Origin of the sequence: Streptomyces alfalfae (assembly GCF_004127445.1) — a bacterium.
In the GTDB taxonomy this organism is placed as follows: Bacteria; Actinomycetota; Actinomycetes; order Streptomycetales; family Streptomycetaceae; genus Streptomyces; species Streptomyces alfalfae.
This window is the reverse complement of sequence record NZ_QEXM01000029.1, coordinates 57,672-106,329: the sequence shown is the minus strand read 5'-3', so window position 1 is coordinate 106,329 and position 48,658 is coordinate 57,672. Positions and strand designations below refer to the sequence as shown.

45 protein-coding genes (1 of these 45 running past the window's edge) are annotated in these 48,658 nt (G+C 71.0%); 31 read left to right on the top strand and 14 right to left on the bottom strand.

Features of this window, described 5'->3' with window-relative positions:
* The 24 genes from DCW30_RS13055 to DCW30_RS12940 form a co-directional block, all read left to right on the top strand.
* The coding region (locus tag DCW30_RS13055; protein WP_277820330.1) for a DALR anticodon-binding domain-containing protein at positions 1-489 on the top strand (489 nt) is incomplete at its 5' end.
* Positions 490-543: 54 nt separating this feature from the next.
* The gene (gene lysA / locus DCW30_RS13050) at positions 544-1,935 is read left to right on the top strand and encodes a diaminopimelate decarboxylase (protein WP_062774015.1); all 1,392 of its coding nucleotides are present in this window, start codon (positions 544-546) and stop codon (positions 1,933-1,935) included.
* 156 nt (positions 1,936-2,091) lie between these two features.
* A complete protein-coding gene (locus tag DCW30_RS13045) occupies positions 2,092-3,381 on the top strand; it encodes a homoserine dehydrogenase (RefSeq protein WP_103557611.1) in 1,290 nt (429 codons plus the stop codon).
* Between the two features lie 6 nt (positions 3,382-3,387).
* Entirely contained in the window at positions 3,388-4,446 is a 1,059-nt protein-coding gene (gene thrC / locus DCW30_RS13040) for a threonine synthase (RefSeq protein ID WP_103557417.1), read from the top strand.
* A gap of 243 nt (positions 4,447-4,689) precedes the next feature.
* Positions 4,690-5,607, top strand: a complete 918-nt coding sequence (gene thrB / locus DCW30_RS13035) for a homoserine kinase (RefSeq protein WP_076684484.1) — start codon at positions 4,690-4,692, stop codon at positions 5,605-5,607.
* A gap of 414 nt (positions 5,608-6,021) precedes the next feature.
* Positions 6,022-8,094, top strand: coding sequence for a transcription termination factor Rho (gene rho / locus DCW30_RS13030; RefSeq protein WP_076684483.1), 2,073 nt, complete (start codon positions 6,022-6,024; stop codon positions 8,092-8,094).
* 322 nt (positions 8,095-8,416) lie between these two features.
* Positions 8,417-9,529, top strand: coding sequence for an LCP family protein (locus DCW30_RS13025; RefSeq protein WP_076684481.1), 1,113 nt, complete (start codon positions 8,417-8,419; stop codon positions 9,527-9,529).
* A 151-nt stretch (positions 9,530-9,680) separates the two neighbouring features.
* Positions 9,681-9,905 (top strand): 50S ribosomal protein L31, encoded by a 225-nt coding sequence (gene rpmE / locus DCW30_RS13020; RefSeq protein WP_055696813.1) that lies wholly within the window; start codon positions 9,681-9,683, stop codon positions 9,903-9,905.
* A 125-nt stretch (positions 9,906-10,030) separates the two neighbouring features.
* Positions 10,031-11,107, top strand: a complete 1,077-nt coding sequence (prfA, locus tag DCW30_RS13015; protein WP_062774027.1) for a peptide chain release factor 1 — start codon at positions 10,031-10,033, stop codon at positions 11,105-11,107.
* Positions 11,108-11,166: 59 nt separating this feature from the next.
* The gene (gene prmC / locus DCW30_RS13010; protein ID WP_062774029.1) at positions 11,167-12,012 is read left to right on the top strand and encodes a peptide chain release factor N(5)-glutamine methyltransferase; all 846 of its coding nucleotides are present in this window, start codon (positions 11,167-11,169) and stop codon (positions 12,010-12,012) included.
* A gap of 56 nt (positions 12,013-12,068) precedes the next feature.
* Positions 12,069-12,716, top strand: a complete 648-nt coding sequence (locus tag DCW30_RS13005; RefSeq protein WP_062774031.1) for an L-threonylcarbamoyladenylate synthase — start codon at positions 12,069-12,071, stop codon at positions 12,714-12,716.
* Positions 12,713-13,366: an arsenate reductase/protein-tyrosine-phosphatase family protein gene (locus DCW30_RS13000; protein WP_062774034.1), complete on the top strand. Its 654-nt coding sequence runs from the start codon at positions 12,713-12,715 to the stop codon at positions 13,364-13,366. The genes DCW30_RS13005 and DCW30_RS13000 overlap by 4 nt, the downstream gene beginning before the upstream one ends.
* A 49-nt stretch (positions 13,367-13,415) precedes the next feature.
* A complete protein-coding gene (locus DCW30_RS12995) occupies positions 13,416-14,678 on the top strand; it encodes a serine hydroxymethyltransferase (protein ID WP_076684479.1) in 1,263 nt (420 codons plus the stop codon).
* 130 nt (positions 14,679-14,808) lie between these two features.
* Positions 14,809-16,149: an MraY family glycosyltransferase gene (locus tag DCW30_RS12990; protein ID WP_062774038.1), complete on the top strand. Its 1,341-nt coding sequence runs from the start codon at positions 14,809-14,811 to the stop codon at positions 16,147-16,149.
* A gap of 261 nt (positions 16,150-16,410) precedes the next feature.
* Complete coding sequence (locus DCW30_RS12985; protein ID WP_076684475.1) at positions 16,411-16,860, top strand: Cg1360 family ATP-synthase-associated protein; 450 nt, start codon at positions 16,411-16,413, stop codon at positions 16,858-16,860.
* 276 nt (positions 16,861-17,136) lie between these two features.
* Positions 17,137-17,907, top strand: a complete 771-nt coding sequence (gene atpB, locus DCW30_RS12980; RefSeq protein ID WP_062774042.1) for a F0F1 ATP synthase subunit A — start codon at positions 17,137-17,139, stop codon at positions 17,905-17,907.
* 70 nt (positions 17,908-17,977) lie between these two features.
* Entirely contained in the window at positions 17,978-18,223 is a 246-nt protein-coding gene (gene atpE / locus DCW30_RS12975) for an ATP synthase F0 subunit C (RefSeq protein ID WP_016643250.1), read from the top strand.
* A 41-nt stretch (positions 18,224-18,264) separates the two neighbouring features.
* Positions 18,265-18,819, top strand: a complete 555-nt coding sequence (locus tag DCW30_RS12970; RefSeq protein WP_062774043.1) for a F0F1 ATP synthase subunit B — start codon at positions 18,265-18,267, stop codon at positions 18,817-18,819.
* Complete coding sequence (locus tag DCW30_RS12965; RefSeq protein ID WP_062774044.1) at positions 18,816-19,640, top strand: F0F1 ATP synthase subunit delta; 825 nt, start codon at positions 18,816-18,818, stop codon at positions 19,638-19,640. The genes DCW30_RS12970 and DCW30_RS12965 overlap by 4 nt, the downstream gene beginning before the upstream one ends.
* Positions 19,641-19,754: 114 nt before the next feature.
* Positions 19,755-21,344 carry a F0F1 ATP synthase subunit alpha gene (gene atpA, locus DCW30_RS12960; RefSeq protein WP_062774046.1) on the top strand — a complete coding sequence of 530 codons (1,590 nt, stop codon included), beginning with the start codon at positions 19,755-19,757 and terminating at the stop codon, positions 21,342-21,344.
* Positions 21,345-21,365: 21 nt separating this feature from the next.
* A complete protein-coding gene (locus DCW30_RS12955) occupies positions 21,366-22,286 on the top strand; it encodes a F0F1 ATP synthase subunit gamma (protein ID WP_062774048.1) in 921 nt (306 codons plus the stop codon).
* A complete protein-coding gene (gene atpD, locus DCW30_RS12950) occupies positions 22,286-23,728 on the top strand; it encodes a F0F1 ATP synthase subunit beta (protein WP_062774050.1) in 1,443 nt (480 codons plus the stop codon). Before DCW30_RS12955 ends, atpD begins: the two co-directional genes overlap by 1 nt.
* 131 nt (positions 23,729-23,859) lie before the next feature.
* Complete coding sequence (locus DCW30_RS12945; protein WP_062774052.1) at positions 23,860-24,234, top strand: F0F1 ATP synthase subunit epsilon; 375 nt, start codon at positions 23,860-23,862, stop codon at positions 24,232-24,234.
* A gap of 126 nt (positions 24,235-24,360) precedes the next feature.
* Positions 24,361-24,810 (top strand): DUF2550 domain-containing protein, encoded by a 450-nt coding sequence (locus DCW30_RS12940; protein ID WP_062774054.1) that lies wholly within the window; start codon positions 24,361-24,363, stop codon positions 24,808-24,810.
* Between the two features lie 69 nt (positions 24,811-24,879).
* On the opposite strand, the gene DCW30_RS12935 is transcribed toward DCW30_RS12940, so the two are convergent.
* The 3 genes from DCW30_RS12935 to DCW30_RS12925 all read right to left on the bottom strand — a co-directional run bounded on the left by DCW30_RS12935 (position 24,880) and on the right by DCW30_RS12925 (position 28,791).
* Complete coding sequence (locus tag DCW30_RS12935) at positions 24,880-26,697, bottom strand: glycoside hydrolase family 18 chitinase (protein WP_076688882.1); 1,818 nt, start codon at positions 26,695-26,697, stop codon at positions 24,880-24,882.
* Between the two features lie 256 nt (positions 26,698-26,953).
* The gene (locus DCW30_RS12930; RefSeq protein WP_062774056.1) at positions 26,954-27,604 is read right to left on the bottom strand and encodes a response regulator; all 651 of its coding nucleotides are present in this window, start codon (positions 27,602-27,604) and stop codon (positions 26,954-26,956) included.
* Positions 27,601-28,791 carry a sensor histidine kinase gene (locus DCW30_RS12925; RefSeq protein WP_076684473.1) on the bottom strand — a complete coding sequence of 397 codons (1,191 nt, stop codon included), beginning with the start codon at positions 28,789-28,791 and terminating at the stop codon, positions 27,601-27,603. The genes DCW30_RS12930 and DCW30_RS12925 overlap by 4 nt, the downstream gene beginning before the upstream one ends.
* A gap of 235 nt (positions 28,792-29,026) precedes the next feature.
* Here DCW30_RS12925 and DCW30_RS12920 point away from each other — a divergent pair, with 235 nt between their 5' ends.
* On the top strand, positions 29,027-29,602 hold the full coding sequence (locus tag DCW30_RS12920) for a hypothetical protein (RefSeq protein ID WP_076684471.1): 576 nt from the start codon (positions 29,027-29,029) through the stop codon (positions 29,600-29,602).
* Between the two features lie 11 nt (positions 29,603-29,613).
* Here the strand turns inward: DCW30_RS12920 and DCW30_RS12915 are convergent, their stop codons facing one another.
* From DCW30_RS12915 to DCW30_RS12905, 3 genes are read right to left on the bottom strand one after another with little or no spacing between them, the layout of a single operon-like run.
* Positions 29,614-30,186, bottom strand: coding sequence for a cob(I)yrinic acid a,c-diamide adenosyltransferase (locus DCW30_RS12915; RefSeq protein ID WP_076684468.1), 573 nt, complete (start codon positions 30,184-30,186; stop codon positions 29,614-29,616).
* A 13-nt stretch (positions 30,187-30,199) separates the two neighbouring features.
* Positions 30,200-30,955: an ABC transporter permease gene (locus tag DCW30_RS12910; protein ID WP_076684466.1), complete on the bottom strand. Its 756-nt coding sequence runs from the start codon at positions 30,953-30,955 to the stop codon at positions 30,200-30,202.
* A gap of 36 nt (positions 30,956-30,991) precedes the next feature.
* The gene (locus DCW30_RS12905) at positions 30,992-31,774 is read right to left on the bottom strand and encodes an ABC transporter ATP-binding protein (protein WP_076684464.1); all 783 of its coding nucleotides are present in this window, start codon (positions 31,772-31,774) and stop codon (positions 30,992-30,994) included.
* Between the two features lie 97 nt (positions 31,775-31,871).
* Here DCW30_RS12905 and DCW30_RS12900 point away from each other — a divergent pair, with 97 nt between their 5' ends.
* The 4 genes from DCW30_RS12900 (at position 31,872) to DCW30_RS12885 (ending at position 36,768) form a co-directional block, all read left to right on the top strand.
* Entirely contained in the window at positions 31,872-32,513 is a 642-nt protein-coding gene (locus tag DCW30_RS12900) for a TetR/AcrR family transcriptional regulator (RefSeq protein ID WP_062774070.1), read from the top strand.
* 181 nt (positions 32,514-32,694) lie between these two features.
* Positions 32,695-33,543 (top strand): 3-hydroxyacyl-CoA dehydrogenase family protein, encoded by an 849-nt coding sequence (locus tag DCW30_RS12895; RefSeq protein WP_076684462.1) that lies wholly within the window; start codon positions 32,695-32,697, stop codon positions 33,541-33,543.
* A gap of 231 nt (positions 33,544-33,774) precedes the next feature.
* Positions 33,775-34,098 (top strand): STAS domain-containing protein, encoded by a 324-nt coding sequence (locus DCW30_RS12890; RefSeq protein ID WP_062774074.1) that lies wholly within the window; start codon positions 33,775-33,777, stop codon positions 34,096-34,098.
* A 198-nt stretch (positions 34,099-34,296) separates the two neighbouring features.
* On the top strand, positions 34,297-36,768 hold the full coding sequence (locus DCW30_RS12885; protein WP_076684460.1) for an AAA family ATPase: 2,472 nt from the start codon (positions 34,297-34,299) through the stop codon (positions 36,766-36,768).
* Positions 36,769-36,781: 13 nt separating this feature from the next.
* Here the strand turns inward: DCW30_RS12885 and nucS are convergent, their stop codons facing one another.
* Positions 36,782-37,453: an endonuclease NucS gene (gene nucS / locus DCW30_RS12880; protein ID WP_062774078.1), complete on the bottom strand. Its 672-nt coding sequence runs from the start codon at positions 37,451-37,453 to the stop codon at positions 36,782-36,784.
* 254 nt (positions 37,454-37,707) lie between these two features.
* Here nucS and DCW30_RS12875 point away from each other — a divergent pair, with 254 nt between their 5' ends.
* Positions 37,708-38,100 carry an SCO5389 family protein gene (locus tag DCW30_RS12875; protein WP_062774080.1) on the top strand — a complete coding sequence of 131 codons (393 nt, stop codon included), beginning with the start codon at positions 37,708-37,710 and terminating at the stop codon, positions 38,098-38,100.
* Positions 38,101-38,159: 59 nt separating this feature from the next.
* On the opposite strand, the gene DCW30_RS12870 is transcribed toward DCW30_RS12875, so the two are convergent.
* On the bottom strand, positions 38,160-39,194 hold the full coding sequence (locus DCW30_RS12870) for an LLM class flavin-dependent oxidoreductase (protein ID WP_062774082.1): 1,035 nt from the start codon (positions 39,192-39,194) through the stop codon (positions 38,160-38,162).
* 221 nt (positions 39,195-39,415) lie between these two features.
* Between DCW30_RS12870 and DCW30_RS12865 the strand changes: the two genes are divergently transcribed.
* Entirely contained in the window at positions 39,416-39,748 is a 333-nt protein-coding gene (locus tag DCW30_RS12865; RefSeq protein WP_062774084.1) for a hypothetical protein, read from the top strand.
* A gap of 6 nt (positions 39,749-39,754) precedes the next feature.
* Here DCW30_RS12865 and DCW30_RS12860 read toward each other — a convergent pair whose 3' ends face one another.
* The 6 genes from DCW30_RS12860 to scy form a co-directional block, all read right to left on the bottom strand.
* The gene (locus tag DCW30_RS12860; RefSeq protein WP_062774207.1) at positions 39,755-40,546 is read right to left on the bottom strand and encodes an ABC transporter permease; all 792 of its coding nucleotides are present in this window, start codon (positions 40,544-40,546) and stop codon (positions 39,755-39,757) included.
* Positions 40,547-40,710: 164 nt separating this feature from the next.
* Positions 40,711-41,925 carry an ABC transporter ATP-binding protein gene (locus DCW30_RS12855; protein WP_076684458.1) on the bottom strand — a complete coding sequence of 405 codons (1,215 nt, stop codon included), beginning with the start codon at positions 41,923-41,925 and terminating at the stop codon, positions 40,711-40,713.
* 116 nt (positions 41,926-42,041) lie between these two features.
* Entirely contained in the window at positions 42,042-42,812 is a 771-nt protein-coding gene (locus DCW30_RS12850) for an ABC transporter permease (RefSeq protein WP_062774088.1), read from the bottom strand.
* 3 nt (positions 42,813-42,815) lie between these two features.
* Entirely contained in the window at positions 42,816-43,796 is a 981-nt protein-coding gene (locus tag DCW30_RS12845) for an ABC transporter ATP-binding protein (RefSeq protein WP_076684455.1), read from the bottom strand.
* Between the two features lie 76 nt (positions 43,797-43,872).
* Entirely contained in the window at positions 43,873-44,808 is a 936-nt protein-coding gene (locus tag DCW30_RS12840; RefSeq protein WP_062774093.1) for a coiled-coil domain-containing protein, read from the bottom strand.
* 180 nt (positions 44,809-44,988) lie between these two features.
* A protein-coding gene (gene scy, locus DCW30_RS12835; RefSeq protein WP_119271236.1) for a polarized growth protein Scy crosses the window boundary here: on the bottom strand, positions 44,989-48,658 show its 3' portion. 368 nt of this gene lie beyond the right edge of the window; only the last 3,670 of its 4,038 coding nucleotides appear in the window; its start codon lies beyond the right edge, outside the window; the stop codon is at positions 44,989-44,991.

Genomic DNA, 48,658 nt, shown 5'->3' with positions numbered 1-48,658 from the left:
CCCGCCCCCGGCGACCCCCTCCGTCTGGGACGTGACGCCGCCCGTTGGGCCCTGCTCCACCCCGCCGCCCACGACCGTGCCCGCGTCACCCCCGAGCAGGGCGGCGACCTGTACGTGGAGCAGCGTGAGAGCAACCCCCTCTTCCGCGTCCAGTACGCCCACGCCCGCTGCCGCGCCCTCACCCGCAACGCCGCCGACCTCGGCTTCACCGCCGTCCCCGGGGACACGCCCCACCCCCTGCTGGACGCCCTGGCGGACTACCCCACCGTCCTCACCCTCGCCGCGCGGCACCGTGCGCCCGACCGGGTCGCCCGGCACCTCGTCGTGGTCGCCGACGGGCTGCTCGCGTATCAGCATGCCGTCCTGCCGCGTGGTGAGGAGAAACCCTCGGCCGCCCACCGTGCCCGGCTCGCGCTCGCCGAAGCCGCCGGGACGGTGCTCGCCGGTGGCCTGTCCCTGCTCGGCATCAGCGCACCCGAACACCTGTGACGCCCCGGCCCCGAGAGGCGGGTGTCACCCCGTGAGAGACGAGACACGCGAGTCATGAGCCGTTCCGCACACCCCGCCGGACCCCGCCACGCCGACGTGCTGCCCGAGGGGCACTACAGCGCGCCGCCCGCCGACCTCAACGCCCTCGACCCCAAGGTCTGGGCCCGCACCGTCACCCGTACGCCCGAGGGTGTCGTCAGCGTGGGCGGCATCGAGGTGACGCGGCTGGCCGAGGAGTTCGGCACCCCCGCCTACTTCGTCGACGAGGCCGACTTCCGCGCCCGCTGCCGGGCCTGGCGCGAGGCGTTCGGCAGCGAGGCCGACGTCTTCTACGCCGGCAAGGCCTTCCTGTCGCGGGCCGTCGTGCGGTGGCTGCACGAGGAGGGGCTGAACCTCGACGTGTGCAGTGGCGGGGAGCTGGCCACCGCCCTCGCCGCCGGTATGCCCGCCGAGAACATCGCCTTCCACGGGAACAACAAGACCCCGGCCGAGATCGAGCGTGCCGTCGAGGCCGGCGTCGGGCGCATCGTGCTCGACTCCTTCCAGGAGATCGCGCGCGTCGCGCACATCGCCGAGCGGCTCGGCAGGCGCCAGCGCGTGCAGATCCGCGTGACCGTGGGCGTCGAGGCGCACACCCACGAGTTCATCGCCACCGCGCACGAGGACCAGAAGTTCGGGATCGCGCTCGCCGGCGGGCAGGCCGCCGAGGCCGTGCGGCGGGCCTTGAAGCTCGACGGGCTCGAACTGATCGGCATCCACTCGCACATCGGGTCGCAGATCTTCGACATGGCCGGGTTCGAGGTGTCCGCCCGGCGTGTCGTGCAGCTGCTCGCCGAGGTGCGTGACGAGCACGGCGTCGAACTGCCCGAGATCGACCTCGGCGGCGGCCTCGGCATCGCGTACACCTCGGACGACGACCCCCGCGAGCCGCACGAGATCGCCGAGGCGCTGAACGAGATCGTCGCGCGGGAGTGCGCGGCCGCCGGCCTCCGCAAGCCGCGGATCTCCGTCGAGCCCGGCCGCGCCATCGTCGGACCCACCGCCTTCACGCTGTACGAGGTCGGGACCGTGAAGCCCCTCGAAGGGCTGCGCACCTACGTCTCGGTCGACGGCGGCATGTCCGACAACATCCGTACCGCGCTCTACGACGCGGAGTACACCGTCGCCCTGGTCTCCCGCTCCTCCGACGCCGAGCCCATGCTGGTGCGGGTGGTCGGCAAGCACTGCGAAAGTGGTGACATCGTCGTACGCGACGCGTTTCTCCCGGCGGATCTCGCGCCGGGCGATCTGATCGCCGTGCCCGCCACCGGTGCGTACTGCCGCTCGATGGCGAGCAACTACAACCACGCGCTGCGCCCGCCGGTCGTCGCCGTGGACGACGGCGCGGCGCGGGTGATCGTGCGCCGTGAGACGGAGGAGGACCTCCTCCGTCTCGACGTCGGGTGACGACCGACACGCGCCCGTCACCGCGATACCGGCGCCAATGCCGAAGTGGCATCGGATAATGAAATACATGTCTCATGATTCGGACAATGGACGGAAACTCCATTCCGGTGGGTGAGACTGGTCCCAACGTAGCTGTATGAGAAGTGAGGTCGGATGATGCGTACGCGTCCACTGAAGGTGGCGCTGCTGGGCTGTGGGGTCGTCGGCTCAGAGGTGGCGCGCATCATGACGACGCACGCCGACGACCTCACAGCCAGGATCGGCGCCCCGGTGGAGCTCGCCGGGGTCGCCGTCCGGCGCCCGTCGAAGGTGCGTGAGGGAATCGATCCTTCACTGGTCACCACCGACGCCACCGCCCTCGTCAAGCGGGGTGACATCGACGTCGTGGTCGAGGTCATCGGGGGCATCGAGCCCGCCCGCGCGCTCATCACCACCGCCTTCGAGCACGGGGCCTCCGTGGTCTCCGCCAACAAGGCGCTCATCGCGCAGGACGGCGCCGCGCTGCACGCCGCCGCCGTCGAGCACGGCCGTGACCTCTACTACGAGGCCGCCGTCGCCGGAGCCATCCCGCTGATCCGGCCGCTGCGCGAGTCCCTGGCGGGGGACAAGGTCAACCGCGTCCTGGGGATCGTGAACGGGACCACCAACTTCATCCTCGACGCCATGGACACGACGGGGGCGGGCTACCAGGAAGCCCTCGACGAGGCCACCGCGCTGGGGTACGCCGAGGCCGACCCGACCGCCGACGTCGAAGGATTCGACGCCGCTGCCAAGGCCGCCATCCTCGCCGGGATCGCCTTCCACACCCGCGTGCGCCTCGACGACGTCTACCGCGAGGGCATGACCGAGGTGACCGCCGCCGACTTCGCGTCCGCGAAACGGATGGGCTGCACCATCAAACTGCTTGCCATCTGCGAACGGGCCGCCGACGGCGGTTCCGTCACCGCGCGCGTGCACCCCGCGATGATTCCGCTCAGCCACCCGCTGGCATCGGTGCGCGAGGCCTACAACGCCGTCTTCGTCGAGGCCGAGGCCGCCGGACAGCTCATGTTCTACGGGCCCGGCGCCGGCGGCTCGCCCACCGCTTCGGCCGTCCTCGGCGACCTCGTCGCCGTCTGCCGCAACAAGCTCGCCGAGTCCACGGGCCCCGGCGACTCCGCGTACACGCAGCTGCCCGTGGGGTCCATGGGCGAGGTCGTCACGCGCTATCACATCAGCCTCGACGTGGCCGACAAGCCGGGTGTGCTCGCCCAGGTCGCGACGGTCTTCGCCGAGCACGGGGTCTCCATCGACACCGTCCGCCAGACCGGCAAGGACGGCGAGGCATCGCTCGTCGTCGTCACCCATCGTGCGCCCGACGCCGCCCTCACCGGCACCGTCGACGCACTGCGCAGTCTCGACACCGTGCGTGGTGTCGCCAGCATCATGCGGGTTGAAGGGGAGTAAGCAGCAATGACCCACCAGTGGCGCGGAATCATCGAGGAGTACCGGGACCGGCTTCCGGTCTCGGACACCACGCCGGTCGTGACGCTCGGCGAGGGCGGTACGCCGCTCGTACCCGCGCAAGTGCTCTCCGAGCGCACCGGCTGCGAGGTCCACCTCAAGGTCGAGGGCGCCAACCCCACCGGTTCCTTCAAGGACCGCGGCATGACCATGGCCATCACCAAGGCCAAGGAGGAGGGCGCGAAGGCGGTCATCTGCGCCTCCACCGGCAACACGTCGGCCTCCGCCGCGGCCTACGCCGTACGCGCCGGAATGGTCTGCGCCGTGCTGGTGCCGCAGGGCAAGATCGCCCTCGGCAAGATGGGCCAGGCACTGGTCTACGGCTCGAAGATCCTCCAGGTCGACGGCAACTTCGACGACTGCCTGAACCTGGCCCGCGCCCTCTCCGAGAACTACCCGGTGGCGCTGGTCAATTCGGTCAACCCGTTCCGCATCGAGGGCCAGAAGACCGCCTCGTTCGAGATCGTGGACGCCCTCGGCGACGCCCCCGACATCCACGTCCTTCCCGTCGGCAACGCCGGCAACATCACCGCCTACTGGAAGGGCTACAAGGAGTACGCCGCCGACGCGGTGTCGACGCGTACCCCCCGGATGTGGGGCTTCCAGGCCTCCGGTTCCGCGCCCATCGTGCGCGGCGAGGTCGTCAAGGACCCCTCGACGATCGCCACCGCGATTCGCATCGGCAACCCCGCGTCCTGGCAGCACGCCCTCGACGCGCGCGAGGAGTCCGGCGGCTTCATCGACGAGGTGACGGACCGTGAGATCCTGCGCGCCTACAAGCTGTTGGCCTCCCAGGAGGGCGTCTTCGTGGAGCCCGCGTCGGCCGCCTCGGTCGCCGGTCTGCTGAAGGCCGCCGAGCAGGGCAAGGTCGACAAGGGGCAGAAGATCGTCTGCACGGTCACGGGCAACGGCCTCAAGGACCCCGACTGGGCCGTCGCCGGCGCTCCGCAGCCGGTCACCGTCCCCGTCGACTCGGCCGCCGCCGCCGAGCGCCTCGGCCTGGCGTAACCGGCACGGGGGTGGCACAGGAGGCACACGACACGCATCGTGCGCCTCCTGTGCGCCCTATGTCGCCACAGAACCTTCCTTCGATAGGCTGTACCCAACCCACCCCGCCGCATATGCCGCGGCGCCGCCGTCGTGCGGGTCGGGGCGCCGCCGTTGCGCGCGGCCTCCGGGTGTTCCGTACATGTGGCGCGTAAGAACCTACGCAGCCTCAACAACACGCAGCTCAAGGAGAGTCATCGAGCGATGGCCGGTCCAGCGTTCCGCGCCGCCGCCGTCCGGGTGCGCGTCCCCGCCACCAGCGCCAACCTCGGTCCGGGCTTCGACGCCCTGGGCCTGTCGCTGGGTCTCTACGACGACGTGGTCGTCCGGGTGGCCGACTCCGGCCTGAACATCGACATCGCGGGGGAGGGCAGCGACACCCTTCCGCGCGACGAGTCCCACCTGCTCGTACGATCCCTGCGCACCGCCTTCGACCTGCTGGGCGGCCAGCCGCGCGGCCTTGAGATCGTCTGCGCCAACCGCATCCCGCACGGCCGCGGCCTCGGCTCCTCGTCGGCCGCCATCTGCGCCGGCATCGTCGCCGCGCGCGCCGTGACGATAGGCGGCGAGGCCAGGCTGGACGACACGGCCCTGCTCGAACTCGCCACGGAGATCGAGGGCCACCCCGACAACGTCGCCGCCTGCCTGCTCGGCGGCTTCACCCTGTCCTGGATGGACGGGGGAGCGGCCCGCGCGATCAGGATGGAACCGGCCGCTTCCATCGTTCCGGTGGTTTTCGTACCGGGAAAGCCCGTCCTGACCGAGACGGCGCGCGGACTGCTGCCGCGCACCGTCCCGCACCTCGACGCGGCGACCAACGCGGGCCGGGCGGCCCTGCTCGTCGAGGCCCTGACCAGGCGCCCCGAGCTGCTGCTCCCCGCCACCGAGGACCGACTGCACCAGGAGTACCGCGCTCCGGCCATGCCGGAGAGCACCGCCCTGGTGGAGCGGCTGCGCGCCGACGGCGTGCCCGCGGTGATCTCCGGCGCGGGCCCCACGGTCCTCGCGCTGGCCGAAGAGAGTGCGGCCGACAAGGTCGCGCGTCTGGCGGGGGAGGGCTGGGCGGCCAACCGCCTGACGCTCGACGCCGCCGGAGCGAGTGTGCTGCCGCTTGCGCCGTGACGCGGTGAATGCCGTGACGCGGTGAACACAGGGGTTTCGGGGTGTCCCGATTCCGAGAGGGGGAATGTTTGTTGGATCCGGTAGTGTTAATCTCAAGTCTGCACCCGACCTCACCATGGCGAGGTGCTTTGTGTCCCCGTCCGGGACAACCATTCTTCCGGGAGCCTCCCAAACTGCTTCGTGCCCCGCACTGAGCGGTCCTGAGCACGCTCCGGAACCGGCGTGACCGAGCCGGGTGACACCGCACTTCAGTGACACCGCACCGGGACTCGCCATCACCAATGAATTCTTCCGCCGCTCAGGCGGACAACCGCCCCGGCACGGTCCACAGCACACAGCGAGGACCGACCGCCGGACAGCACAACCGGTCGCCGAGCCAGACAGGCCGACGCCCGCTCCAGGGAAGGACCCTTCGTGAGCGACACCACCGATCTGATGGGCGTGACTGCCGACACGCCCGCCACGGACGCCTCCGCGGCGCCTGCCACCGGTGCTTCGGCCGGGTCCCGGCGGCGCCGCGGCACCGGCCTCGAGGGCATGGTGCTGGCGGAACTGCAGCAGGTCGCATCGGGCCTTGGGATCAAGGGCACCGGGCGCATGCGCAAGAGCCAGCTGATCGAGGTCATCAAGGAGGCGCAGGCCGGGGGCGGAGCCCCGGCGAAGAGCGCCGCGCCCGCCGCGGACGCCGCCACCGAGACCAAGCCCAAGCGCCGCGCCACATCGAAGGCCCGTACGGGCGAGGACGCCGCGGAGGGCGCCGCCAAGGCCGGCAAGCCGGACAAGGCGGACGACGGCAAGGCCGAGAAGGCCGCCGCCCAGCAGCAGATCGACATCCCCGGTCAGCCGGCCGGCGGCCCCGCTCGCGCGAGCGAGACCGAGCGCGGGGGAGACGACCAGCCCGCCGGTGAGCGCCGCAGGCGCCGGGCCACGGCCGACGCGGGCAGCCCCGAGACCGTCACCGCCGAGGCGAAGGCCGAGGCCAGGACCGAGTCCAAGGGCGACGCCGCCGAGGCCAGGAACGACAAGGGCGGCGACGGCGACGGCGCCGAGGGCCGCCGCGAGCGCCGTGACCGCCAGGGCCGCGGCCGTGACCGCGACCGCCGCGGCAACAAGGGCGACGACCAGCAGGGCGGCGGCCGTCAGGACCGCCAGGACCGCCAGGACCGCCAGCAGCAGGGCGGCGGGCGCCAGGACCGCCAGGACCGCCAGCGGGACAACGGTCCGCAGGACGACGACGACTTCGAGGGCGGCCGCCGCGGCCGCCGGGGCCGTTACCGCGACCGCCGTGGCCGTCGTGGCCGCGACGAGCAGGGCTTCGGCAACGAGCCGCAGGTCTCCGAGGACGACGTCCTGATCCCCGTCGCGGGCATCCTGGACATCCTCGACAACTACGCGTTCATCCGCACGTCGGGCTACCTCCCGGGACCCAACGACGTCTACGTCTCGCTGGCCCAGGTCCGCAAGAACGGCCTGCGCAAGGGTGACCACGTCACCGGTGCGGTCCGCCAGCCCAAGGACGGCGAGCGCCGCGAGAAGTTCAACGCGCTCGTACGCCTGGACTCGGTCAACGGCATGGCGCCCGAATCCGGGCGCGGGCGGCCGGAGTTCAACAAGCTGACGCCGCTCTACCCGCAGGACCGGCTCCGCCTGGAGACCGACCCGGGCGTGCTCACCACCCGCATCATCGACCTCGTCGCGCCCATCGGTAAGGGGCAGCGCGGTCTGATCGTGGCCCCGCCGAAGACCGGCAAGACCATGATCATGCAGGCGATCGCCAACGCGATCACGCACAACAACCCCGAGTGCCACCTGATGGTCGTCCTGGTCGACGAGCGTCCGGAAGAGGTCACCGACATGCAGCGGTCGGTGAAGGGCGAGGTCATCTCCTCGACCTTCGACCGTCCCGCGGAGGACCACACCACGGTCGCCGAGCTCGCCATCGAGCGTGCCAAGCGCCTGGTGGAGCTGGGCCACGACGTCGTCGTGCTGCTCGACTCGATCACCCGCCTCGGCCGCGCGTACAACCTCGCGGCCCCGGCCTCCGGGCGCATCCTGTCCGGTGGTGTCGACTCGACGGCCCTCTACCCGCCGAAGCGCTTCTTCGGTGCGGCGCGCAACATCGAGGACGGCGGCTCGCTGACCATCCTCGCGACCGCGCTCGTCGACACCGGGTCCCGCATGGACGAGGTCATCTTCGAGGAGTTCAAGGGCACCGGCAACGCGGAGCTCAAGCTCGACCGCAAGCTCGCCGACAAGCGCATCTTCCCCGCGGTGGACGTCGACGCGTCCGGCACCCGCAAGGAGGAGATCCTGCTCGGCTCCGACGAGCTGGCGATCACCTGGAAGCTGCGCCGCGTGCTGCACGCGCTCGACCAGCAGCAGGCGATCGAGCTGCTCCTGGACAAGATGAAGCAGACGAAGTCGAACGCCGAGTTCCTGCTCCAGATCCAGAAGACCACGCCGGCGCCGGGCAACGGCAACGACTGACCCGGCGTGGCCGCCTGAGCAGAGGCGACCGGAAGGGGCCGGTCCCGTCATCCGACGGGACCGGCCCCTTCCGTTTGCCATGACCTTGGCCACACGGCGAGGCATTTCTGCCGGTCACGGGCAGTAGCGCCGCTCCCCATGAAAACGCAGGTGAGCGGCGTGAAGCGGGGGCCGGTCGGCACTCTGTGTAGTGGTCGAGCGGCGGGGCGCACACAGGGTGGCGTGCAACCCTTTCTCCGGCTTTCCCGTCTGACAAGTGACGGAAAGCCACGCCTGAACCCTGAAAGCAGGGGGTGACCGACCGACGAGGACTGAGGGGCGCATGACCGACGAGAGCAGGACTCCCGACGCGCCGAGGCGCGGCAAGCGCGGACGCCGCCGCAAGCCGCCCAGCAAGCGCAAGAAGGCGCTCGTCGTCACGGCGTGGACCGCGGCGGGCGTGGTCGTCCTCGGGGGCACCGGCCTCGGCTTCGTGTACTTCAAGCTCAACGGCAACATCCAGGGCGTCGACATCAACGCCGCGCTCGGCGCCGACCGGCCGGCGGACGTCGACAACGGCTCCCAGGACATCCTCGTGCTCGGCTCCGACTCGCGCTCGGGCGACAACGCCAAGTACGGCAAGGACGAGGGCGCGGCCCGCTCGGACACCGCGATGATCGTGCACGTCTACAAGGGCCACAAGAAGGCCAGCATCGTCTCGATCCCCCGCGACACCCTGATATCCCGGCCGGACTGCACCGCCGAGGACGGCGAGGACGCCCCGGGCGCCGAGCGGCAGATGTTCAACTCCGCCTACGAGGTGGGCGGCCCCGCCTGCGCCGTCAAGACGGTCGAGAAGATGTCCGGCATCAGGATGGACCACTACATCGAGGTCGACTTCTCGGGTTTCAAGAAGCTCATCGACACGCTCGGCGGCGTCGACATCACCACCAAGAAGGCGATACGCGACAAGGACAGCCACCTCGACCTGGACGCCGGCACGCACCGGCTCACCGGCGAGCAGGCGCTCGGCCTGGTCCGCACCCGGCACGGCGTCGGCGACGGCAGCGACCTCGGCCGCATCCAGCTCCAGCAGGCGTTCATCAAGGCCCTGCTCGACCAGGTCAAGGACGTGGGGGTGTTCGGCAACCCCAAGAAGCTGTTCGACCTGGCGGACGACGCGACCAGCGCCATCACCACCGACTCCGACCTGAACGACGTCAAGAGCCTCGCGGGCTTCGCGGGCGGCCTCAAGGGCATCGGCGCGGACGACATGAAGATGGTCACGATGCCCATCCAGTACGACCCGGCCGACCCCAACCGCGTCCTGCCCCTCGAAGAGGCCGACCAGCAGGTCTGGGACGCCCTCAAGGCCGACAAGGCCATCCCGAGGTCCGCCACGGAGAAGTCCGCGGGCGACAAGGGCGACGTGGGCGACGTGGTCAGCAGCGAGTAGCCGGGCGGTCCCGGCGGCCCCAGGAATAGATCGGCCCCCACCCCCGTTTTGGGAGATACGGCCTGTCCTGGCAGACTGGTACGTCGGCCCCGGTTCACGTACGAGCAATCCGCGCGTACGACCCGGCGCCCTCCCGAAACTAGGAGACACCTTGAAGCGCGACATCCACCCCGAGTACGTCGAGACGCAGGTCAGCTGCACCTGTGGCGCGTCGTTCACCACCCGCAGCACGATTTCCAGCGGCACCGTCCGCGCCGAGGTCTGCTCCGAGTGCCACCCGTTCTACACGGGCAAGCAGAAGATCCTCGACACCGGTGGCCGTGTGGCCCGCTTCGAGGCCCGCTTCGGCAAGGCTGCCGGCTCCGCCAAGAAGTAGCGAGCCACTGCGCCGGTCATCGGCCGCTCCCGCGAGGGGGTGGCCGGGACCGGCGCTTTTGCCGTCCCGCAGCCAAGTCGCAGCCAACTCGCGTGAAACCCCGCGGAGAAAACCAGGAGCCCCCGATGTTCGAGGCGGTCGAGGAACTGATCGGTGAACACGCCGATCTCGAGAAGAAGCTCGCCGACCCGTCGGTCCACGCGGACCAGGCCAACGCGCGCAAGCTCAACAAGCGCTACGCCGAGCTGACGCCGATCGTCGCGACGTACCGCTCCTGGAAGCAGACCGGCGAGGACATCGAGACGGCCCGCGAGCTGGGCGCCGACGACCCGGACTTCGCCGCCGAGGTCAAGGACCTGGAGCGGCAGCGCGAGGAGATCACCGAGAAGCTGCGGCTGCTGCTCGTGCCCCGGGACCCGTCCGACGACAAGGACGTCATCCTGGAGGTCAAGGCGGGCGCGGGCGGCGACGAGTCGGCCCTGTTCGCCGGCGACCTGCTGCGCATGTACCTGCGGTACGCCGAGCGCGTCGGCTGGAAGACCGAGATCATCGACGCCACCGAGTCCGAGCTGGGCGGCTACAAGGACGTCCAGGTCGCCGTGAAGACCAAGGGCGGCCAGGGCGCCACGGAGCCCGGACAGGGCGTCTGGGCGCGTCTGAAGTACGAGGGCGGCGTGCACCGCGTGCAGCGTGTGCCGTCCACCGAGTCCCAGGGGCGCATCCACACCTCCGCGGCCGGTGTCCTGGTGACGCCCGAGGCCGAGGAGATCGACGTCGAGATCCACGCCAACGACCTGCGCATCGACGTCTACCGCTCCTCGGGACCCGGCGGCCAGTCCGTCAACACCACCGACTCCGCGGTGCGCATCACGCACATCCCCACCGGCGTCGTCGCCTCCTGCCAGAACGAGAAGAGCCAGCTCCAGAACAAGGAGCAGGCCATGCGCATCCTGCGCTCCCGCCTGCTGGCCGCCGCGCAGGAGGAGGCGGAGAGCAAGGCCGCCGACGCGCGCCGCAGCCAGGTCCGCACGGTCGACCGCTCCGAGAAGATCCGGACGTACAACTTCCCGGAGAACCGGATCTCGGACCACCGCGTGGGCTTCAAGGCGTACAACTTGGACCAGGTGCTCGACGGCGACCTCGACGCGGTCATCCAGGCCTGCGTGGACGCGGACTCCGCGGCCAAGCTCGCGGCAGCCTGACCGCCCGCCCCCCTCGCCCGTACGACGCCCCCGATCTCCCGCAGCCCCGGAGGACCAGCGTGAACCTGCTGCTCGCGGAAGTGGCCCAGGCCACCCAGCGGCTGGCCGACGCCGGCGTGCCCTCGCCGCGCAACGACGCCGAGGAGCTCGCCGCGTTCGTGCACGGCGTGAAGCGGGGCGAGCTGCACTCCGTCAAGGACGCGGACTTCGACGCCCGCTACTGGGAGACGATCGCGCGCCGTGAGGCCCGTGAGCCGCTCCAGCACATCACCGGACGCGCCTACTTCCGGTACCTGGAGCTCCAGGTCGGCCCCGGCGTCTTCGTGCCCCGCCCGGAGACCGAGTCGGTCGTGGGCTGGGCGATAGACGCGGTCCGCGCCATGGACGTCGTCGAACCGCTCATCGTCGACCTGTGCACCGGCTCCGGCGCCATCGCGCTCGCCCTCGCCCAGGAGGTGCCGCGCTCGCGCGTGCACGCCGTGGAGCTGTCCGAGGACGCCCTGAAGTGGACGCGGAAGAACGTCGAGGGCTCCCGGGTCAAGCTCGCCCAGGGCGACGCCCGCGACGCGTTCCCCGAGCTGGACGGCCAGGTCGACCTGGTGATCTCCAACCCGCCGTACATCCCGCTCACCGAGTGGGAGTACGTCGCCCCGGAGGCCCGCGACTACGACCCGGACCTCGCCCTGTTCTCCGGCGAGGACGGCCTCGACCTGATCCGCGGCATCGAGCGCACCGCGCACCGGCTGCTCCGCCCCGGCGGCGTCGTCGTCATCGAGCACGCCGACACCCAGGGCGGCCAGGTCCCGTGGATCTTCACCGAGGCGCGGGGCTGGGCCGACGCGGCCGACCACCCCGACCTCAACAACAGGCCGCGCTTCGCGACCGCCCGCAAGGCGATGCCGTGACGACCGCGGCGACCGTGACGACCAAGAAGCAGTACGTGTACGAGGAGGCCCGCTAGATGGCACGGCGATACGACACCAACGACGCGACCGACCGCACGACGGGTCTGCGCGAGGCCGCGTCCGCCGTCCGCCGTGGCGAGCTGGTCGTGCTCCCCACCGACACCGTCTACGGCATCGGCGCCGACGCCTTCAGCCCCGAGGCGTGCGGCGACCTGCTCGACGCCAAGGGCCGCGGCCGCAACATGCCGACCCCTGTCCTCATCGGCTCGCCGAACACCCTGCACGGCCTGGTCACCGACTTCTCCGAGATGGCCTGGGAACTCGTCGACGCCTTCTGGCCCGGTGCGCTGACCCTCGTCGCCAAGCAGCAGCCGTCCCTGCAGTGGGACCTCGGCGACACCCGCGGCACCGTCGCCATCCGCATGCCGCTGCACCCCGTGGCCATCGAGCTGCTCACCGAGTTCGGCCCCATGGCCGTCTCCTCCGCGAACCTCACCGGGCACCCCGCCCCCGAGACCTGCGACGCCGCGCAGGACATGCTGGGCGACTCCGTCTCGGTGTACCTGGACGGCGGCCCGACCCCCGGCATCGTCCCCTCGTCCATCGTCGACGTCACGGGCCGCGTGCCCGTGCTGCTCCGTGCGGGCGCCCTCGACGCGGACGAGCTGCGCAAGGTGGTACCCGACCTCGAGGTGGCGAATTGACAGCCCCTGAGACGGGGCGTGGCATAGCGGGCTTCCCGGGCTCTGCGGGCGCCTTCCGCATCCTCCACGTCAGCACAGGCAACGTCTGCCGTTCGCCGATCACCGAGCGGCTGACCAGGCATGCCCTGGCCGACCGCCTCGGCGATCCGCTCACCGGCGGCCTGATCGTGGAGAGCGCGGGCACCTGGGGCCACGAGGGCGCCCCCATGGAGACCAACGCCGAGACGGTCCTCGCCGACTTCGGCGCGGACGCCAGCGGCTTCATGGGGCGCGAGCTCCTCGACGACCACGTCATCCGCGCCGACCTGGTCCTGACCGCCACCCGCGACCACCGGGCGCAGGTCATCTCCATGGGCCATTCGGCGGGCCTGCGCACCTTCACGCTGAAGGAGTTCACACGGCTCGTGCGGGCCATAGACCCCACGACGCTGCCGGAGCCCGACGGCAACGGCGTGGTGGAGCGTGCGCGCGCCCTGGTGCGGGCCGCCGCCGCGCTGCGCGGCTGGCTGCTCGCGCCGAGTGTCGAGGCCGACGAGGTGTACGACCCCTACGGAGCGCCCCTGCCGTTCTTCCGTTCGGTGGGCGACGAGATCAACCAGGCCCTCGACCCCGTGGTGACGGCGCTGACCGGGGTGCCCGCGCACACATAGCGGCCTACATTGGATCTGAGGTCACCCCTGCCAGGCCCCGGAGCCCACGATGTCGCTCACCACGGTCAGCACCGCACCCGCCACCGCCGGGACGTCGTACACCGATCTCGAAGCGCTGCGCCGCCAGGACCCCGAGCTGGCCGAGATCCTGGTGGCGGAGGCCGCCCGGCAGGCCGACGCGATCCAGCTCGTCGCCGCCGAGAACTTCACCTCGCCCGCCGTCCTCACCGCCCTCGGCTCACCGCTCGCCAACAAGTACGCCGAGGGCTACCCCGGCGCCCGCCACCACGGCGGCTGCGAGCTGGTGGACGTCGCCGAGCGGCTCGCCGTCGACCGCGCCAAGGCCCTCTTCGGGGCCGAGCACGCCAATGTGCAGGCCCACTCGGGCTCCTCCGCCGTCCTCGCCGCGTACGCCGCGCTGCTGCGCCCCGGCGACACCGTCCTCGCGATGGGACTGCCGTACGGCGGCCACCTCACGCACGGCTCGCCCGCGAACTTCTCCGGGCGGTGGTTCGACTTCGTCGGATACGGCGTCGACGCCGAGAGCGGCCTCATCGACCACGAGGAGGTGCGCGCGCTGGCCCGCGCGCACCGCCCGAAGGCGATCGTCTGCGGTTCCATCTCCTACCCGCGCCACCTGGACTACGCGGCCTTCCGCGAGATCGCCGACGACGTCGGCGCGTACCTCATCGCCGACGCGGCGCACCCCATGGGCCTGATCGCCGGGGGAGCGGCCCCCAGCCCCGTCCCGTACGCGGACGTGGTCTGCGCGACCACCCACAAGGTCCTGCGCGGCCCCAGAGGCGGCCTCCTGCTGTGCGGGGCGCACCTGGCGGAGCGGATCGACCGGGCGGTCTTCCCGTTCACGCAGGGCGGCGCCCAGATGCACACGATCGCCGCCAAGGCCGTCGCGTTCGGGGAGGCGTCGACACCGGTCTTCACCGCGTACGCGCACCAGGTCGTCGCCAACGCCCGGGCGCTGGCCGGCGGCCTCGCAGCCGCCGGGTTCGGGATCGCCACCGGCGGCACGGACACCCACCTCGTCCTCGCCGACCCCTCGCCGCTGGGAGCGGGCGCGCGGGAGGCCCGCGGCAGACTGGCCGCGGCCGGGATCATCCTGGACACCTGCGTGCTGCCGGACGGCGACACCCGCGGCCTGCGGCTCGGCACCGCCGCGGTCACCACGCAGGGGATGGCGGGACCGGAGATGGCGCGGCTCGCGGACCTGCTGGCGTCGGCGGTGCGCGAGCGGCCCGGAGTACGGGAAGAGGTGCGTGAACTGGTGGGACGTTTTCCGCCGTATCCGGCGTAGGACGGGGTGGGCGCGTCGGGGACGTGGGCGCACTCGTGCAACCATCGTCGCTACCCGTAAGTCCCCAACCGTATGCGCGCAAAGCTAGGGTGTGGGGCTGAGATGGCCAGCGATACCTGTGGGGAAGCCCGTGCGTGAATATCTCCTGACGCTCTGCATCACGGCCGCGGTGACCTACCTGCTGACCGGGCCGGTGCGGAAGTTCGCGATCGTGGCCGGCGCCATGCCGGAGATCCGCGCCCGCGACGTGCACAGGGAGCCCACGCCCCGGCTCGGCGGCATCGCGATGTTCTTCGGCCTCTGCGCCGGACTCCTGGTCGCGGACCACCTGCCGAACCTCAACGCCGTCTTCGAGAACTCCAACGAACCGCGCGCGCTGCTCTCCGGGGCGGCGCTGATCTGGCTGATCGGCGTCCTGGACGACAAGTTCGAGATCGACGCCCTGATCAAGCTCGGCGGCCAGATGATCGCCGCCGGCGTCATGGTCATGCAGGGCCTGACGATCCTGTGGATCCCGGTGCCCGGCGTCGGCACGGTCTCGCTCACCTCGGGCCAGGGCACCCTCCTGACGGTGGCCCTCGTCGTCATCACCATCAACGCCGTCAACTTCGTCGACGGCCTCGACGGTCTCGCCGCGGGCATGGTCTGCATCGCCTCGGCGGCGTCCTTCATGTACGCCTACCGGATCTGGTACGGCTACGGCATCGAGGCCGCGGCGCCCGCCACGCTCTTCGCCGCCATCCTCATGGGCATGTGCCTGGGCTTCCTGCCGCACAACATGCACCCCGCCCGGATCTTCATGGGCGACTCCGGGTCGATGCTGATCGGCCTGATCCTCGCGGCCGGCGCGATCTCCGTCACAGGTCAGGTGGACCCGGCGGCGATGAAGCTGAACTTCGGCACGGGCCGCGACGCCACCCACGCGATGCTGCCGGTCTTCATCCCGCTCCTGATGCCGCTGACGATCATCGCGATCCCCTTCGCCGACCTGGTCCTCGCCATCGTCCGGCGCACCTGGAACGGCAAGTCGCCGTTCGCCGCCGACCGGGGCCACCTGCACCACCGGCTCCTGGAGATCGGGCACTCGCACAGCCGCGCCGTCCTGATCATGTACTTCTGGTCGGCGCTCATCGCCTTCGGCACCGTGGCGTACTCGGTGCACTCGACGAGCGTGTGGATCCTCTTCGTCATCGTCGCGCTGAGCGCGCTGGGCCTGGTGCTGCTCCTGCTGCCGCGCTTCACGCCGCGCACCCCGCGGTGGGCCGAGGCGTTCGTGCCGCCCCGTTACCGCCGTCGTCGCGGGGCCGCCGCACAGGACGCCACGGATGTGACGTACGAGGCGGGTGAGGCAGAACAGAGCGGAAGTGACGCAGAGGTGAAATCTCCGGTCGGCGCCGGCGTCAACGGAGCGACCGCCGCAGGCGCCCGCTCGCGTCTCCAGGAACGGGGAGAAGCACCTTCCTCGCGTTGACGCGCGACGCCAAACCGCCGCATTACCAGACATCCCACCCCGCCGCGCGCACAAGCGCGCGGATTACCTCTCATGTGTGACGGCGAGCACACCAGGCAGGTAAAGACCTCATCAAATAGTTTGTGATACCGTTCACGAAAGCCCGGGATAGAGCCGAAGGACCGTAGTGCGACGGTCCATCCGGCCCGAGGGTCTTCTCGATCCGGGTCTACGCTCGTCCATGACGACACCCTGCCCCCATCAGTAAGCGGAGCTGCCGCCATGCCGTCTCAAGACACCCGAAATCTCCTTCAGTCCGCTGTGCCCACAGCTGCCGTCGGCGCGATCGTCGCCATCGTCAGCGGTGTGGTCGCGGGCGGCAAGGGGGCCCTCGGGGCTGTCGTCGGCACGGTGGTCGTGATTGCCTTCATGGGGCTGGGTCTGTACGTCCTGCAGCGGACGGCGAAATCGCTTCCGCAGTTGTTCCAGGCGATGGGCATGATGCTCTATGTCGCCCAGCTGTTGCTGCTTCTCATCTTCATGGGCCTGTTCAAGGACACCACGCTCTTCAACCCGAAGGCCTTCGCCGCCGCCCTGGTGGTGGCGACGATCACGTGGATGGCCGCTCAGGCCCGCGCACACATGAAGGCCAAGATCCTTTACGTCGAACCCGACTCCGAAAGCGACTCCTCGAAGAAGGACAAGCCGGAGAAGTCGGGGTCCTCGACGTGAAGGGTAGGGCCGGGATAAATAGCCGTTCGAGATCCTGCTATCGTCCGGTGCCAACTGCGGCACTGCCGGCGCGGGCATCTGAGCTGACGCCTGCACGATCGCGAGGCTCGATGCCTGAATGCCGCTCACACTTCCGAAACACCAGTCCGGTGCCGAAACGCGGCTGCGCGCCGCGCCGACACGACAACGAGGTTGCCGTACCTATGCGTCACGCCGAAGGAGCCCGCGGTGAGTGCTGACCAAACTGAGCTCGCCTTTGACTGGAGCTGTCGGATCATGTCCGACAACGGCTGTGGCTTCCCGGCTCCGGGCCTGCACTCGTTCCTCTTCAAGCCGATGTTCACCGTCGGCGGGTTCGAGTTCAACAAGGTGATGATGCTCGCCCTGTTGACCACGCTCGTCGTCATCACCTTCTTCTACCTCGCCTTCGGCAAGGCGAAGGTGATCCCGGGCAAGCTCCAGATGATGGGCGAGGCGGGCTACGACTTCGTACGCCGCGGCATCGTCTACGAGACCCTCGGCAAGAAGGACGGCGAGAAGTACGTCCCGCTCATGGTCTCGCTGTTCTTCTTCATCTGGATCATGAACATCTGGTCCGTGATCCCGCTCACCCAGTTCCCGGTCTCCTCGATCATCGCCTACCCGGCGGTCCTCGCGGCCATCGTCTACCTGGTCTGGGTCCCGCTCACCTTCAAGAAGCACGGCTTCGTGGGCGGCTGGAAGAACGTCACGGGTTACGACAACTCCCTCGGCCCGATCAAGTGGCTGGTGTCGTTCATCGAGTTCTTCTCGAACCTCCTGGTGCGCCCCTTCACGCACGCGGTGCGACTCTTCGCCAACATGTTCGCCGGTCACCTGATGCTGGTGATGTTCACCGTCGCCTCCTGGTACCTGCTGAACAGCTGGCTGATCCCGGCGGCCGGTGTCTCCTTCGTGATGACCATCGGCATGATCCTCTTCGAGCTTTTCGTGCAGGCCGTCCAGGCGTACGTCTTCGTGCTCCTCGCCTGCTCGTACATCCAGGGCGCTCTGGCCAAGCACCACTGAGCCCCTCAGATACCCCTAAGCGCCCGGTGGCCAACCCCCACCGGTCCATGAAAGAGAAGGAAGTAACGGCATGTCCGCGACTCTCGAGCTCGCCGCCCTCCAGGGTGACATCAAGGCCCTCGGCTCCATCGGCTACGGCCTCGCGGCCATCGGCCCCGGCATCGGTGTTGGCATCGTCTTCGGTAAGGGCACCGAGGCTCTCGCCCGTCAGCCCGAAGCTGCCGGCCTGATCCGTGCCAACCAGATCCTCGGTTTCGCCTTCTGTGAGGCGCTCGCCCTCATCGGCATCGTCATGCCGTTCGTCTACGGCTCCTGATCGCCCGAGACGATTAGCCCCGTTCGACGAAAGGCAATGATGTGATCGCCAACCTGGTACAGCTGGCGGCCGAGCACGCGGAGGAGCAGAACCCGCTCATCCCGCCGGGTCCCGAGCTGCTCGTCGGCGCCATCGCCTTCGCCATCGTCTTCTTCTTCTTCTGGAAGAAGCTCCTCCCGAACATCAACAAGGTTCTGGAAGAGCGCCGGGAGGCGATCGAAGGCGGTATTGAGAAGGCCGAGGCCGCTCAGACCGAGGCCCAGAGCGTTCTTGAGCAGTACAAGGCTCAGCTCGCCGAGGCCCGGCACGAGGCCGCGCGTCTGCGCCAGGAGGCGCAGGAGCAGGGCGCCCAGCTCATCGCCGAGATGCGGGCCGAGGGCCAGCGTCAGCGCGAGGAGATCGTCGCCGCCGGTCACGCGCAGATCGAGGCCGACCGCAAGGCCGCCGCGCAGTCGCTGCGTCAGGACGTGGGCCAGCTGGCCACCGACCTGGCCGGCAAGCTCGTCGGCGAGTCCCTCGAGGACCACGCCCGCCAGAGCCGCACCATCGACCGCTTCCTCGACGAGCTCGAGGAGAAGGCCGAGGCGGCTCGATGACAGCGCACGGAGCTAGCCGCGAGGCCCTGGCCGCCGCGCGCGAGCGCCTCGACGCGCTGACGGACAACACCGCGGTCGACGCCAAGCGTCTCGCGGACGAGCTCGCCGCGGTGACCGCGCTGCTCGGCCGTGAGGTCTCGCTGCGTCGGGTCCTGACCGACCCGGCGCAGTCCGGTGAGGCCAAGGCCGACCTCGCGGGGCGCCTGCTCGGCGGCCAGGTGAGCGGCGAGACCGCCGACCTGGTGGCCGGCATGGTCCGCTCGCGCTGGTCGCGGTCGCGTGACCTGGTGGACGCCACCGAAGTGCTCGCGAACCTCGCCGACCTGACCGGCGCGCAGAAGGCCGGCGTGCTGGACGACGTCGAGGACGAGCTCTTCCGGTTCAGCCGGATCGTGGCGTCGAGCACCGAGCTGCGGTCGGCGCTGACGGACCGCGCGGCCTCCGGCACGGCCAAGAGCGAGCTGCTGCGCAGCCTGCTCGGCGGTCGCGCCGAGTCCGTGACGGAGCGGCTCGTCGAGCGCCTGGTGACCGCGCCGCGTGGACGTAGCCTGGAGGAGGGACTCGAGTCCCTCTCCAAGCTGGCCGCGGACCGCCGCAACCGCATGGTCGCCGTCGTCACTTCCGCTGTTCCGCTCTCGGACCAGCAGAAGCAGCGCCTCGGCGCCGTCCTGGCCAAGGTGTACGGACGCCCGATGCACCTGAACCTCGACGTGGACCCCGGGGTCCTCGGAGGGATCACGGTGCAGGTGGGCGACGAGGTCATCAACGGCAGCATCGCGGACCGCATCGAGGAAGCCGGCCGCCGCGTGGCCGGCAAGTAATCCAAAGAAGAGCATGACCTACGGCCCTAGTTGGGCCGTGCAGAGGATTCCTGGGGGCTGACCCCAGACCCCCCAAGAAAACTTCGGGCCCAACAAGGAGAGCAGGGAACCCAGATGGCGGAGCTCACGATCCGGCCGGAGGAGATCCGGGACGCGCTGGAGAACTTTGTCCAGGCGTACAAGCCGGACGCGGCCTCGCGCGAGGAGGTCGGTACGGTCACCGTCGCCGGCGACGGTATTGCCAAGGTCGAGGGACTGCCCTCGGCGATGGCGAACGAGCTGCTCAAGTTCGAGGACGGCACCCTCGGCCTCGCGCTGAACCTGGAAGAGCGCGAGATCGGCGCCGTCGTCCTCGGCGAGTTCAGCGGTATCGAGGAGGGCCAGCCGGTGCAGCGCACCGGTGAGGTGCTCTCCGTCGCCGTGGGCGAGGGTTACCTCGGCCGCGTCGTCGACCCGCTCGGCACCCCGATCGACGGCCTCGGCGAGATCGAGACCAGCGGACGTCGCGCCCTTGAGCTGCAGGCCCCCACGGTCATGCAGCGCAAGTCGGTGCACGAGCCGATGGAGACCGGCTACAAGGCCGTCGACGCGATGACCCCGATCGGCCGTGGCCAGCGTCAGCTGATCATCGGTGACCGCCAGACGGGCAAGACCGCCCTGGCCGTCGACACGATCATCAACCAGCGCGACAACTGGCGCTCGGGCGACGTGAACAAGCAGGTGCGCTGCATCTACGTCGCCATCGGTCAGAAGGGCTCCACCATCGCCTCCGTGCGCGGTGCCCTCGAAGAGGCCGGCGCCCTGGAGTACACGACCATCGTCGCCGCCCCGGCGTCCGACCCGGCGGGCTTCAAGTACCTCGCGCCCTACACCGGCTCGGCCATCGGCCAGCAGTGGATGTACGAGGGCAAGCACGTCCTCATCATCTTCGACGACCTCTCGAAGCAGGCCGACGCCTACCGCGCCGTGTCCCTGCTGCTCCGCCGTCCGCCGGGGCGCGAGGCCTACCCCGGTGACGTCTTCTACCTGCACTCGCGTCTGCTCGAGCGCTGCGCGAAGCTCTCGGACGAGCTGGGCAAGGGCTCGATGACCGGTCTGCCGATCGTCGAGACCAAGGCGAACGACGTCTCGGCGTTCATCCCGACCAACGTCATCTCCATCACCGACGGCCAGTGCTTCCTGGAGTCGGACCTCTTCAACGCCGGTCAGCGCCCCGCGCTGAACGTCGGTATCTCCGTCTCCCGAGTCGGTGGTTCCGCGCAGCACAAGGCGATGAAGCAGGTCTCCGGACGTCTGCGCGTGGACCTCGCCCAGTTCCGTGAGCTGGAGGCGTTCGCCGCCTTCGGTTCCGACCTGGACGCCGCGTCCAAGGCCCAGCTCGAGCGCGGCCAGCGCATGGTCGAGCTGCTCAAGCAGCCGCAGTACGAGCCGATGGCGACCGAGGACCAGGTCGTCTCCGTGTGGGCCGGTACCACCGGTCGCATGGACGACGTGCCGGTCAACGACATCCGCCGCTTCGAGCGCGAGCTCCTCGAGTACCTGCACCGCAAGGAGCAGGGCCTCATGACCTCCATCAAGGAGGGCGGCAAGATGTCGGACGACACCCTGCAGGCCGTCGGCGACGCCATCGCGGAGTTCAAGAAGCAGTTCGAGACCTCGGACGGGAAGCTTCTCGGCGAGGACGCTCCGGCCACGGCCAAGTGACGTAAGGAAGGGACCTGACTCATGGGAGCCCAGCTCCGGGTCTACAAGCGTCGCATCCGATCCGTCACCGCGACCAAGAAGATCACCAAGGCGATGGAGATGATCGCCGCCTCGCGTGTCGTCAAGGCGCAGCGCAAGGTGGCGGCCTCCACGCCGTACGCGACCGAGCTCACCCGCGCGGTCACGGCGGTCGGCACTGGCTCGAACACCAAGCACCCGCTGACGACCGAGGCGGAGACGGCGACCCGTACCGCGGTTCTGCTCCTCACGAGCGACCGTGGTCTGGCCGGCGCCTTCAACTCGAACGCCATCAAGGCCGCGGAGCAGCTGACCGCGCGCCTGGAGGCGGAGGGCAAGGAGGTCGACACGTACGTCGTCGGCCGCCGCGGTCTGGCCCACTACAACTTCCGCGAGCGCAAGGTCGTGGAATCGTGGTCGGGCTTCACCGATGAGCCCACGTACGCGGACGCCAAGAAGGTCGCGGCGCCGCTGATCGAGGCGATCGAGAAGGAGACGGCGGAGGGCGGCGTGGACGAGCTCCACATCGTCTACACCGAGTTCATCTCGATGATGACGCAGACGGCCATCGACAGCCGCCTGCTGCCGCTCAGCCTCGAAGAGGTGGCGGAGGAGTCGAAGTCCGGCAAGGACGAGATCCTTCCGCTGTTCGACTTCGAGCCGTCGGCGGAGGACGTCCTCGACGCCCTGCTGCCGCGCTACGTCGAGAGCCGTATCTACAACGCGATGCTCCAGTCGGCTGCCTCCAAGCACGCCGCCACGCGCCGCGCGATGAAGTCGGCGACCGACAACGCCGGGGATCTGATCAACAGCCTCTCCCGGCTTGCCAACGCGGCCCGCCAGGCCGAAATCACCCAGGAAATCAGCGAGATCGTCGGCGGCACAGCAGCGCTGGCCGACGCGACCGCGGGGAGTGACAAGTAATGACGACCACAGTTGAGACGGCCGTTGCCACGGGCCGCGTCGCCCGGGTGATCGGCCCGGTCGTCGACGTGGAGTTCCCCGTCGACGCGATGCCGGAGATCTACAACGCCCTGCACGCCGAGGTCGACGACCCGTCGACCGAGGGTGCGCGCAAGACGCTGACCCTTGAGGTCGCCCAGCACCTGGGTGACGGCGTGGTCCGCGCGATCTCGATGCAGCCCACCGACGGCCTGGTCCGCCAGGCGCCCGTCACCGACACCGGCAAGGGCATCTCGGTGCCGGTCGGCGACGTGACCAAGGGCCGTGTGTTCAACACGCTCGGCGAGGTCCTGAACGACGACCCGTCCACGGTCGCCGACGCCGAGCGCTGGACGATCCACCGCAAGGCCCCGGCGTTCGACCAGCTCGAGTCGAAGACCGAGATGTTCGAGACCGGCCTGAAGGTCGTCGACCTTCTCACCCCGTACGTCAAGGGTGGAAAGATCGGTCTGTTCGGTGGCGCCGGTGTCGGCAAGACCGTTCTGATCCAGGAAATGATCGTCCGTGTGGCCAAGCTGCACGACGGTGTCTCCGTCTTCGCCGGTGTCGGCGAGCGCACCCGTGAGGGCAACGACCTCATGGTCGAGATGGAGGAAGCCGGCGTTCTGGACAAGACCGCGCTGGTCTTCGGCCAGATGGACGAGCCGCCGGGCACGCGTCTGCGCGTCGCCCTGGCCGGTCTGACCATGGCGGAGTACTTCCGCGATGTGCAGAAGCAGGACGTGCTGTTCTTCATCGACAACATCTTCCGCTTCACGCAGGCCGGCTCCGAGGTCTCGACCCTGCTCGGCCGTATGCCCTCCGCGGTGGGTTACCAGCCGAACCTGGCCGACGAGATGGGTCTCCTCCAGGAGCGCATCACCTCGACCCGCGGTCACTCGATCACCTCGATGCAGGCGATCTACGTCCCCGCGGACGACCTGACCGACCCGGCCCCGGCGACCACGTTCGCCCACCTCGACGCGACGACGGTGCTCTCCCGTCCGATCTCCGAGAAGGGCATCTACCCGGCCGTGGACCCGCTGGACTCCACGTCCCGCATCCTGGACCCGCGCTACATCGCGCAGGACCACTACGACTGCGCCATGCGCGTCAAGGGAATCCTGCAGAAGTACAAGGACCTCCAGGACATCATCGCGATCCTCGGCATCGACGAGCTCAGCGAAGAAGACAAGCTCGTCGTGGCCCGTGCCCGTCGTGTGGAGCGCTTCCTGTCGCAGAACACCCACGCCGCCAAGCAGTTCACCGGTGTGGACGGTTCGGACGTGTCGCTGGAGGAGTCGATCGCGGCCTTCAACGCGATCTGCGACGGCGAGTACGACCACTTCCCGGAGCAGGCGTTCTTCATGTGTGGTGGTCTCGAGGACCTGAAGAAGAACGCCAAGGAGCTCGGCGTCTCCTGAGCCGAGCAGCTCTGACGGAGAGGGGCGGGGGCACCCCGCACAGGGGCAGTGTCCCGCCCCTCTCCTCACGCCCACTAGAATTTGACCCAACACCCGGCGAAGCCGCCGGGTGGTGACCCGAGGAGCCACTCTTGGCTGCTGAGCTGCATGTCGAGCTGGTCGCAGCGGACCGCAGTGTCTGGTCCGGTGAGGCCACCCTGGTCGTCGCGCGTACCACGTCCGGCGACATCGGCGTCATGCCCGGTCACCAGCCGCTGCTCGGTGTGCTGGAGTCGGGCCCGGTGACCATTCGTACGAGCGACGGCTCCACGGTCGTCGCCGCCGTCCACGGAGGGTTCATCTCCTTCGCGGACGACAAGCTGTCGCTGCTGGCCGAGATCGCGGAGCTGTCCGACGAGATCGACGTCCAGCGTGCGGAGCGGGCGCTGGAGCGCGCGAAGTCGGAGGCCGACGCCTCCGCCGAGCGGCGCGCCGACGTCCGACTGCGTGCGGTGGCGGCGCGCTGACCCCAGCGCGCGGCGTAACGTGACTCAGCCGCGGCCAGGTCCGGGAACACTCCGGACCGGGTCGCGGCTGAGGCAATGCGGGTGCAATGTCGGTCCGTTTTCGAAGAGGCGAGGAGGTCGGTGCCGATGATCCTCACTCTGCTCGTGTGCGGACTTGCTGTGATCGCGCTGGTTTTGGTGGGGCTCTTCGTCTTCGGGCTGAGGCGCCGGCTGATCCAGCGCTCCGGCGGCACCTTCGACTGCTCCCTGCGCTGGGAGGCGCCCGAGAAGGGCGACACCTCCGGCAAGGGCTGGGGCTACGGCGTCGCCCGGTACAACGGTGACCGCGTCGAGTGGTACCGCGTCTTCTCCTACGCCCCCCGGCCCCGCCGCGTCCTGGAACGCTCGGCCATCGAGGTCGTCGACCGCCGAGCCCCGGACGGCGAGGAGGAGCTGGCCCTGCTCTCCGACGCCATCGTCCTCGGCTGCCTCCACCGCGGCGTCCGCCTGGAGCTGGCGATGAGCGAGGACGCCCTGACGGGTTTCCTGGCCTGGCTGGAGGCGGCGCCTCCGGGGCAGCGGGTCAACGTGGCGTAGCACCGCGGACAGCGAGAAGCCGGGGAGACAGGGGGCGTTCCTGTCTCCCCGGCTTCGTTTCGGGGACGGTTACTTCAGACCGTCATTGATGGCGGACACCAGCTCACCATTGCTGGTGTCACCGCTGAACTCCCAGAAGAACGCGCCGCCGAGCTTCTGGTCCTTGGCCCAGGCCATCTTGGACTTGACGGTCGCCGGGGTGTCGTAGGACCACCAGTTCGTGCCGCAGTGTGCGTACGCGGTGCCGGCGATCGTGCCGTTCGAGGGGCAGGAGTTCTTGAGGACCTTGTAGTCCTCGATCCCCGCCTCGTACGTCCCGGGCGCCGCGCCGGTGGCGGTGCCGCCCGGCTCCTTCTGGGTGACGCCGGTCCAGCCGCGGCCGTAGAAGCCGATGCCGAGCAGCAGCTTGGCGGACGGCACGCCCTTGGCCTTGAGCTTGGAGATCGCCGCGGCGGAGTCGAAGCCGTCCTGCGGGATGCCCGGGTAGGACGTGAGCGGGGAGTGCGGGGCCGTCGGGCCCTTGGCCGCCCAAGCGCCGAAGAAGTCGTACGTCATGACGTTGTACCAGTCGGCGTACTGCGCGGCGCCGCCGTAGTCGGCGGAGTCGATCTTGCCGCCGTTGGAGCCGTCCGCGGTGATGGCGGCCGTGACCAGGTTCTTGGAGCCGAACTCGTTGCGGAAGGCCTGCATCATGTTCTTGAAGACGGCCGGGCCCGAGGTGTCACAGGTCAGACCGCAGGCGTTGGGGTACTCCCAGTCCAGGTCGATGCCGTCGAAGACGTCGGCCCAGCGCGGGTCCTCGACGAGGTCGTGGCAGGACTTGGCGAAGGCCGCCGGGTTCTTCATGGCGTCGGTGAAGCCGCCGGACCAGGTCCAGCCGCCGAAGGACCAGAGGATCTTGATGTTCGGGTACTTGGCCTTCAGCTTGCGGAGCTGGTTGAAGTTGCCGCGCAGGGGCTGGTCCCAGGTGTCGGCGACGCCGTCGACGCTCTGGTCGGCGGTGTAGGCCTTGTCGGTCGCCGCGTAGGCGTCGCCCATGGTGCACTTGCCGCCCTGGACGTTGCCGAAGCTGTAGTTGATGTGCGTGATCTTCCCGGCCGAGCCGGAGGTCGCGATGTTCTTCGCGTGGTAGTTGCGCTGGTAGACGCCCCACTCGGTGAAGTAGCCGAGCTTGACCTTGTCGCCGGGCTCGGGTTCGGGGCCGCCGCCGCCCGTGGTGCGGACCTTGACGGCGTCGCTCGCCGGTCCCGTCTGGCCGGCGGTGTCGCGGGCCTGCACGCTGTAGGAGTAGTCGGTGCCCGCGGTCAGGTCCTTGTCGGTGTACGCGGTCTCGGTCACCGTGGCGACCGTGGCGCCGTCCCGCAGGACGTCGTAGTTCTTGACGCCCTTGTCGTCGGTGGCGGCGCTCCAGTCGAGCTTCACCGAGGTGTCGGTGATGCCGGAGGCCTTCGGGGCGCCGGGCGCGGAGGGCGGCTTGTCGCCGGGGACGCTGCCGCCGTCACAGCTGTTGCCGTTGAGGGTGCACTTCTCGGGGGAGCCCGAGCCGGTGCCGTTGAACCCGAAGGAGACGGAGGCGCCGGGGGCGAGCGTTCCGTTCCAGCCGAGGTTCTTGCCCGTCCAGCGGGTGCCGGAGTTGGTGACGGTGGCGTCCCAGGCGGAGGTCACCTTGGTGTCCGCGGGGAAGTCCCATTGGACGTTCCAGGAGCTGAGCGTGGTGGTGCCGGTGTTCTTGATGGTCCACTTGCCCTCGAAGCCGTTGCCCCAGTCCTGGGTCTTGGCGTACGTGGCGGTGGCCTCGGCGGCGGCTGCGGGGGCCGCCTCGGGGGCTGCCTCCGCGGAGCCGCCGAGGGCGACGAGGGTGGCGAGCGGGAGCAGCAGCGTGGTCATTCCGGCCACGGCTTTGTGTCTGAGTCTGAGTCTCGGGCGTGCGTCGGTCTGTGTGAAGCGCACGAGGTGCTCCTCGGGTGAGTTCCGGGGGTACGAGGGGTAGATCCCTGCGCCGCCCGTGAGCACGTGGAACACGTGGGGGAGTGCTCACCGCAGTGCGGCGAGAATAGAAAGGTCTGGACCAGCGGTCAAGAGGTCTGAACCAATGGCCGGATCGCACCGCTCCGTCACGATCCGGCTTCCCCGACCGGGACGGTCAGACCCCCAACTCCTGCGCGAGCACGGCCGCCTGCACCCTGCTGCGCAGGCCGAGCTTGCCCAGCATCCGGCTGACGTGGGTCTTCACCGTGGCCTCCGCCATGGCGAGGCGGCCCGCGATCTCCGCGTTCGACAGGCCCTCGCCGATGCAGGCGAGGACCTCGCGCTCGCGGCGCGTGAGGCTGTCGAGGACCGCGGGGTCCGGTGCGTTCTCGCCGCGCACCGCCTTGGCCGGGGCGGCGAACTCGGCGATCAGCCGGCGCGTGACGGCCGGGGCGATCAGGCCCTCGCCGCGCGCCACCGTGCGGACGCCCTCGATGAGGTCCTTCGCCTCGGTGTTCTTCAGCAGGAACCCGGAGGCGCCCGCGCGCAGCGCCCCGAAGACGTACTCGTCGAGGTCGAAGGTGGTCAGGACGAGGACGTCCGCGAGCCCTTCGGCGACGACCTGCCGCGTCGCCGCGACCCCGTCGAGGCGTGGCATCTGTATGTCCATCAGGACCAGGTCGGGGCGGAGCTCGCGGGCGAGGGCGACGGCCTGTTCGCCGTCCGCCGCCTCGCCGGCCACCTCGATGTCGGGCGCGCTGCGCAGGATCAGGACGAGTCCCGCCCGTACGGCCGACTGGTCCTCGGCGACTAGCACCCTGATCATTCCTTGGCTCCTTCGTCCGCGGGGTCGACGGGCAGGGTCGCGAAGACGCTCCAGACCGTGCCGTCGGGGCTGTTCTCGGGGCCCGCCTCGAAGGCGCCGCCGAGCAGTTCGGTGCGCTCGCGCATGCCGACGAGGCCGGCTCCGGAGCCGGGGGCGCGGGGCCCGGACGGATCGCCGTACGGGCTGCTCACGCGGACCGTCAGGGCCCGGGGCTCCTGGGTGAGGGTCACGGCGACCCGGCCGGGAGAGGCGTGCTTGAGCGCGTTGGTCAGGGACTCCTGGACGATGCGGTAGGCCGCCAGCTCCACCGGCGCGGGCAGCTTCGGCCCCTGCGGGGGGCGGGAGTCGTCGAGCGTGACGTCGAGCCCGTTGGCACGGGCGCCCGCCACCAGGGCGGCGAGTCCGTCGAGAGTGGGCGCGGCGGCCGGTTCCAGGTCGCCGCTGTCGTCGCGCAGGATGCCGATGAGGCGGCGCATCTCGGCCAGGCCCTCCACGCTGTTCTCGCGGATGACGGCGAGCGCGTCGGCGCTGGTCCTCGGGTCGTCCAGGGAGAGCGCGGCGGTGGAGTGGATGGCGATCGCCGAGAGGTGGTTGGCGACCATGTCGTGCAGTTCGCGGGCCATCCGCGCGCGCTCGGCGGTGACGGCCTGGACGCGGTCCATCTCGGCGAGCAGCGCGGTCTGCTCGGCCCGCAGCCTCGCCGCGTCCGCGGCCTCGCGGTGGTTGCGCACCAGGACGCCCGTGGTGGCGGGCCCGAAGGAGATCACCCCGGTGATGACGCCGATGAGGATGGCCTCCGGCTCCCGGAACCAGGCGAGGAAGCCGACGGTCACCGCCACGGTGATCAGCCCCGTGGTCACCGGGATGCGGCGGGCGGCGGCGGGCGTGCCGTACACGACGGCCGCGTACACGATGTCCGTGAACATCATGATCGAGGCGAGGTTGCCCTCGGTGAACTGGTCGGCGACCAGCGCGAGCGTGCCGACGGTGAGCGCGGCCTGCGGGGCCGTCCTGCGCACCAGTTCGAGGCAGGCGAGGACGGCCAGCGGGATGAGCGCCCAGGTGCCGCCGAGGTCCCTGCCGGGCTGCGTGTGCAGACCGAGCGCCCACAGCGCGAGCCCGCTGAGCAGGCTGACCGCGGCGATCGTGATGTCGACGCGGTGCGGGCGGGCGAGGGACAGGGCCATGCCCCCATCCAACACGGTGGGGCCCTGCCCTTGCCTGGTCCTGGGGGAGGAGCCCGGCCGGTGGCGACTACATCGAACTGGGTACGGCGCTGGTTGCGGACGCCGCGGGCCAGCGCCGCTCCCCACCGCTACATCGAAGGATGCAGCCCGGTTTCGTCACTGACGACGATGATCGGCGGCCCGCGCGGCGGCAGTCTCGAAGGGAGGAACTGGAATCGACGCCGAGGAGCGAGCCGTGATCGTCACACTGATCATCATCTGCGAGGTGGGCTTCTGGGTGCTGCTCGCCGCGGGTCTCGCGCTGCGCTACTGGGCGAAGATGCCCCGTGCGAGCGTCGCCGTGCTGCTGTGCGAGCCGCTCCTGGAGGTGCTGCTGCTGGTCGTCACGGCGATCGACCTGAAGAACGGGGCGGAGCCGGACTGGAAGCACGGCCTCGCCGCCGTCTACATCGGCTACTCCGTCGCGCTCGGGCACTACACGATCAAGTGGGTCGACGTCCGCGTCGCCCACCGCTTCGCCGGCGGCCCCGCCCCGACGACGCCGAAATACGGGGCCGCCCGCGCCGTCCACGAGTGGAAGCTCGCCGCGCGCTGGGTGCTCGCCGCGCTGATCGCCATGGCGCTGCTCCAAGGCGCCGCCTGGTACGTCGGCGGTGACGGCGAGACCGCGTCGCTGCGGATGTGGCAGCAGCGGATGCTGTGGCTGATCGGCATCAACGTCGCCATCGCCGCCACGTACACCCTCTTTCCGAAGAAGGCGCCGGCCGCCGCCGCGGGCAAGGAGCGCGAGGACACCCCGAGCAGGCTCTAGCGGGCTCGGGCCTAGCGGTCGCCGCCCGGCACCCACAGCACGTCGCCGACCGCCTTGTTGGCCGTGCGCGCCAGGATGAACAAGAGGTCGGAGAGGCGGTTGAGGTAGGTGGCCGTCAGCGGGTTCATGGTCTCGCCGTGGACCTCGAAGGCCGCCCACGTCGAGCGCTCGGCCCGCCGCACCACCGTGCACGCCTGGTGCAGCAGGGCCGCGCCCGGCGTGCCGCCCGGGAGGATGAAGCTGCGCAGCTTCTCCAGGTCCTCCAGGAAGCGGTCGCAGTCCTCCTCCAGCTTGTCGACGTAGGACTGCTCGACGCGCAGCGGCGGGTACTTCGGGTCCTCGACGACCGGCGTGGACAGGTCGGCGCCCACGTCGAACAGGTCGTTCTGCACCCGTCCGAGGACCTTGACGACCTCCGCGTCGAGCTGTCCGAGCGCGATCGCCGTGCCGATGGCCGCGTTGGCCTCGTTGGCGTCGGCGTAGGCGGCGATCCGCAGATCGGTCTTGGCGGTCCGGCTCATGTCGCCTAGGGCGGTCGTGCCCTGGTCGCCGGTCCTGGTGTAGATGCGCGTCAGATTGACCATGCGGCCAGCGTAGTCAGGCCCCCGCCCGCTTGAAGACGCGCGTGCCGACCGCCACGGAGAACAGCGCGAAGGCGATGGCCGTGAGGACCCCGTACAGCATGGCGGCGGTCGCGTAGTCGCCCACGTACGCCGCCCGCACCGCGTCGACCAGGTAGCGGAACGGCATGAGGTGCGACAGGACGTCCAGCCAGGTCGGCGCGAGCGTCATCGGCAGCATCAGGCCGGAGAGCAGCATCGCGGGCATGCTCACCGCGTTCACGGCGGGGCCGAACTCCTGCGGTTTGCCGACCTTCATGGCGAGCGCGTACGAGAGCGAGGCGAGCCCCGCCGTCAGGAGCGCCACGAAGGCGAACCCGACGAGGATGCCGGCGAGGGGCGCCCTGAGCCCCATGACCAGCGCGGCGAGCACGAGCAGCACCGCCTGGAAGACGAAGAGCGCGGCGTCGCGCAGGATCCGCCCGAGCAGCAGCGCGAGGCGGCTGATTGGCGTCACCCGCATCCGCTCCACCACGCCGAACTGCTTCTCGATGATGAGCGCGAAGCCGCTGAAGGTCGCCCCGAAGAGGCCCAGTTGCAGCAGCAGCCCCGGGACGAGGATCTGCCAGGAGTCGCCGTCGGGGCCGAGCGGCAGATCGGTGAGCAGGGGGCCGAAGAAGAGCAGGTAGAGCAGGGGCGTCAGGACGCCGAAGAGGATCTGGAACTTGGAGCGCAGGGTCTGCCGGGCGTACCGCCCGAAGATGAGCGCGGTGTCGGAGAGCAGGGCGGGCATGGGTCCCTCGAAGCTGTGGGCGGGCGGGTGTGCGGGTCATACGGCGACGGGGGCCCGCTCCTCGGGGGCGGGTTCGCGGCCGGTGATGGCGAGGAAGGTGTCCTGGAGCGTGGCGTCGATCGAGCCGCCGTGGCGCAGCTTGAGGGCGCCCGGTGTGCCGTCGGCGACGACGACGCCCTTGTCCACGACGACGAGGCGGTCGGAGAGCGCGTCGGCCTCGTCGAGGTAGTGCGTGGTGAGGAAGACGGTCGTGCCGTACGTGTCGCGCAGCCGCCGCACCAGCGCCCACAGGTCGGCCCGGCTGCCCGGGTCGAGCCCGGTGGTCGGCTCGTCGAGGAAGAGCACCTCGGGCCGGTGCGTGAGCCCCATGGCGATGTCCAGGCGCCGGCGCTGGCCGCCGGAGAGCGCCGCGCAGGGCCGCTCCATCAGCTCGGTCAGGCCGAGGTCGTGGGCCAGTTCCTCGGCGCGCGCCTCGGCGCGGGCCTTCGGCAGGCGGTACAGGCGCCCCTGGGTGATCAGTTCCTCGCGTACGGAGACGCTGAGGTCCACGCCGCCGGACTGGGCGACGTAACCGATCCGGCCGCGCACGCCCGCCGGGTCGTCGGCCAGGTCGCACCCGGCCACGGTGGCGCTGCCGCCGGTGGGCGGGAGCAGTGTGGTCAGCATGCGCAGCGTGGTGGTCTTGCCCGCGCCGTTGGGCCCGAGGAAGCCCAGGATCTCGCCCGCCGGCACGGTCAGGTCGATGCCGCGGACGGCTTCGACGGGCCCGCCCTTGGTTTGGAAGGTCCGGCTGAGCCCGGACGTGCTGATGATGGCCATGCCCCCACGAAAACAGAGTCACTAGAATTTTGCAACGCCACCAATTTTATAGGTCGCGCAAATTTCCATGCCACCCAACGACGCCTACGATGGGCGCATGACCGAAGGGCTCAGGGAGCGCAAGAAGCGGCAGACCAGGCAGCGGATCTCCGACATCGCCACGGGGCTCTTCCTGGAGCGCGGCTTCGGCGCGGTGACCGTCGCGGAGATCGCGGACGCGGCGGACGTCTCCGTCAACACGGTGTACAACTACTTCCCCGCCAAGGAGGACCTCTTCCTCGACCGCGGCGAGGACGTCGTCGACCGGCTGCCGGGCTATGTGCGGGGCCGCAGGGCCGGGGAGTCGGCGGCCGCCGCCGTCCTGCGCCGGCTGCGCGCGGACGTGGAGAGCGTCTCGCCCACCGTCGGCCTCTTCGCGGGCTGGGCCGACTTCATGAAGGTCATCATCGACGCGCACCCGCTGCGCTCCCGGCTCTGGGAGATCCAGCAGGAGGCGCTGGCCGAGCTCACCAGGACGCTCGCCGAGGAGACCGGGGCCGCCGAAGGCGACCCCCTGCCCGGCCTGATCGCCGGTCAGCTCTCCTGGCTCCACAGCACCCTGATGGCGTGGATCGGCGACGAGATGGTCAAACGCCGCGACGTCGCCGAGGTCTCGCGCGAGGCCCTCGTCCTGCTCGACGAGATGGAGGACCTCCTCGGCGAGAAGGTCCTCAACTACGCGACGCGGCCCGCCGGATGACACCCCCTCCCGCGTGACCCGCCGCACACGCGGGCCCGTACCGGTGTGATGTCCGTCATTTGAGACGTGACGCGCATCTCTTCACGGCCACAGGCGCGCCCCCGACCGCTAATGTCCGCCGCAGAGGCATACGTAAACAGTGTGTAAGCCAAGCGCGATCAGCGGTAGGGGAGTCGGAACAGTGGCACGGAAGCTCGCCGTCATCGGAGCCGGACTCATGGGGTCCGGTATCGCTCAGGTCTCCGCCCAGGCGGGCTGGGACGTCGTCCTGCGCGACGTCACCGGCGAGGCCCTGACCCGTGGCACCGACGGGATCAAGGCCTCGTACGACAAGTTCGTGAGCAAGGGCAAGCTCGCCGCCGAGGACGCCGAGGCCGCGCTCGGGCGCATCACGACCACCACCGACCTGGACGCCGTCGCCGACGCGGACATCGTCGTCGAGGCCGTGTTCGAGAAGCTGGAGGTCAAGCACGAGATCTTCCGCGCCCTCGACAACCTCGTGCGCGACGACGCCGTGCTCGCCTCCAACACTTCCGCCATCCCGATCACCAAGATCGCGGCCGTGACGGACCGCCCCGAGCGCGTCGTCGGAGCCCACTTCTTCTCGCCGGTCCCGATGATGCAGCTGTGCGAACTCGTGCGCGGCTACAAGACCAGCGACGAAACCCTCGCCCGCACCCGTGAGTTCGCCGAGTCCGTCGGCAAGACCTGCATCGTCGTCAACCGCGACGTCGCCGGCTTCGTGACGACCCGTCTGATCTCCGCGCTCGTCGTCGAGGCCGCCAAGCTGCACGAGTCGGGCGTCGCCACCGCCGAGGACATCGACATCGCCTGCAAGCTCGGCTTCGGCCACGCCATGGGCCCGCTCGCGACCGCCGACCTCACCGGCGTCGACATCCTGCTGCACGCCACGAGCAACATCTACACGGAGTCCCAGGACGAGAAGTTCGCCCCGCCGGAGCTGATGCGCCGGATGGTTGACGCCGGTGACATCGGCCGCAAGAGCGGGCAGGGCTTCTACAAGCACTGAACCAGTACTGACGTACGCCGCCTGACGCCTCGTCTGACCTTTCGGCGGCTCCCGGGTCACCCCTCGGAGTGAATTCGGTATCGGTTCGCTTACAGACGGCAACTTCCTTGCCCAAGCGGCAGTCAGTTGCTGTGACATAACGCAGATCGCCTCAAGGATCAGCAGACGCCTTACGGACCATCCGTCACAGCAGACACGACACTCTGCACACAGCACTCTCGGGGAGCGCATATGCACATCAGGGGCGACCAGGCCCAGCTGGTCGTCGGGGGACGCCTCGACGTACGCAGCGCGGCGGACGCCCGTACGGTCCTGCACTCGGCCGTCGACGACGGCGCCGGCGACCTGGTGCTCGACCTGTCCGAACTCGACTCGTGGGACGCCACGGGACTCGGCGTCATCATGGGCGCGCACCGCCGCGCCGGGCGGTGCGGACGCAGGCTCGTCCTGCGCCACGTGCCGCCGCAGATGCAGCGCCTGCTCGTCGCGACACGGCTCCACCGCATCCTCGCGATCGAGGGCGGCATCGGCGTCGAATCGCTCCACAGGGCCTGAAGCACGCAATCCTCACGAGACTGTGACGTCTCGGACGGGGCGGTACCCCGCTTCCTCGTAGATACTGGGCGAACGTCTAGGGTTCGGTCGCCCACCGATATACGAACCCGCGCGGGGGCACCGGACCAGAAGCGACAGCGCAGTGTGCACGAAGGCCGGAGGGGGCTCTGCACACCACGCATCTGGGGGGCTAGGACCATGGAGCCGATGAACCGGGAACCCGAGGAGTACGGCCACGAGCAGGCCGGCGACGCGTCCGGCGGCCCGGCGCGACCGCAGCGCCCGCGCGATCCGCTGACGCCGGACTTCGGCCAGCAGGCGCCCGCCCTGGCGCGCACCGTGCAGCTGGTGTCCGGCGACTTCCTGCTCACCGTCAACCCCGTCGACGGCAGTGAGATCGAACCCTGCCCGCCCGGGGAGCGGCCCGACAGGCCCGCCAAGCGCGCCGCCGGCGACCGCGCCGAGCTGCGCCGCGCCGCCCTGCCGCCCGTGCCGCCCGGCCCCGCCCTGCCCGGGCTGCCGCTCCTCGAGCGCCAGGAAGAGCGTGAGCGCCTCGTACGGCTGCTCGCACGCGGCCGCTCGGTACGCCTCACCGGACCTGCGGGCTCCGGCCGCACGGCGCTGCTCAACGCCGTCGCCGAGGACTGCGCCGACCTCGCGCCCGACGGCGTGGTCCGGCTCTCCGGGTACCGCAGGACGCCCGGCGAGCTCCTCCAGGACCTCTTCACGGCCGTCTACGACGCGCCCCTGCACCGGCCCGACACCGCGTTGCTGCTCGAACTCGTCAACGACATCGGCGCCGTCGTCGTCCTCGACGACCTGGAGTTCGGTGGCGCGGGCCTCGACGAGGTGCTCGACGCGACACCCGAGTGCGCCTTCCTCATCTCCACGACGCCCGACGTCGCCGCCCCGTCCCCCGACTCCCACCTCGAAGAGGTCTTCCTCGGCGGCCTCGGCCGCGGCGGCAGCCTCGAACTGCTGGAGCGCGTCGTCGGCCGGGTCCTCGACGACGAGGAGGCCAACTGGGCGGGCGACCTGTGGTTCGAGTCCGAGGGCCTGCCGCTGCGCTTCGTCCAGGCCGGCGCCCTGCTCCGCCAGCGCGACCAGCTCCGCGCCGACCCGCACGCCTTCGAGGAGAACGGCTTCTTCGCCGACACCCCGGTCGACGCGCCCTTCGACGCCGACGAGGCGGCCGACGTGCCGCTGCCCTCCCTCGCCGACGGCGCCGCGCCCGCGGCCCTGCTCGCCTCGCGGCTGAGCCCGTCGGCCCGCGCCGCCCTGGAGTTCGCCGTCGCCCTCGGCGGGGAACTGCCGCACCAGACCCACCTGCCCGCCCTGGTCGGCGACACCCACGCCGACGCCGCCCTCGCCGAACTGGTGGGCTGCGCCCTGGTCACCGCGGTGGGCGCGCGCTACCGCCTCGCCGCCGGCGTCCGCACCCAGCTGGAGAGCGCCGGGTACGCCGACGACAGCACCGAGCGCGCCCGCGCCGCCGCCCAGCACTACGCCTGGTGGGCCGGGCACCCCTCGGTCGCCCCCGAGCGGGTCGCCGCCGAGGCGGACGCGGTCCTCGCCGCGCTCGCCGCGCTGGTCACCGTGGAGAGCGGCGCCGCCGTGCTGCTCGCCCGCACCGCCGCGCCCGCCTTCGCGGGAGGCCTCGCCTGGGGCGCCTGGGAGCGCGCCCTGCGGTCGGGCCAGGAGGCGGCACGCAACGCGGGAGAGGTCGCCGAGGAGGCGTACTTCCACCACGAGCTGGGCGTCCTCGCGCTCTGCGGCGGGCGGCTCGACCGGGCGCGCGCCGAGCTGGAGGCCTCCATCGGGCTGCGCGGCGCCCTCGCCGACAAGCGCGGCATGATCTCCGGGCGCCGCGCCCTCGCCCTGGTCGCCGACCGCTCGGGCGGCGCGCTGCCCGGCGGTCGCACCGCCGCCGGGGAAGAGGTGCCCGGCGCGCGCCACGAGGAGTCGGCGTCGCCGCCCGGCGGCGTCCCCGCGGCCCTCGCGCCGCCGAAACCGGCCTCGGAGCAGCCCGCGACCCTGGTCAGCAGCAGGGTCACGCCGGTCGTCGTGCCCGCCAAGGCGCCGACCCGCCGCTCCATCCTCAACGGCACCCGGCGCAACCTCGTCGCCGCGGGCGCGGGAGCCCTGCTCGTCGCGGTCCTCGGCACGGTCGTCACGCTGGGCGCCACGTCCGGCGGCGACGGCCCCGGCGAGCGCGTCACGACGGAGCAGTCCGCCACGGAGGACCCGGGCGACGACGGCCTGACCGCCGACAAGCCGCGGCAGGACTCCACCAGCCGCCCCGGAGGCACCGGCGAGGACGGCGTCCCCGGCACGGCCGACGATCCGGCCCCGAGCACCAGTGGCGAGCCGTCGGACGCCCCGAGCACCAGCGGCGGGCCCTCGGACGGGCCCAGCGACGAGCCGAGCGACAAGCCGACGTCCAGGCCGCCCACGTCGAGGCCCCCGACGTCGAAGCCGCCGACGTCCAGGCCGCCCACGTCGAGGCCCCCGACGTCGAAGCCGCCCACGTCCCAGCCGCCGACCTCGCAGCCGCCCACGAGCGACGCCCCGCCGTCCTCGCCGGACAACTCCGGCTCCATGAGCCGCCCGGCGAGCTCACCGGAGACGCGAAGCGCCGCCGACCCCACCAGCGGGTCGACGGCGCACTGAACGGCGCGGGGCCTCAGAAGAGGCGCAGCTTGTCGTCCTCGATGCCACGCAGCGCGTTGTAGTCGAGGACGGCGCAGCCGATGCCGCGGTCCGTGGCGAGGACGCGGGCCTGCGGCTTGATCTCCTGGGCGGCGAAGATGCCCCGGACCGGCGCGAGGTGCGGGTCGCGGTTGAGCAGCTCCAGATAGCGGGTCAGCTGCTCGACGCCGTCGATCTCGCCGCGGCGCTTGATCTCGACGGCGACGGTCTGCCCGTCGGCGTCGCGGCAGAGGATGTCGACGGGGCCGATCGCCGTCATGTACTCGCGGCGGATGAGCGTGAAACCGTCGCCCAGTGTCTCGATCCGGTCCGCGAGCAGCTCCTGAAGGTGCGCTTCCACGCCGTCCTTGATGAGGCCGGGGTCCACGCCGAGTTCGTGCGAGGAGTCGTGGAGGATCTCCTCCATCGTGATGATGAGCTTCTCGCCCGCCTTGTTCACGACGGTCCACACACCGGCGTCGTCCCCTGATCCCTCCTTCAGCGTGCAGGGCGGCGACATCCAGTTGAGGGGCTTGTAGGCCCTGTCGTCCGCGTGGATCGAGACGCTTCCGTCCGCCTTCACGAGGATCAGGCGGGGGGCCGAAGGGAGATGGGCGGTGAGCCGGCCCGCGTAGTCCACGGAGCATCGGGCAATGACGAGACGCATGGGGCGCAACGCTACTCGACTCGGGGCGGTGCACGCGATTCGCCCGTTCGACGCCCGGGACGACCGCCTGGACCGCACGACTTGTCCGTCGATGAACCTGTTCGATCCTGGCCGGTTATGCGTCCAATCTCCTGGTGCGGCGCCCGGCCGGTGCCTACCGTAGAAGCGGGAGGTCGTCATCCGTGCACGCTGCGTATGCGGACTCCATCCCTGTCCGTAGGCCCCCGCTCCCCGGGGGTGCGAGAGGAGAACCCATGTCGCTCGACGTCTCACCGGCACTGTTGGAACAGGCCGAGCGAGGCGAGGTCGACGAAGCAGCATTCGTCGACTGCGTCCGGACCTCCCTGCCTTACGCATGGGAGATGATCAGCTCCCTGGTGGCTCAGCTGAAGGTCGACGGCGGAGAGTTCGCCGACAACCAGACGCCGCCGCCGGACGAGCAGGCACGTGGGCAGCTGCTGCGCGCGCTCGCGAGTGATGCCATTCGCGGCGCACTGCAGCGGCACTTCGGCGTGCGCCTGGCGTTCCAGAACTGCCACCGTGTGGCGGTGTTCCCACTGGACCCGGCGGTCGACGACCGGCTCGCCCGTTTCACCTCGATCCGGGGGCAGCTGCTCAACCAGTCGCCCGAACTCCGGGACTGCTGACGGTAGTCGCTGCCGCTCCGTACGCGGGAGGTGTGACGGTCCGGAGCGGCAGCTCCGTCTCAACAGAGCTGGGGCAGTACCTCGGCGCCCAGCCTTCGCACGTTCTCCTCCGTGGTCGCGAGGTCGCCCGAGCCCTCGACGAGCAGCGCGAAGCGGGTGATGCCCGTGCGCTCCGAGGTGGCGGCGATCCGGTCGGCGCACACCTGCGGCGTGCCCACGGGGTGCAGCCCGCAGAGCATCTCGGTGTAGGCCTGCGGATCGCGCATGGCGCGCTTGCGGCCGTCGACCGTCACATGGGCCTCCAAACCCTGCCTGAGCCAGCCAGGCATGGCTTTCTGTAACGTCTCCGCGGCCTCCGGGCGGTGGTCCGCGATCTGCACGACACCCGCCGACACATGACCCGGCGTGGCGAACCCGTCCGGCACATGCCCCGCGGCACGTGCGTGCCGATTCCACAAGGCCACCATTTCGGCCTTCTCGTCGTCGCCCACGTGCATGCCCAGCAGCATCGGAAGGCCGCGCTGCGCGGCGAGCCGCACGCTGGACGGCGAGGTGCAGGCGACGATCACTTCGGGGCCGCTCTCTCCCCCTCCGCCGAGTGCCTCCTGGGGCCGCGGCACGACGTCGACCTCGCGGAAGGGGAACCGCTCGTCGGCGCTCCCGACCCGGGGCTCGCGCAGCCACCGCAGCAGCAGGTCGAGCGAGTCGGGGAACCCCTCCTCGTACGCCGCGAGGCCCGCTCCGAAGACCTCCAGGTCCACCCACGGCCCGCCGCGGCCGACGCCGAGCGAGAACCTGCCGCCGGACGTGACGTGCAGCAGCGCGGCCTGTTCGCCGAGTGCCACCGGGTGTACGGTCGGCAGCACGCTGACGGCGGTGCCGATGCGGAGCCGCCGCGTACGCCCGAGCAGCAGGGCCGCCAGGGTCGTCGCCGACGGGCAGGTGCCGTACGGCACGAAATGGTGCTCGGCGAGCCAGACCGAGTCGAGCCCCGCCTCCTCGGCCACCTCGGCGGACCGCACCGCCCGGTGCAGCGCCTCCCCCTGCCCCTGTCCGGGGAACTGGGCGGCCAGAACAAAACTACCTACACGCATCGAACTCCTGCCTCCTTGACGCCGACGCAGGCACTCCCCCTACGGGCAACAACGCGTGACACGTGCCAAAGGCACGGCTTGACGGGAAGATTGTTGGATTGTCCGTGCAGCTGTGTCCGTGCGGTGCGCGGCGGCCCGCGCACCGGTTCCGGGCGGGTACCCACGGGCCCGGCGCGTAGGCTTGGGGCACCCCTGATCGCCGTACAGCCGTGAGGTGTTCCTTGTCCCCGCGTCGCAATCGCCCCAAGGGCGCCGGAGAGCCGAGGGCGTCCGCGGCCGCGGAGCCGTCGGGCCGCTACGGCGGCTTCCAGAGCTCGGAGAGCTGGCAGGGCGAGGAGTGGAGCGTGCGGCACGTCGCGGGCGCGAGCGCGACGGGCAAGCGGTACCGCTGCCCCGGCTGCGACCAGGAGATCCCCGCGAGCGTGCCGCACGTGGTGGCCTGGCCCGAGTACTCGGGGGTCGACGAGCGCAGGCACTGGCACAAGGCGTGCTGGAACGCGAAGGACCGCCGCACCACGCGGGTGCAGCGGTCCCGTAACGCGCCGAGGTACTAGCTTCCGCTAGACGTCGCGCTTCTCCAGCAGGGCGAACGCGCCGCCGACGGCGAGCGCCGTCACGACGATCAGCACGACGAGCTGGGACGTGCCGCCGGCGCTGTCCACGCCGTCGGCGCCGAAGATCATGGCGAGCGAGTTGATGGCGTTGTAGTCCGACATCTTCTCGGCGAGCGTCCGCGTGCTCTCCCAGATCAGCAGGAACGCCGGCAGGATCGCGGGTACGAGGACCACGCCGAGCATCGCGGTGATGGCGCCGGCGGAGTGCCGCAGCATGGAGCCGACGGCCAGCGCGAGCACGCCGAGCAGCGACACGTACAGGCCGCCCTTGAGGACCGTGCCGGCCCACGGGACGTCGCCCGCCTCGGGGCCGCTGTTCATCGCGGAGGTCGCGAGGCCCACGAGCAGGATGGAGCCCGCGGAGACGACGAACGCGACGGCGAAGAAGACCAGGATCTTCGCCAGCAGGACGCGGTGGCGCTGCGGCGAGGCCGTGAACGTCGTACGGATCATGCCCGTGCCGTACTCGGATGAGGTCACGAGGACGCCGAGGGTGATCAGGCAGATCTGGCCGAGCATCAGGCCGAAGAAGGCCGGGATGGTGAACGGCACGTCGTTGTAGTCGCTCGACGTCGTGTTCGCGGCGGCGAGCAGGCCGATGCCGATGACCAGGGCGAGGAAGATGCCCAGGGTCCACACCGTCGAGCGGACCGACTTGATCTTCGTCCACTCGGAGGCGAGGGCGTTGCCGAGGTGGGTCTTCCTGACCGGGATCGGCGAGGAGTACGCGTTGTTCATCGCCTGCTGCCACGCCGAGGGCGGCGCGGGGGCGGCGGGCGCGGGCGGCGGCGGGGGAGCGACCGCGGGGGCGCCGGCCGGCGCGAACGCCTGCGGGGGGAACTGCTGGGGCTGCTGCGGGGCCTGCTGCGCCTGCGGCTGCTGCTGCGGAGTCGGAGGCGTGGTCATCGGGCGGCGTCCTCGTTGTCGGTGGCGCCCTTGGTCAGGTCGGGCGCGGGAGCGGGTGCGGCGGCGGGAACGGGGGCGGCGGGCGGCTGCGGCGCGCCGGCGTACGGGTTCGGCGTTCCGGCCGGGTCCTGCGGCGGCTGCGGCATCTGCGGCTGCGGCATCGCGAAGGGCTGACCGCCCTGCTGGGGCGGCGGCGGCGCGTACCAGCCGGGCTGGCCCTGGCCGGCCACCGGCATCTGGCCCTGCGGCACGGCGCCGGGCGGCAGCTGTTCCTGGAGGCCCGCGCGCTGGTCGATCGTGGAGCGGTAGTCGACGGCGCCCTGCGTCATCCGCATGTACGCCTCCTCCAGCGAGGCCTGGTGCGGGGAGAGCTCCCACAGGCGTACGTCGGCGCCGTGCGCGAGGTCGCTGATGCGGGGGAGCGGCAGGCCCGTGACGCGCAGCGCGCCGTCCTGCTCCGGCATCACCTGGCCGCCCGCCTCGGTCAGCGCGGCCGTCAGCTTCTCGCGGTGCTGCGGCTCGCTGTCGGGCGTGCGCACCCGGGCGAAGTCGGCGGAGTTCGCCGAGATGAAGTCCCTGACGCTCATGTCGGCGAGCAGCTGGCCGCGGCCGATCACGATCAGGTGCTCGGCGGTGAGCGCCATCTCGCTCATGAGGTGGGACGACACGAAGACCGTGCGGCCCTCGGCGGCGAGCGCCTTCATCAGGTTGCGCACCCAGAGGATGCCCTCGGGGTCGAGGCCGTTGACCGGCTCGTCGAAGAGCAGCACCTGCGGGTCGCCGAGGAGGGCCGCGGCGATGCCGAGGCGCTGGCCCATGCCGAGCGAGAAGCCCTTGGAGCGCTTCTTCGCCACGTCCTGGAGGCCCACGACGCCGAGCACCTCGTCCACGCGGCGGGCCGGGATGCCGGAGAGCTGCGCGAGGCACAGCAGGTGGTTGCGGGCGTGCCGGCCGCCGTGCACCGCCTTGGCGTCGAGCAGCGCGCCGACCTGGCGCGGGGCGTTCGGGAGTTTGCGGTAGGGGTAGCCGCCGATCGTCACCTGCCCCGTGGTGGGCGCGTCGAGCCCGAGGATCATGCGCATCGTCGTCGACTTGCCCGAGCCGTTGGGCCCGAGGAAGCCGGTGACGGTACCGGGCCGCACCTGGAAGGAAAGGTTGTACACGGCTGTCTTGGCGCCGTAGCGCTTCGTCAGGCCGACTGCCTCGATCATTCTCCGCACCCATCGAATGGTTCAGGACGTCGGGGCACACGCCCCCGTAAGGGTTAGGAGGATATCGGCGGGCTGACGGTTCCGGCCAAGAGCGGGTAAAAATGTGAAGGCTTCGGTCAGGCGTCCCGCTTCTTCAGGAGCGCGTAGCCGCCGAGCAGCGCGAGGACCACCCACGCCACCATGATCGCGAGCCCGCCCCAGGGCCCGTACGGGGTGTCGTCGTCGAACGGCGTCTTGACCTGCATGATCCTGCTGCCGGCCTGGTCGGGCAGGAAGCGGCCGATCTTCTTGGTCGCGGACACCCCGCCGAGGATGCTGGAGATCAGGAAGAAGAACGGCATCAGGATGCCGAGGGAGAGCATGGGGCTGCGCAGCATCGCCGCGACGCCCATCGAGAACATCGCGATGAGGGTCATGTAGAGCCCGCCGCCGATGACCGCGCGCAGCACCCCGGGGTCGCCGAGCCCCGCCCGGTACGGGCCGAGCACCGCCTGGCCCGCGAAGAACGTGACGAAGCTGGTGGCCAGGCCCACGGCGAGGGCGAGCAGCGTGGCCACGAACACCTTGCCGAAGAGGAGCGTGCCGCGCTGCGGCACGGCCGCGAGCGAGGTGCGGATCATGCCGGTGCTGTACTCGTTGGAGACGACGAGCACGCCGAACACGATCATCGCGAGCTGGCCGAGCGACATCCCGGCGAAGCTGATGTAGGTCGGGTCGAAGGTCAGCCGGTCCTTGGCGTTCAGGCTGTCGTAGTCGTTCCTGGACAGGATGCTGATCAGCATGCCGAGCGCGATCGTGACGACCCCGGCGAGCCCGAGCGTCCAGACGGTCGAGGAGACCGAGCGGATCTTGGTCCACTCCGACCTCAGTACCTGTGCCGCGGCCATCGCTCAGGCCCCCTTCCGCCGCTGCCAGCCCTCGCCCCAGGCGGGCGGCTCGCCCGCGGGGACCGCTCCGCCCGGCCGGTCGGAGTGCGCGTGGTACTCGACCGACTCGGCGGTGAGCCGCATGAAGGCCTCCTCCAGGGACGCCTGCTGGGGGCTCAGCTCATGGAGGACGACCTGCCGGCTCGCGGCCAGCTCACCGAGCCGCTCGGGCGGTGTGCCGTCCACCTCCAGGGCGCCGTCGCGCGCCTCGACGGCGCCGACGCCCGCCTCGTGCAGGACGTCGAGGAGACGCTCGCGCTGCGGGGAGCGCAGCCGTACGTACGAACGCGAGTTCTGCCGGATGAAGTCGGACATGGAGGTGTCCGCGAGGAGCCGGCCCTGGCCGATGACGACGAGGTGGTCGGCGGTCAGCGCCATCTCGCTCATCAGGTGCGAGGAGACGAAGACCGTGCGCCCCTCGGCGGCGAGGGACTTCATCAGGTTCCTGATCCAGTGGATGCCCTCGGGGTCGAGGCCGTTGACCGGCTCGTCGAACATCAGGATCTCGGGGTCGCCGAGCAGCGCCCCCGCGATGCCGAGGCGCTGGCCCATGCCGAGCGAGAACCCCTTGGCCTTCTTCTTGGCGACCGCGGTCAGCCCCACCGTGTCGAGCACCTCGCTGACGCGGGCGCGCGGGATGCCGTTGCTCTGCGCCAGGCAGAGCAGATGGTTGAAGGCGCTGCGCCCGCCGTGCATGGCCTTGGCGTCGAGCAGCGCGCCGACGCGTCTGAGCGGGTCCTTGAGCTGGGAGTAGTGCTTGCCCTCGATGCGGACGGCGCCGCCCGAGGGGTTGTCGAGCCCGAGGATCATCCGCATCGTCGTGGACTTGCCCGCGCCGTTGGGCCCGAGGAAGCCGGTGACGACACCGGGCCGGACGGCGAAGGTCAGGTCGTTGACGGCCACCTTCTCGCCGTAGCGCTTGGTCAGCCCGTCGAGCGTGATCATGCGGCCACGCTAGAACGCGACAAAGCCCCCCGCCACCGGAGCGGCAGGGGGCCGGGCTCTGGGCCGTGCGCGTCGCTCAGCGCGTCTGCTGCGCCGGCACCCCACGAGAGGCCGGCTCGTCCTCGGCGGGCGTCCCGGCGGCGGCCACCGCCGCGCCCGTGAGCGTGGCCAGCATCTCGCGCACGTTGGTGAGCTGGGCGTTGATGCTGTCGCGGCGGTTGGTGAGCGCCGCGAGCTCCCGCTCGGACTCGCTGCGGATGCGGTCCGCCTTGGCGTTCGCGTCGGCCACGATGTCCTCGGCCTGGCGCTGCGCGGTCTCCACCGTCTGGCGGGCGCGCCGCTCCGCGTCGGTGCGCAGCTTCTCCGCCTCCAGGCGCAGCTGCTCGGCGCGGTGCTCGATCTCCGCGAGGCGCTTCTCCGCCTTGGCCTGACGCGACGCCAGGTCGCGCTCGGACTGGTCGCGGCGCTTGGCGAGGTTCGTCTCGAAGTCCGCGGCGGCCTGGGCGGCCTTGGCGCGGGTCTCCTCGAAGAGGGCGTCGGCCTCCTCGCGCTTGGACTGCGCGTCCTTCTGGGCCTCGGAACGCAGCGCGCTCGCCTCGCCCTTGGCCTTCTCGACGATCCGGACGCCCTCGTCCTCGGCCTTGGCCTTGCGCTCGGCGGCGAAGGACTCGGCGTCGTTGCGCACCTGCTGGGCGGCGGACTCGGCGAGCTCGCGGTGCTGTTCGGCCGCGCGGCGGGCCTCCTCGCGCAGGTCCTTCGCCTCCTCCTCGGCGAGGCGGAGGATCTTCTCGACGCGGGCGCCGAGACCGGCGTACGACGGCTCCGCGTCGCTCACCTGGGCCTGGGCGTTCTGCGTCTCGAGGTGCAGCTCCTCGATGCGCTTCTCCAGGGCGGTGATGCGGGCGAGGGCGCTGTCACGGTCGGAGACGAGCTTGGAGATACGTTCGTCCACCTGAGCGCGGTCGTACCCACGCCGCACAAGCTCGAAGCCGTAGGGGGAAGTGTCGCTCATGGGGTTCCTGTCGAATGAGACCGGTGAGGTGATAAGGGAATCCTAGGGGTCAAGGCGGCGTGTCATCGAGCAGATGCCCGTTTGATCTGGAGAATGACACCCCTTTTGAGTGGCTAACCGGCAGAGCCCTTGCCAGCGACAGGGCCGAAGGTCCTCACAAGCATGCTTGTCGCGCTTTGGCTAGCTTTCTGACTGCTTGCCACCCGAACGGGTCGAGCCCGCCGCGGCTCCCGCCTTGACGCCGCCCGACGCCGAACCGCCACCGGACGCGGACTTCCCGCCGCCTGACGGAGCCTCAAGGGACCCCAGCGCCTCAAGGACGTCCTGGACCCGGGAGATCTCCGCGTTGATGTCGTCGCGGCGCCGCACCAGGATTTCGAGCTCGCGCTTGCCCTCCTCGACCACGCGGGTGGCCTCGGCCTCGGCCTCCGCCTTGATCCGCTCGGCCTCGCCGACCAGCGAGGCCTTCTTCGTCTCGGCCTCCTTGAGCAGCCCCTCGGCCTTCTTCACGGCGGCGATCCGGACCTTGCTCGCCTCGGACGTCGCGTCGGAGACCATCTCCTTGGCCTTCGCCTGGGCCTCGGCGAGCTGCTCCTCCGCGGCCTTCACCAGCGCGTCGCAGCGCTCGCCCGCGGACTTCATCGCCTCGGCGGACTCGCGGCGCGCACGCTCGTGCAGCTCCTCGATCTCGGCGGTGATCCGGTCGCGCTGCTCCTCGGAGCGCTCCCTTATGGCGGTCGCGTCGCGGCGGGCGCCGACCAGCAGCTCGTCCGCGTCCGTACGCGCCTTCTCCACCCGGGAGTTGCCCTCGATGGTCGCCTCCGCGATCAGGCGGTCGGCCTCCTTGCGGGCCGCGCCGACCATCGTGTCGGCCTGCGCCTCGGCGTCCGTGGTCGCCTTGAGCGCCTTCTCCTGGGCGTCCGCCGTCAGCTTCTCCGCCTCGGCGGCGGCCTCCGTGATGAGCGTGTCGACCTGCTCGGCGGCCTCCTGGCGACGCTTGTTGGCCTCCTTGCGGGCCTCGTCCAGGGTGCGCTCGGCCTCCTGGCGCGCCTCGGCGGTGAGCCGCTCGGCCTCCTTCGCCGCGTCCGCCTTGACGCGCTCGGACTCGCCGCGGATCCGCTCGGCGTGCTGCTGCGCGGAGTTCACCGTCTCCGCGGCCTCGGCGCGCAGCCGCTCGGCGTCGCCCGTCGCGTCCGAGATGAGCTTCTCGGCCTTGGCCACGGACTCCGCGCGGACCCGCTCGGCCTCCGCGGTCGTCTCGGCCTTCAGCCGCTCCGCCTCGGCGACGGCCTCCGCGCGGACCCGCTCGGCCTCCGCCGTCGAGTCGGCCCGCAGCTGCTCGGCCTCCGCCGTGGACTCCGTCCGCAGCCGCTCGGCCTGCTCGACGGCCTCCGTGCGGACGCGCTCGGCCTCCGCGTTCGTCTCGTTCTGCAGCCGCTCGGCCTCGCTGCGCGCCTCGCCGATCAACGTGTCGGCCTGGGCGGCGGCGTCGCCGCGGATGCGGTTGGCGTCCTCACGGGCGTCGGCACGCGTACGGGCCGCGTCGTGTTCCGCCGACGCCTTGGTGTCGGAGGCCTCCGTGCGCACCCGCTGGACGTACTCCGAGGCGTCCGAACGCAGCCGCTCGGACTCCGCGATCGCCTCGGCCACCGTGCGCTCGGCCAGCTCCTTGGCGGCCTCCGCGGCCTCCGTCGCCTCCTGCCGGGTGCGGAGGGCGTCCTCACCGGCGCGCTCCCGCTCGGCGTAGGCGTCGGAGCGGACGCGGTCGGCCTCCTCCTGCGCCTCCGTCCGCGTGCGCTCGGCGGCGTGCTCGGCGGCCGAGCGCAGGCCCGCGACCTCTTCCTGCGCCGCCTCGTGCAGACCCGCCACGGAGTCCCGTACGGACTGGGCGGTCTGCTCGGCGGCCGAGACCAGCTCGGTCGCCCTGCGGTCGGCCTCCTCGACCAGCCGCACCGCCTCGGCCTGCGCCTCCTCGACCCGCTTACGGGCCGAGGCCAGCAGCTCCTCGCTCTGCTCGCGGGCCCGCTCACGCTCCTGGTCGGCCTCCGCGCGCGCCGAGCCCAGCGTCTCCTCGGCCTCGCGGCGGCGCCGCGCGGCCTCCTCCTGGGCGGCGGACAGGGCCTCGGCGGCCTCCGCGCCCACGCGCTCGGCGGCCGAAGCGGCCTCCGCGCGGACCCGGTCGGCGGACTCCTGCGCCTCGGTCTTCAGCCGCTCGGCCTCGGCGGCGGCCTCCGAACGCAGCCGCACGGCGAGCGCCTCGCCCTCCGCGCGCGACTGCGAGGCGTCCGCGGCGGCCTCCGTGCGCAGCCGCTCGGCCTCGGTCTCGGCCTGCGCCTGGAGCGTGCGGACGCGCTCGGCGGACTCCGCACGCAGCCGGTCGGTCTCCTCCGTGGCCTCCTTGCGCAGGCGCTCGGCCTGCTCACGGGCGTCGGTGAGGGCCTGCTCGGCCGCGCTCAGCCGCTCCTCGGCCTCCGTGTGCAGCCGTGTCAGCTCCTCGGCGGCCTCGGCCTGCCGTGCCGCTATGGCCCGCTCGGTCTCCTCGTGCAGCGCCCGCGCGGCCTCCTCGGCCTCGGTCCGCGTCGCCTCGGCCTGCTCGGCGGCCTCCTCGCGGTGCCGCTCGGCCTCCGCGCGGGTGCGCTCCAGGGTCTCCTCGGCCTGCTTGCGCAGGGACGTGGCGCGCTCGACGGCCTCGGCGCGGACCCGGTCGCTCTCGGTGGTCGCCGCCGTCCGCAGCTCCTCGGCGTCGGCCTTCGCCTTGGCGAGCAGCTCCTCGGCGGACTTGGCCGCCTCCTCGATCTCCTTGACCGCCTCGCGCCGCGCCTCGCCGCGGATGCGCTCGCCCTCGGAGACCGCGTCCGCGCGCAGCTGCTCGGCCTCGCCGCGCAGCCTGCGCGCCTCCTCCTGCAGCTCGACGGTCTTGGCGCGGTACTCCTTGGTGTCGTCCTTCGCCGCGCCCTTGAGCTCCTCGGCGATGTCGTGCGCCTCGGCCCGCAGCCGGTCCGCCTCGGTCTCCGCCTCCGTACGGATCCGCTCGGCTTCCTCGGTGGCGGCCTTCGTCGTCTCCTTGGCGTTCTTGGAGGCCTTGTCCAGGACCTCCTCGGCGGTCCGCGCCGCCTTGGCGAGCTGGCCCGCGGTCTCCTCGGCGGTGATCGTGCGCGCCTTCTCGGCGGCCTCCGCGATCAGCTTCTCGGCCTCCGCGCGGGCGTCGGCGATGAGCTGCTCGGCCTCCGACTTCGCGGACTCCGCGTCCTTAGTGGCCTCGCTGACGAGCCGCGCGACCTGCTCCTTGGCCGTACGCGTGCGCTGCTCACCGGCGGTCTCCGCCGCCGCGATCTGCTTGGCGGCGGCGTCCTTGGCCTCGGCGAGGACCTTCTCGGCCTCCGCCCGCGCCTCGCGCAGCGCCGTGTCGGCCTCGGCCATGCGCTGCTCGGCGACCCGGCCGGCCTCCGCGGCCCTGCGGCGGGCCTGCTCGGACTCCTCGGCGGTGGTGGAGCGGAGCTGTTCGGCGTGGTCGGTGGCCTCCTGGGCCTGGGTGGAGGCGGCGTTCAGGAGGCGCTCGGCGTCGGTGCGGGCCCTGCGGAGCAGTGCCTCGGCCTCGGCGCGCGCGGCCTCGGCGTCGCTCGCGAGCCTGCGGCGGGCCTGCTCGGCGACGCGCTCGGCCTCGGCGCGGGCGGCGGCCAGGGCCTGCTCGGCCTCGGCGCGCGACTCGTCCAGGAGCCGGCGGGCCTGCTGCTCGGTGCGGGCCCGCAGCTGCTCGGCCCACGCCACGTTCTCGTTGACGTGCGACTCGACGGTCTGGCGGCGCTCGGCCAGCTCCTGGTCGAGCTGCTGACGTCGCGACACGGCCTCG

Bases quoted from the DNA above. Each gene is read 5' to 3' on its own strand.
- DCW30_RS12915 (WP_076684468.1), bottom strand. From the start codon at position 30,186: ATGGTCAATCTGACGCGCATCTACACCAGGACCGGCGACCAGGGCACG.
- DCW30_RS12875 (WP_062774080.1), top strand. From the start codon at position 37,708: ATGTCGCTCGACGTCTCACCGGCACTGTTGGAACAGGCCGAGCGAGGC.
- atpA (WP_062774046.1), top strand. From the start codon at position 19,755: ATGGCGGAGCTCACGATCCGGCCGGAGGAGATCCGGGACGCGCTGGAG.
- DCW30_RS12905 (WP_076684464.1), bottom strand. From the start codon at position 31,774: ATGGCCATCATCAGCACGTCCGGGCTCAGCCGGACCTTCCAAACCAAG.
- DCW30_RS12935 (WP_076688882.1), bottom strand. From the start codon at position 26,697: ATGACCACGCTGCTGCTCCCGCTCGCCACCCTCGTCGCCCTCGGCGGC.
- DCW30_RS12870 (WP_062774082.1), bottom strand. From the start codon at position 39,194: ATGCGTGTAGGTAGTTTTGTTCTGGCCGCCCAGTTCCCCGGACAGGGG.
- atpE (WP_016643250.1), top strand. From the start codon at position 17,978: ATGTCCGCGACTCTCGAGCTCGCCGCCCTCCAGGGTGACATCAAGGCC.
- DCW30_RS12885 (WP_076684460.1), top strand. From the start codon at position 34,297: ATGGAGCCGATGAACCGGGAACCCGAGGAGTACGGCCACGAGCAGGCC.
- DCW30_RS12890 (WP_062774074.1), top strand. From the start codon at position 33,775: ATGCACATCAGGGGCGACCAGGCCCAGCTGGTCGTCGGGGGACGCCTC.
- DCW30_RS13025 (WP_076684481.1), top strand. From the start codon at position 8,417: ATGACCGACGAGAGCAGGACTCCCGACGCGCCGAGGCGCGGCAAGCGC.
- DCW30_RS12985 (WP_076684475.1), top strand. From the start codon at position 16,411: ATGCCGTCTCAAGACACCCGAAATCTCCTTCAGTCCGCTGTGCCCACA.
- DCW30_RS12900 (WP_062774070.1), top strand. From the start codon at position 31,872: ATGACCGAAGGGCTCAGGGAGCGCAAGAAGCGGCAGACCAGGCAGCGG.
- DCW30_RS12910 (WP_076684466.1), bottom strand. From the start codon at position 30,955: ATGCCCGCCCTGCTCTCCGACACCGCGCTCATCTTCGGGCGGTACGCC.
- atpD (WP_062774050.1), top strand. From the start codon at position 22,286: ATGACGACCACAGTTGAGACGGCCGTTGCCACGGGCCGCGTCGCCCGG.
- DCW30_RS12955 (WP_062774048.1), top strand. From the start codon at position 21,366: ATGGGAGCCCAGCTCCGGGTCTACAAGCGTCGCATCCGATCCGTCACC.
- DCW30_RS12925 (WP_076684473.1), bottom strand. From the start codon at position 28,791: ATGGCCCTGTCCCTCGCCCGCCCGCACCGCGTCGACATCACGATCGCC.
- thrB (WP_076684484.1), top strand. From the start codon at position 4,690: ATGGCCGGTCCAGCGTTCCGCGCCGCCGCCGTCCGGGTGCGCGTCCCC.
- DCW30_RS12965 (WP_062774044.1), top strand. From the start codon at position 18,816: ATGACAGCGCACGGAGCTAGCCGCGAGGCCCTGGCCGCCGCGCGCGAG.
- DCW30_RS12940 (WP_062774054.1), top strand. From the start codon at position 24,361: ATGATCCTCACTCTGCTCGTGTGCGGACTTGCTGTGATCGCGCTGGTT.
- lysA (WP_062774015.1), top strand. From the start codon at position 544: ATGAGCCGTTCCGCACACCCCGCCGGACCCCGCCACGCCGACGTGCTG.
- DCW30_RS12850 (WP_062774088.1), bottom strand. From the start codon at position 42,812: ATGGCCGCGGCACAGGTACTGAGGTCGGAGTGGACCAAGATCCGCTCG.
- DCW30_RS13005 (WP_062774031.1), top strand. From the start codon at position 12,069: ATGGCACGGCGATACGACACCAACGACGCGACCGACCGCACGACGGGT.
- thrC (WP_103557417.1), top strand. From the start codon at position 3,388: ATGACCCACCAGTGGCGCGGAATCATCGAGGAGTACCGGGACCGGCTT.
- DCW30_RS12930 (WP_062774056.1), bottom strand. From the start codon at position 27,604: ATGATCAGGGTGCTAGTCGCCGAGGACCAGTCGGCCGTACGGGCGGGA.
- DCW30_RS12840 (WP_062774093.1), bottom strand. From the start codon at position 44,808: ATGAGCGACACTTCCCCCTACGGCTTCGAGCTTGTGCGGCGTGGGTAC.
- DCW30_RS12845 (WP_076684455.1), bottom strand. From the start codon at position 43,796: ATGATCACGCTCGACGGGCTGACCAAGCGCTACGGCGAGAAGGTGGCC.
- nucS (WP_062774078.1), bottom strand. From the start codon at position 37,453: ATGCGTCTCGTCATTGCCCGATGCTCCGTGGACTACGCGGGCCGGCTC.
- DCW30_RS13045 (WP_103557611.1), top strand. From the start codon at position 2,092: ATGCGTACGCGTCCACTGAAGGTGGCGCTGCTGGGCTGTGGGGTCGTC.
- prfA (WP_062774027.1), top strand. From the start codon at position 10,031: ATGTTCGAGGCGGTCGAGGAACTGATCGGTGAACACGCCGATCTCGAG.
- atpB (WP_062774042.1), top strand. From the start codon at position 17,137: ATGTCCGACAACGGCTGTGGCTTCCCGGCTCCGGGCCTGCACTCGTTC.
- DCW30_RS12855 (WP_076684458.1), bottom strand. From the start codon at position 41,925: ATGATCGAGGCAGTCGGCCTGACGAAGCGCTACGGCGCCAAGACAGCC.
- DCW30_RS12860 (WP_062774207.1), bottom strand. From the start codon at position 40,546: ATGAACAACGCGTACTCCTCGCCGATCCCGGTCAGGAAGACCCACCTC.
- DCW30_RS12995 (WP_076684479.1), top strand. From the start codon at position 13,416: ATGTCGCTCACCACGGTCAGCACCGCACCCGCCACCGCCGGGACGTCG.